The 57,671-nt window shown below is 59.4% G+C and carries 51 protein-coding genes (2 of these 51 cut by a window edge); 26 read left to right on the top strand and 25 right to left on the bottom strand.

All coding sequences use genetic code 11. The features are described 5' to 3' along the window. Positions 1–612: the 5' portion of a bifunctional alpha/beta hydrolase/class I SAM-dependent methyltransferase gene (locus BMY45_RS03785; protein WP_092394715.1), read on the bottom strand. It extends 1,146 nt beyond the left edge of the window; the window shows 612 of its 1,758 coding nt (coding positions 1–612); its start codon is at positions 610–612; its stop codon lies off the left edge, out of view. A gap of 10 nt (positions 613–622) precedes the next feature. Next, positions 623–1,246, bottom strand: coding sequence for a CDP-alcohol phosphatidyltransferase family protein (locus tag BMY45_RS03780; RefSeq protein WP_092394712.1), 624 nt, complete (start codon positions 1,244–1,246; stop codon positions 623–625). Positions 1,247–1,661: 415 nt separating this feature from the next. Between BMY45_RS03780 and BMY45_RS03775 the strand changes: the two genes are divergently transcribed. The 6 genes from BMY45_RS03775 to BMY45_RS03745 all read left to right on the top strand — a co-directional run bounded on the left by BMY45_RS03775 (position 1,662) and on the right by BMY45_RS03745 (position 8,616). Then, positions 1,662–2,069 carry a DUF6088 family protein gene (locus tag BMY45_RS03775; protein WP_092394708.1) on the top strand — a complete coding sequence of 136 codons (408 nt, stop codon included), beginning with the start codon at positions 1,662–1,664 and terminating at the stop codon, positions 2,067–2,069. Continuing rightward, positions 2,050–3,012 (top strand): nucleotidyl transferase AbiEii/AbiGii toxin family protein, encoded by a 963-nt coding sequence (locus BMY45_RS03770; RefSeq protein ID WP_092394705.1) that lies wholly within the window; start codon positions 2,050–2,052, stop codon positions 3,010–3,012. The genes BMY45_RS03775 and BMY45_RS03770 overlap by 20 nt, the downstream gene beginning before the upstream one ends. 101 nt (positions 3,013–3,113) lie before the next feature. Continuing rightward, positions 3,114–3,572, top strand: coding sequence for a GNAT family N-acetyltransferase (locus tag BMY45_RS03765; RefSeq protein WP_092394702.1), 459 nt, complete (start codon positions 3,114–3,116; stop codon positions 3,570–3,572). Between the two features lie 548 nt (positions 3,573–4,120). Continuing rightward, entirely contained in the window at positions 4,121–5,395 is a 1,275-nt protein-coding gene (locus BMY45_RS03760; protein ID WP_092394699.1) for a glycoside hydrolase family 68 protein, read from the top strand. A gap of 551 nt (positions 5,396–5,946) precedes the next feature. Next, positions 5,947–6,306 carry a DUF6124 family protein gene (locus BMY45_RS03755; protein ID WP_092394695.1) on the top strand — a complete coding sequence of 120 codons (360 nt, stop codon included), beginning with the start codon at positions 5,947–5,949 and terminating at the stop codon, positions 6,304–6,306. A 720-nt stretch (positions 6,307–7,026) separates the two neighbouring features. Then, positions 7,027–8,616, top strand: coding sequence for a DNA cytosine methyltransferase (locus BMY45_RS03745; protein ID WP_092394692.1), 1,590 nt, complete (start codon positions 7,027–7,029; stop codon positions 8,614–8,616). On the opposite strand, the gene BMY45_RS03740 is transcribed toward BMY45_RS03745, so the two are convergent. The 15 genes from BMY45_RS03740 to BMY45_RS03665 all read right to left on the bottom strand — a co-directional run bounded on the left by BMY45_RS03740 (position 8,564) and on the right by BMY45_RS03665 (position 29,327). Then, positions 8,564–9,025, bottom strand: coding sequence for a very short patch repair endonuclease (locus BMY45_RS03740; protein ID WP_092394689.1), 462 nt, complete (start codon positions 9,023–9,025; stop codon positions 8,564–8,566). The genes BMY45_RS03745 and BMY45_RS03740 overlap by 53 nt on opposite strands. After that, positions 9,022–10,794, bottom strand: a complete 1,773-nt coding sequence (locus BMY45_RS03735) for an AIPR family protein (protein WP_092394686.1) — start codon at positions 10,792–10,794, stop codon at positions 9,022–9,024. Before BMY45_RS03735 ends, BMY45_RS03740 begins: the two co-directional genes overlap by 4 nt. Next, a complete protein-coding gene (locus BMY45_RS03730; protein WP_092394683.1) occupies positions 10,791–11,804 on the bottom strand; it encodes a PD-(D/E)XK motif protein in 1,014 nt (337 codons plus the stop codon). The genes BMY45_RS03735 and BMY45_RS03730 overlap by 4 nt, the downstream gene beginning before the upstream one ends. Beyond that, complete coding sequence (locus BMY45_RS03725) at positions 11,788–14,697, bottom strand: Z1 domain-containing protein (protein ID WP_092394680.1); 2,910 nt, start codon at positions 14,695–14,697, stop codon at positions 11,788–11,790. The genes BMY45_RS03730 and BMY45_RS03725 overlap by 17 nt, the downstream gene beginning before the upstream one ends. Continuing rightward, a complete protein-coding gene (locus BMY45_RS03720; protein WP_092394677.1) occupies positions 14,694–16,193 on the bottom strand; it encodes an ATP-binding protein in 1,500 nt (499 codons plus the stop codon). Before BMY45_RS03720 ends, BMY45_RS03725 begins: the two co-directional genes overlap by 4 nt. A 40-nt stretch (positions 16,194–16,233) precedes the next feature. After that, positions 16,234–18,387, bottom strand: coding sequence for a sigma-70 family RNA polymerase sigma factor (locus BMY45_RS03715; RefSeq protein WP_092394674.1), 2,154 nt, complete (start codon positions 18,385–18,387; stop codon positions 16,234–16,236). A gap of 752 nt (positions 18,388–19,139) precedes the next feature. Continuing rightward, positions 19,140–19,871 carry a LexA family transcriptional regulator gene (locus BMY45_RS03710; RefSeq protein WP_092394671.1) on the bottom strand — a complete coding sequence of 244 codons (732 nt, stop codon included), beginning with the start codon at positions 19,869–19,871 and terminating at the stop codon, positions 19,140–19,142. 195 nt (positions 19,872–20,066) lie between these two features. Then, on the bottom strand, positions 20,067–20,594 hold the full coding sequence (gene ppa, locus BMY45_RS03705) for an inorganic diphosphatase (RefSeq protein WP_047229468.1): 528 nt from the start codon (positions 20,592–20,594) through the stop codon (positions 20,067–20,069). 111 nt (positions 20,595–20,705) lie between these two features. Next, positions 20,706–21,518, bottom strand: a complete 813-nt coding sequence (locus BMY45_RS03700) for a M90 family metallopeptidase (protein WP_092394668.1) — start codon at positions 21,516–21,518, stop codon at positions 20,706–20,708. 6 nt (positions 21,519–21,524) lie between these two features. After that, positions 21,525–22,181: a DedA family protein gene (locus BMY45_RS03695; protein WP_092394665.1), complete on the bottom strand. Its 657-nt coding sequence runs from the start codon at positions 22,179–22,181 to the stop codon at positions 21,525–21,527. A 1,056-nt stretch (positions 22,182–23,237) separates the two neighbouring features. Beyond that, positions 23,238–23,699: a GNAT family N-acetyltransferase gene (locus tag BMY45_RS03685; protein ID WP_092394658.1), complete on the bottom strand. Its 462-nt coding sequence runs from the start codon at positions 23,697–23,699 to the stop codon at positions 23,238–23,240. A 106-nt stretch (positions 23,700–23,805) separates the two neighbouring features. Beyond that, entirely contained in the window at positions 23,806–24,630 is an 825-nt protein-coding gene (eutC, locus tag BMY45_RS03680; protein ID WP_092394655.1) for an ethanolamine ammonia-lyase subunit EutC, read from the bottom strand. An 11-nt stretch (positions 24,631–24,641) separates the two neighbouring features. Further along, positions 24,642–26,036, bottom strand: coding sequence for an ethanolamine ammonia-lyase subunit EutB (locus BMY45_RS03675; RefSeq protein WP_092394652.1), 1,395 nt, complete (start codon positions 26,034–26,036; stop codon positions 24,642–24,644). A 57-nt stretch (positions 26,037–26,093) separates the two neighbouring features. Further along, positions 26,094–27,542, bottom strand: a complete 1,449-nt coding sequence (gene eat / locus BMY45_RS03670; RefSeq protein WP_092394649.1) for an ethanolamine permease — start codon at positions 27,540–27,542, stop codon at positions 26,094–26,096. A 264-nt stretch (positions 27,543–27,806) separates the two neighbouring features. Beyond that, positions 27,807–29,327 (bottom strand): acetaldehyde dehydrogenase ExaC, encoded by a 1,521-nt coding sequence (locus BMY45_RS03665; protein ID WP_092394646.1) that lies wholly within the window; start codon positions 29,325–29,327, stop codon positions 27,807–27,809. A gap of 422 nt (positions 29,328–29,749) precedes the next feature. Between BMY45_RS03665 and BMY45_RS03660 the strand changes: the two genes are divergently transcribed. The 4 genes from BMY45_RS03660 to BMY45_RS03645 all read left to right on the top strand — a co-directional run bounded on the left by BMY45_RS03660 (position 29,750) and on the right by BMY45_RS03645 (position 34,199). Beyond that, complete coding sequence (locus tag BMY45_RS03660) at positions 29,750–31,654, top strand: sigma-54-dependent Fis family transcriptional regulator (RefSeq protein ID WP_092394643.1); 1,905 nt, start codon at positions 29,750–29,752, stop codon at positions 31,652–31,654. Between the two features lie 274 nt (positions 31,655–31,928). Continuing rightward, entirely contained in the window at positions 31,929–33,278 is a 1,350-nt protein-coding gene (gene mpl, locus BMY45_RS03655; protein WP_092394639.1) for a UDP-N-acetylmuramate:L-alanyl-gamma-D-glutamyl-meso-diaminopimelate ligase, read from the top strand. Further along, entirely contained in the window at positions 33,275–33,922 is a 648-nt protein-coding gene (gene ubiX / locus BMY45_RS03650; RefSeq protein ID WP_092394636.1) for a flavin prenyltransferase UbiX, read from the top strand. Before mpl ends, ubiX begins: the two co-directional genes overlap by 4 nt. After that, positions 33,915–34,199 (top strand): YceK/YidQ family lipoprotein, encoded by a 285-nt coding sequence (locus BMY45_RS03645; RefSeq protein ID WP_092394633.1) that lies wholly within the window; start codon positions 33,915–33,917, stop codon positions 34,197–34,199. Before ubiX ends, BMY45_RS03645 begins: the two co-directional genes overlap by 8 nt. An 84-nt stretch (positions 34,200–34,283) precedes the next feature. Here the strand turns inward: BMY45_RS03645 and BMY45_RS03640 are convergent, their stop codons facing one another. From BMY45_RS03640 to BMY45_RS03630, 3 genes are all read right to left on the bottom strand, one after another. After that, positions 34,284–34,925 (bottom strand): oxidoreductase, encoded by a 642-nt coding sequence (locus BMY45_RS03640; RefSeq protein ID WP_092394630.1) that lies wholly within the window; start codon positions 34,923–34,925, stop codon positions 34,284–34,286. Positions 34,926–34,952: 27 nt separating this feature from the next. Then, positions 34,953–36,671 carry a C13 family peptidase gene (locus BMY45_RS03635; RefSeq protein WP_092394627.1) on the bottom strand — a complete coding sequence of 573 codons (1,719 nt, stop codon included), beginning with the start codon at positions 36,669–36,671 and terminating at the stop codon, positions 34,953–34,955. A gap of 97 nt (positions 36,672–36,768) precedes the next feature. Next, positions 36,769–37,224: a MaoC family dehydratase gene (locus BMY45_RS03630; RefSeq protein ID WP_092394624.1), complete on the bottom strand. Its 456-nt coding sequence runs from the start codon at positions 37,222–37,224 to the stop codon at positions 36,769–36,771. Between the two features lie 319 nt (positions 37,225–37,543). On the opposite strand from BMY45_RS03630, the gene BMY45_RS03625 reads away from it, so the two are divergent. From BMY45_RS03625 to BMY45_RS03615, 3 genes are read left to right on the top strand one after another with little or no spacing between them, the layout of a single operon-like run. Further along, the gene (locus tag BMY45_RS03625) at positions 37,544–37,909 is read left to right on the top strand and encodes a CidA/LrgA family protein (RefSeq protein ID WP_060740472.1); all 366 of its coding nucleotides are present in this window, start codon (positions 37,544–37,546) and stop codon (positions 37,907–37,909) included. Beyond that, the gene (locus BMY45_RS03620; RefSeq protein WP_092394621.1) at positions 37,906–38,622 is read left to right on the top strand and encodes an LrgB family protein; all 717 of its coding nucleotides are present in this window, start codon (positions 37,906–37,908) and stop codon (positions 38,620–38,622) included. Before BMY45_RS03625 ends, BMY45_RS03620 begins: the two co-directional genes overlap by 4 nt. 10 nt (positions 38,623–38,632) lie before the next feature. Beyond that, positions 38,633–39,223 carry an LON peptidase substrate-binding domain-containing protein gene (locus BMY45_RS03615; RefSeq protein ID WP_092394618.1) on the top strand — a complete coding sequence of 197 codons (591 nt, stop codon included), beginning with the start codon at positions 38,633–38,635 and terminating at the stop codon, positions 39,221–39,223. A gap of 209 nt (positions 39,224–39,432) precedes the next feature. Here BMY45_RS03615 and BMY45_RS03605 read toward each other — a convergent pair whose 3' ends face one another. Next, positions 39,433–40,749 carry a bifunctional DedA family/phosphatase PAP2 family protein gene (locus BMY45_RS03605; protein ID WP_092394612.1) on the bottom strand — a complete coding sequence of 439 codons (1,317 nt, stop codon included), beginning with the start codon at positions 40,747–40,749 and terminating at the stop codon, positions 39,433–39,435. 166 nt (positions 40,750–40,915) lie between these two features. Next, positions 40,916–41,596, bottom strand: coding sequence for a DNA-3-methyladenine glycosylase (locus BMY45_RS03600; RefSeq protein ID WP_092394610.1), 681 nt, complete (start codon positions 41,594–41,596; stop codon positions 40,916–40,918). 186 nt (positions 41,597–41,782) lie between these two features. On the opposite strand from BMY45_RS03600, the gene BMY45_RS03595 reads away from it, so the two are divergent. From BMY45_RS03595 to BMY45_RS03535, 13 genes are all read left to right on the top strand, one after another. Further along, positions 41,783–43,054: a glutamate-5-semialdehyde dehydrogenase gene (locus BMY45_RS03595; RefSeq protein WP_092394607.1), complete on the top strand. Its 1,272-nt coding sequence runs from the start codon at positions 41,783–41,785 to the stop codon at positions 43,052–43,054. A 1-nt stretch (position 43,055) separates the two neighbouring features. Further along, complete coding sequence (gene nadD / locus BMY45_RS03590) at positions 43,056–43,742, top strand: nicotinate-nucleotide adenylyltransferase (protein WP_092394604.1); 687 nt, start codon at positions 43,056–43,058, stop codon at positions 43,740–43,742. Positions 43,743–43,814: 72 nt separating this feature from the next. Continuing rightward, complete coding sequence (gene rsfS, locus BMY45_RS03585; protein WP_092394601.1) at positions 43,815–44,309, top strand: ribosome silencing factor; 495 nt, start codon at positions 43,815–43,817, stop codon at positions 44,307–44,309. Positions 44,310–44,318: 9 nt separating this feature from the next. Continuing rightward, entirely contained in the window at positions 44,319–44,786 is a 468-nt protein-coding gene (rlmH, locus tag BMY45_RS03580) for a 23S rRNA (pseudouridine(1915)-N(3))-methyltransferase RlmH (protein ID WP_003185785.1), read from the top strand. A gap of 10 nt (positions 44,787–44,796) precedes the next feature. Then, positions 44,797–46,692, top strand: a complete 1,896-nt coding sequence (gene mrdA, locus BMY45_RS03575; RefSeq protein WP_092394598.1) for a penicillin-binding protein 2 — start codon at positions 44,797–44,799, stop codon at positions 46,690–46,692. A gap of 31 nt (positions 46,693–46,723) precedes the next feature. Beyond that, the gene (gene rodA, locus BMY45_RS03570) at positions 46,724–47,827 is read left to right on the top strand and encodes a rod shape-determining protein RodA (protein WP_177193302.1); all 1,104 of its coding nucleotides are present in this window, start codon (positions 46,724–46,726) and stop codon (positions 47,825–47,827) included. Positions 47,828–47,844: 17 nt separating this feature from the next. Beyond that, on the top strand, positions 47,845–48,855 hold the full coding sequence (gene mltB, locus BMY45_RS03565) for a lytic murein transglycosylase B (RefSeq protein ID WP_092394593.1): 1,011 nt from the start codon (positions 47,845–47,847) through the stop codon (positions 48,853–48,855). Next, positions 48,855–49,880, top strand: coding sequence for a septal ring lytic transglycosylase RlpA family protein (locus BMY45_RS03560; protein WP_092394590.1), 1,026 nt, complete (start codon positions 48,855–48,857; stop codon positions 49,878–49,880). Before mltB ends, BMY45_RS03560 begins: the two co-directional genes overlap by 1 nt. 171 nt (positions 49,881–50,051) lie before the next feature. Continuing rightward, on the top strand, positions 50,052–51,209 hold the full coding sequence (locus tag BMY45_RS03555; RefSeq protein ID WP_092394587.1) for a D-alanyl-D-alanine carboxypeptidase family protein: 1,158 nt from the start codon (positions 50,052–50,054) through the stop codon (positions 51,207–51,209). An 81-nt stretch (positions 51,210–51,290) separates the two neighbouring features. Continuing rightward, positions 51,291–51,566: a DUF493 domain-containing protein gene (locus tag BMY45_RS03550; RefSeq protein WP_047229495.1), complete on the top strand. Its 276-nt coding sequence runs from the start codon at positions 51,291–51,293 to the stop codon at positions 51,564–51,566. After that, the gene (gene lipB / locus BMY45_RS03545; RefSeq protein ID WP_092394584.1) at positions 51,566–52,213 is read left to right on the top strand and encodes a lipoyl(octanoyl) transferase LipB; all 648 of its coding nucleotides are present in this window, start codon (positions 51,566–51,568) and stop codon (positions 52,211–52,213) included. The genes BMY45_RS03550 and lipB overlap by 1 nt, the downstream gene beginning before the upstream one ends. Position 52,214: 1 nt before the next feature. Then, positions 52,215–53,237: a lipoyl synthase gene (gene lipA, locus BMY45_RS03540; protein WP_047229497.1), complete on the top strand. Its 1,023-nt coding sequence runs from the start codon at positions 52,215–52,217 to the stop codon at positions 53,235–53,237. A gap of 1,038 nt (positions 53,238–54,275) precedes the next feature. Then, positions 54,276–55,208 carry a S66 peptidase family protein gene (locus BMY45_RS03535; protein WP_092394581.1) on the top strand — a complete coding sequence of 311 codons (933 nt, stop codon included), beginning with the start codon at positions 54,276–54,278 and terminating at the stop codon, positions 55,206–55,208. A 131-nt stretch (positions 55,209–55,339) separates the two neighbouring features. Here BMY45_RS03535 and BMY45_RS03530 read toward each other — a convergent pair whose 3' ends face one another. From BMY45_RS03530 to holA, 3 genes are all read right to left on the bottom strand, one after another. Continuing rightward, complete coding sequence (locus BMY45_RS03530; RefSeq protein WP_092394578.1) at positions 55,340–56,662, bottom strand: lytic murein transglycosylase; 1,323 nt, start codon at positions 56,660–56,662, stop codon at positions 55,340–55,342. Between the two features lie 73 nt (positions 56,663–56,735). Then, positions 56,736–56,900, bottom strand: a complete 165-nt coding sequence (gene arfA, locus BMY45_RS03525; protein ID WP_047229500.1) for an alternative ribosome rescue factor ArfA — start codon at positions 56,898–56,900, stop codon at positions 56,736–56,738. 176 nt (positions 56,901–57,076) lie between these two features. Next, on the bottom strand, positions 57,077–57,671 hold the 3' portion of the coding sequence (gene holA, locus BMY45_RS03520) for a DNA polymerase III subunit delta (RefSeq protein WP_092394575.1). 443 nt of this gene lie beyond the right edge of the window; only the last 595 of its 1,038 coding nucleotides appear in the window; the start codon falls outside the window, past its right edge; the stop codon is at positions 57,077–57,079.

Raw genomic sequence — 57,671 nt, 5'->3', positions numbered from 1 at the left:
CAGACCCAGCAGCACGTTTACCGAAATGGCCTTGGTGATCAGCGGATCGCTGTCGTAGGACGCCACCCGCTCCGGGTCATGGCTGAGAAATTTCGCTTTGACGTAACTGTTGACGAAAAAGTTGCCGCGAAACCGGCGCATCAGCGCCAGGCCCGGGCGAGCGAAAGGCACATAAAGCTTGACCTTGAACGCCGGCGACGCCAGCACCAGCGAGCGAATGCGCGGCGCGTAATCGTGAACCCAGGTCGACGCGATCACCGCCCCGACACTCTGCGCCACCACGGCGATGTTCTGCTCGTCGATCTGGTGCGTTGCGCCGATGTGATCGCAAAAGGTCTGCACATCCCGCGCACTGGTGGCAAAGCTCGGACTGTCGCCGCGTGCCCCCGGCGACTGGCCATGGCCGCGCGCATCCCAGGCAAAAAAGTCGAAGCCGGGTAAATCCAGCTCATCCACCAGATGGGCAATGCGCCCGGAGTGCTCATGGCCGCGATGAAACAACAACACCGCCTGACGGGGCTCACCCGGCGCCGCGGCGATGGCCGGCCAATGCTGGTAAAACAAGTCCACGCCGTCAAAGGTGGTAAACGTCAGTTCCTGGGCTTCACGCATTGCAACTTCCTTATGCTGAGGGAGCGTTTTCCGTCACTTGATTCAGGCCATGACGCACCCGATTGACCAAGGTATAAACCAGCAGGGCGGCCACCACCGCCATCACACCATCCACCCACCCGGCGCCGAGCCAACCCAGGGCAATCCCGGTCGCCAACACGCCCAACACAAAGGCGCGATCACTCTTGCCCATCGGCCCGTCATAGCGCCGCGAAGCCCCCACCATCGCCCCCAGCACACCGGCGTATTCGCTGAACAACGCCAACAGCGTGACCAACAACACCAGCAACAGACTGGCATCGGCAAACAAGGCAAAAGGCAGGATCAAGGCAGCGTCGGCGATGATATCGCATAGCTCATTGAGGTAGGCGCCCAGATGCGATTGCTGACCGAACTCCCGGGCCAACATGCCATCCACCGCATTCAACGCCATGCGCAGAAGCATCCAGATCGGCACCAGGATGAACACCCAAGGATGACTGGCAAACCACGCAACCACGGCCCCCACCAACACCGAGACAATGCCGGCGAGCAAGGTGACCTGATTGGCCGTGACGCCCTTGTCGTAAAGACGCTGTACCACCGGGCGCAGCAGGTTCTGGAAGGCGGGTTTGAGCTGGTAAATCGAAGGCATGGGAAGGGAATCTCGGCCGGTTACGGGGCTAGGCTTGTTGAGCTGCGAGATTACGATAGTTGGGGTTTGGCCGGAGGAGTAATTCTCCAGAATGCGCGCGGGTAGGTACATCTGGCAACGAATCTACCGGTGGATAAAGAACCCCTGTGGGAGCGGGCTTGCTCGCGAATGCGGTGGGTCAGCCACCATTGATATTGACTGACCCACCGCATTCGCGAGCAAGCCCGCTCCCACAGGTTTTGTGCCTGAAATGAATTTCGCGCAGAGCATCCGGCTCTGTGTTGAGCTGCATTGGCCGAATGTTCCGGCTCTGTTCTATACTGAGCAGGCTACGAGCACTATTTGTATTAAAAATTACTTATTAAACAGTAAGTTATAGACAATTTCCTGTTAGGTGCCATGCGGGAGGCCAATCATGGTTATCGAAGATCGGCTTAAAAGATCAATCGCCTTGCGAAAGGACGATGTGTTTCTGCGCTCCGAATTTTCCGATTTCGGCAGCCCCGCACAGGTATCCCGAGCATTGCGTCATCTGGTGGCCAATGGTGTATTGGTCAAGCTCGGCGTGGGAGTCTTCGCAAAGGCCAAGGCCAGTGTGCTTACGGGCAAGCCGATCCCGATACGTCCGCTTGAAGTTCTGGCGCCTTTGGTTCTGCAAAAGCTCGGCGTGAAGATCACGGCCGGTCGCGCAGTGCGTGAATACAATGCCGGCGACAGCTTGCAGCTACCGGTCGGCATCGTTTTTGACACAGGTTCACGGCGCATTAACCGCAAACTCGGCTTTGGTGGTCGTTACGTTGTCTATGAAAACCATCACGCCTGAGCAGGTCGAATTAATCGATGCGGTATTGGCCGAGGTCAATGTCGGCTTGCTAACGGCCAGCATCCTGGAGAAAGACGTCCATGTGACGGATGCTTTGCAGGCTCTGATGGGCATGCAGTTTCCAGGGGTTCGTCTGGTGTTTTGCGGTGGTACAAGTCTGTCGAAGGCTTATCGACTCATCGAACGTATGTCTGAGGACGTCGACTTAAAGATCGTTTTGGATGAACCAGATGCGTTGAGTGCCTCTGCTCAGAAGCGGCACCTCAGTAGTCTGAAGAGTCAGGTTTGTCATGTACTCGCCGGGCTCGGCTTCGAGGAGACCGTAGAAGAGCGTGTGGCCCGGAATGAAAACCGATACTTCGCCAGTCGTTGGCAATATGCCCCGCAATACCCTCACGACGCCAGTTTGCGTCCTTACCTGAGTCTTGAGCTGACCGCACGAACCCCACAATTTAAAGTCACTCAACAGCCGCTGGAGTACCTGGTCAATCGACTTGCCACAAGGTCTGGCCGATTGGGCGATATTCCCTGCGTAGCGGTTGAAGAAACACTTGCGGAGAAGGTCATTTCGTTTCTTCGTCGCTATGCTCAGCACCAAGCCGGGGCGATGCTTCAGCCGTGGGACGATACGTTGGTGAGGCATATCTATGATGTTTACTGCATAAGCCTTGGCGATCCCTCGGTCGGCGAGCGGGCCGCTGGCGGTTTCAAAAAATTGGTGGAGTTCGATGCTGTCGAGTTTGGTCGGCAGTTTCCTCCGTTCGCTGCCAATCCTGGAAACATCCTGCTGGGAGCTCTTCAGCAGGCTGGTTCGGATAGGGTCATTCGTGGCCAGTATGAAGTTAGGCTCATGCCGTTGATCTTTGGCGCTGTCCGTCCGGGTTTTGATGAGGCTTATGTCGTGTTTCGTCAACACGCCGAAGCGTTGATTCGCACGCTATAGAGGCCTCGCATAACTCGACTAAGGGAATCTGCAGGCAGGTGTCTCCTCTGTCGAGCCCAGTGGGTCAGCAGCCTGCTGACCAAATACAAGGAATGCTCCAAATGCCACAAATGGATTGGCTGGAAAACCACATGGACAAATGCGACCAGATGGCCGAGTGGCTTCATCAAACATTCAGCTATGAATTCGCCCAGCAGTCCCTCGCCAGTTGGCAGCATGAATTTGCAGCGGGCCAACGCAATGGTCACTGGAAATGCCTGATTGCCACCGAGCAAAACCAACTGCTGGGCGGCGCCTCTCTCGCCAGCGACGACCTGCCCGACCGCCCGGAACTGGGCCCATGGCTGGCATGCGTCTTCATCACCCCAACCGCCCGCCGTAGAGGCCTTGCCGCGCAACTGATCGAAGGCATCTGCAAGCATGCCAGAGAAGCGGGACTCACCACCTTGTACTTGCACACCCACAACCAGAGCGACTATTACGTCGGGCTTGGCTGGGAAGTGCTGGAGCGGTTTGAGGCGTGGGGGAAAGAGCAATGGCTGATGTCGCGGCAGTTATAGATCGCATCCCTATCGCTCGCCCCAAAAGGCCTTTCCTGAAGTGACTTGCAGGCCGCTTTCCCAGATCCCAGCGACCTGCCTGAGTGTCATGTCGCTGACAGCGACATATGAGCGCGACATGTCGCCGAAATCGAATTTCAGCGACATGACACCCCGTACCGACCGAACCCTGTGGCAGCGAGCCTGCTCGCGATAGCGATACACCAGTCAACATCAGCCCCACTGATTCACCACCTCGCGAGCAGATCACGGCGATCCGCTCCCTCCATGCATTGCCTCCCATTTGCGCAGTTACGCGCGCCTTCCACCCATCAGCGATTCAAAGCACCGAGCGTGCAGGCAACGTCGCCGATCTCCCCTGGAACTAACTTCTTCAAACGTTCAAGGCTGAAACGTATCAGCTCCAAGAAAAAACCAAAATATGCACAAATGCATTTTTTTGCTTGACCTGCATAGGTGAGCCTCTTTAAGGTGGTTTCACTGTATGCACATACAGTATTTCTAAAGCATTGTTTATATGAATCCATTCATGGACGAGGCAGTAACTTATGAAAGCCAACACTGAAAAATTTGGTGTAACCCCCAATCAACCCAGCCTTTGGACCCGCGCTGATGCGTTGAAAGTCCGGGCGGACGATCCCACCACCACTCAACCGCTGGTCAGCGCGGATTTCCCGGTATTGAACAACGACGTGTTTATCTGGGACACCATGCCCCTGCGCGACTTGGACGGTAACGTGACGTCCGTCGATGGCTGGTCGGTGATCTTCACGCTGACGGCCGATCGTCATCCAAACGACCCGCAGTACCTCGACGAGGACGGTAACTACGACATCCTCCGCGATTGGAACGATCGTCACGGTCGGGCAAAGATGTACTACTGGTTTTCTCGCACCGGCAAGAACTGGGAATTCGGTGGCCGTGTGATGGCCGAAGGCGTTTCGCCGACCGCCCGCGAATGGGCCGGTACGCCGATTCTGTTGAACGACCGAGGTGAAGTGGACCTGTATTACACCGCCGTCACCCCAGGCGCGACCATCGTCAAGGTGCGCGGTCGGGTCGTGACCACTGAACACGGTGTCAGCATGGTCGGCTTCGAGAAGGTCAAGCCGCTGTTCGAGGCCGACGGCAAGATGTACCAGACCGAAGCCCAAAACGCTTTCTGGGGTTTTCGTGACCCATGGCCATTCCGCGACCCGAACGATGGCAAGCTGTACATGCTGTTCGAGGGTAACGTGGCCGGTGAGCGCGGCTCGCACAAAGTGGGAGAGGCAGAAATCGGCGATGTGCCACCGGGTTATGAAGATGTCGGCAACTCCCGCTACCAGACCGCCTGTGTTGGCATCGCCGTAGCCCGCGACGCGGACGGTGACGACTGGGAAATGTTGCCGCCACTGCTGACAGCCGTGGGCGTCAACGACCAGACCGAACGCCCGCACTTCGTGTTCCAGGATGGCAAGTACTACCTGTTCACGATCAGCCATACCTTCACCTACGGCGACGGTGTGACCGGGCCGGACGGCGTGTACGGTTTCGTCGCGGACTCGCTGTTCGGCCCTTACGTGCCGCTCAACGGTTCCGGCCTGGTGCTGGGCAACCCGTCCTCCCAGCCATTCCAGACCTACTCGCACTATGTGATGCCAAACGGCCTGGTGACCTCCTTTATCGACAGCGTACCGACCGACGAAACCGGCACGCAGAATCGTGTGGGCGGCACTGAGGCACCCACGGTGGGCATGAAAATAAAAGGGCAGCAGACGTTCGTGGTGGCTGAGTACGACTACGGTTACATCCCGCCGATGCTCGACGTCACGCTTAAGTAATACCCTCTTCGCGACTGGCTGCAAGGATGCAGCCAGTCGCGCTCCCGCCAACCCTATTTTTGAAACGCCTGACGTGTCGCCATTTTTCGATTTCGGCGACACGTTCTGTCGTCATGTCGCCAGCAGCGACATATGCATACACGTTCCTCTATGGGAGCGAGCCTGCTCGCGATAGCGGCTCATCCGCCAAATAGATCAGCAGCCTACAGACCAATCAGCAGCTCGACACAACCCCAACACCCACCCGACACCGCCTTGCGCCATTGCCTACAACTACGCCAGAATCCGCCGGCTTGTGTGTCTTGGGTCGCGTCGGTAGTTTGGATCCTGTCACTGCTCATCAGTGATCGGGTTTAGTCGCCCGTCGTTGCTAAGTTGCTCAAGCGTCCATCAGTCAGGTATCCCCATTCCTGCACTCGATGGTGGCTGTGCGCAGGGCGCCCTCGGGCGCGCCGATTCCTTAGCTCGTCGGTCGACTAACCTGCGTACAGCTGCCTCCCAATCGTTTAGTCGCGAGTGGGTCGTGGCCTCAACCAAAGAGAGCTAAGGCTATGGTCAAAATTACGCCCAACCCCCCAACTACAGACGAAACCGTGTCTCGTGTTCAGTCTGCTCGAAACAAGAAACTTGATGACGCTGCCACGCGGGCTTTGGATTTCTACTTGAAGCCCACGCCTGAGAAGGAAACGTCCGACAAGCCCAACACCATCTTCCGTATCGCACCTGATGTTGATTCAGAGTGTTTGCTTGCGAATCTCAGTGAAAACCTGGCTTCGGCCAATGCCATGATCAGTGATTTGGCGTTTGATCTGGAAGGATCGCGGCGGCGTGTTGCGATGGGGATTTTGCAGGTGATTGAGGTGAGTGAGCTGTTGGCGAATCGGGCTTTGGATATTGTTGAGGTGAGGTAACAAGGGGCCGCGCTTATATCAGGTATGAAAAAAGGTCTTGCATGGCAGGACCTTTTTTGTGGGCGAGAGATTGGCATCGAGGGCTGTCAGTCTTGGAGACGTTATAGGGGGCTTCGCTCAATTTGTGCAACAAGGTGCTGCACTAATCACGAATCAAAAAAAACACATGGTGTTGTGTCCCTAGGGCCACAGCAATCAGGAAAATATAGATGTTTGATGCTCGAGAGCTACAAATGACCGCCCTGTTTGATGTGGCCGAAATGCTGAAACGGGCTCGAGGTGAGGCCCATTGAGCTAGGATGCCGTGGCCATTCGAGCTGGCGTATCACGTTCAACGACGGCGCGTACGAACACAATGGCTAAAGGAGATATGAGCGTCTCGGCACTCGTTTGGTTACAGGAAACGACCGGATACGACTTGGAACTGGTGAAGGCAGGTAATGAACACGCGGTTGAGGACGTCCTAGCGAGCAGCGTTCCGTAGGGAGCGAGTCGTAGTCGTTTCTCGGAAACTCTTATGTAAAACCGGTGCACTCCTACAGAGCAGGTATAGACCAATATGGCCAAAATATCGGCGACCGCCTCGGCTCCCTCATTTCTTGCCCGCTACTTGGCGAACCGGTACCATCTCCCGCTCATTAAGCGCGTCTCTTGGGGGCTGCGTCCTCTTGAGCGCAATATTGCGCTTTTTTACTTTCGCCTTAGGCGTATCGACTAATAATGAATTTCAAGGAATCAATCCCGGTCATCGACCTCTTCGCGGGGCCAGGCGGACTCGGGGAAGGATTCTCTTCCATCAGCGGTCATGGACAGGGAACACGCAAATTCAATCTCCGTGTTTCTATTGAAAAGGATCCGGTTGCCCACGCAACCCTTTCACTCCGGGCGTTGTTCCGCGCGTTTCCAAAGGGCGAAGTACCTGAGGCTTACTATCAATATATTAGGGGTGAGATTACTCGCGAGGAGCTATTCACGCACCCGGACGTTCCTGCGGAAGCTGTGAAAGCTTCACAAGAAGCAAAGCTCGCCGAGCTTGGTAAGGATTCTCCTGAGGACGTCGACCATTGGATCAGGGAAGCTCTGGCTGGCGCAAATGAGTGGGTTCTCATTGGCGGTCCACCGTGCCAAGCATACTCTGTCGCTGGTCGCGCCCGGCGGACCCGTGAGAGCCAAGAGGAGTTTGAGAGTGACGAAAAGCACTTCCTCTACAAGGAGTACCTCCGGATTATTCGCGAGTTTCGCCCAACGATCTTTGTTATGGAAAACGTAAAAGGGATCTTGTCCTCGAAGCATGGTGGTTCTCACATCTTTCAACAGATTCTCGAAGACCTTTCGACCCCTGCCGGAGATCTGTCGTACCGCATCCGTTCCTTTGTTGTTCCCTATGATGTGGAAAAACTAGCGCCACACGACTTTGTCATCCAAGCCGAGCGTTTTGGCCTTCCGCAGACGAGACACAGAGTCATCCTATTCGGTGTCCGTTCGGATGTCGCTTCAACGTGTCCAGCTCTGTTGGAGCGTTCAAAAAACCTGGTGCTGGAGCCCAGCCAAACGGCTTTTACCGTAGAGCAGGCGCTGTCCGGGCTTCCTCCACTACGTAGTAAAATTTCGAGGGGAGGGGATTCCCTTGAAGACTGGCTTGCGGCCCTAGACGAGGCCAGTTCTATCCTTTTGCGCCCTTATGTAGCAGGCCGAGGCGATCTAATAGATACCATGCACGATGCAGCAAAAGACGCGCGGCGTTTGAGCTCTAACGGTAGTCGGTTCATTCCTTGTAGCTTCTTATCTCCAAAAATGAGTACCAAGCAGCGTGAGTGGTTCTTGGACCCTAGAATAAAGGGAGTCCTGCAGCATGAGGCCAGGAGCCATATGCGTTCTGACCTGCATAGGTATATTTTTGCAGCGAGCTTTGCAAAGCTGTATCGAGTTTCTCCGAAAATACATCAATTCCCTGAGCAACTCCTACCGGCTCACGAGAATGTTTCTTCCGTTTCTGTACCCTTCAGTGACCGTTTCAGGGTTCAAATGGCAGATGGACCATCGACGACTGTTGTCGCTCACATAGCCAAAGATGGTCATTACTACATACACCCCGACCCAAGTCAGTGCCGGAGTTTGACTGTTCGAGAAGCTGCACGACTGCAGACCTTCCCTGATAATTACTTCTTCGAGGGCAACAGAACACAGCAGTACACACAAATCGGAAATGCTGTGCCGCCGCTTCTTGCTCGGAAAATCGCAGCTATCGTTTCATCGGTCATCGATTCTTATCGGGCAGGGAAAATTCGCCAAGCATCGCAGGGCATCTAATCCAGGCGGACAGTCTATCGGGTAAGGCTTCGAGTGCTTGAGTATCTCGGGTTAGACACTCCCAGATAATGACAACTCGCCAGCCAGCCTCAGCTAGAGCTATCTGCGCCCTACGATCCCTCTCGATATTAGCCTCAAGCTTTTTCTGCCAGAATTCAGTGCGAGTGGAAGGGAGTTTTGCATTGGAGCAGCCTTGATGCATGTGCCAGAAACAGCCGTGCACAAAAAGTGCGACTTTCCACTTGGGAAGGACAATGTCGGGAACTCCGGGCAAATCTTTCCTATGCAATCTGAAGCGAAAGCCAGCCTTGAAAAGCACTCGACGAACAAGTATCTCTGGTTTAGTGTTTTTGCCTCGTATTCCCGACATCATTCGGCTACGGACCAGTGCGTCGACTACATCAGTCAAAGCGCCTCCGGAATATCGAGTGAAGGAGCCGAAAACGGCCGGGAGAACATCGCCTCTCTACACTCCGGGCGCTTCGCCCATTCGGAGATCATTCTGCCGTTTGCAGTCTCGTGAAGGCGATCGTTTATCTCCCGGACCCAGGTTTCGATCTGCTCAACAAGTTGTTGAGATATACCTTGTTTATTCCAGATTCGCTCAAGGTTAAAGGACTTACCGTAAGATTGAGAAACCAATGCAACAGTGTATGCAGCAACGTTCGCGAGAAAGGCAGGTACCAATGGGCGTGCAGCCTTGTGGACTGCTTTGAAGAGTAGTGCTTTCGAGACAATCGCTTTGAAATAGGTAACATCAGGAGCGAAACCATTTCCCTGCGCCTCTACTTCAGTCATACCAGACATGAATCGATCAAAGCACTTTTGTGCGCCAAGACTAACAATGTCGGCCTTGCCGTCCCACGCCATCGAGTACTTAGCTAATTCGGTTTTGGTTATCTTCCTAGAGGTTGGTACGGACTCCTTCAGCGCACGGAGCTTGGCAGGGGTCACGCCGTCACGGGCAAGAAGTGTGTTGTAACTGCCTGCAGCTCTCTCGTAGAACCAGCGACCAATACCGTCGGGACAATAGACAGAAAGCGACAGCCGCTCGATATCAACATGGAATGGTTTGTTGGCCGATAAGTCTGACTGACGTACAGCATTCTGACTGTTGGCATAACGCGAGATGTCGGAAACAAGAGCTTCCTCTTTTGCAGGGTCCTCCTCTTTCATAACGATTATTTTGGCCGGGACTCGAACCTTGCTTAAATTCGTATCTGCGTATTTTTTTTTGGCGAAGAATATGGATGCGGTAGTTTGGCCACCATTAACGATTTGCATGCCTCGCAACCAAACGATGCCTGGCGACCCATCTGCGGTACGATCAAGTCGCATCTCATCAGCAACTAATACAATCCCGTTGTTGTAAGCCATGAATCTTTCCGGGGCATTCCGGAGGGTATTCTGAAGTCCCGCATTTACGCCCTTGGACTTTACACTTAAGAATGAGCGGACATTGGCTTCAAGTAGGCGAGGACCAAATTTTTCATAAATAAATCGAAGAGCCTCACCCGGAATAGCGGTGAGGGCATAGTCATAGTCTCCTGTTTCACCAGGAACAAAAACGCATGGGAGTGGGGAGCCAGATACTTCATTAAAATCGATGACAAGCTCATCACGAGGTTTACCCTCGGAGCGGTGACGAAATAGCCGCTCAATGTCCATGACTTCGAGCTTCACGTACTTTCCGCCAACGTCTCGAGCTTTGAAACTCTTCGACTTGGCTATGCCGTCCGTGAGTACGTAGACTCGAACCTGTTCAAGCCCGTCGTAAATTTCCCGAATCGTTAGCGCAAGGGAATGGACGTCACTTGACGGATCGAGCTTATCGGCGATGCGTCCTGCTGCACAGAGCTCCAAGAAGCGAACACACTGGGCAGCCGCAGTCTTGACGTCTTGGTCAGGGATCGGGCTCAGGCTTTCAAAGCCTTCGTAGAGACTGACAAACAAATCAAGCTGGTCAGCGTCTTCAGACATGGCGTAGCCACTCAAGCGCAGATTCGCGTTTCCGACCTTCCCCTGAAAGTGGCAAACAACTGGCTCGAAAGTCATTCCTGCGTCATTTAGGTGCTGCATCACTACTTCGGAGAAAACGAGTTCAGCAAAGGGGGGGCCATCACTCATCTGGGCTGCTATTTCCCCCTTGGTCTCGGCGAAAAAGTCATCAAGCGTCATCCGGTTACTCCTAGTTGTTTCAGAGCCGCGTCGAGGTCCCAGAGGAGGTTTCCTGCGTGGTCCAGATTGATTTCATAGAGAGCTCGCATAACTCCGGCGGGAACGTTTCCCGGAGTCAGTCGTGGGAAACCTTCGGTTACAGAGAAAATTCGTCTCTCCTTTAATTCGAATCTTCGGGTGTAATGACTCGAGTGGCCTTCGAAGTATCCGGATGTCATTAGTCTTTCCCTGAGAGAGTTGACTGCTCCTAGCTCCCCGTCTAGTCGTTGCTCGACTTCCGCAACCATCTCGGGAAGGGTGAACCCGCCACTTCCGTGCGAAAACCGCACGGCCGCGAGAAAGAGAGGGGAGGCCACGGAGTCGTCCAGTTGCTCCAAGGAGCCAATTTTAACCGGGAAGCCAGACGAGGACATCGTCGCCTTGACCTCAATCGCCCCGTCCCCCAGCAGGAAGTCCTGAGGAGCGTCGTAGGGGCCAACCCAGCCCCTAAGCACTTCCTCAGCCGAGACGCCTGAGTTCATGAGAGTGGTCATGAAGGTGAGTTCGCCCGCAAGGCCAAGCTCCGCCTCGGGACTGAGAGCGTTGGCACCACGCGACATGAACTGCTGCCAAGCGACTACTCTTCCAATCAAAACCCGCAACAGTTTGGTTTCGGTAGCGCCGGTGGTGGCGACATCGTCTATAGCGCCGACTACATCGCAAACCATTGTGGTGAAAAGCTCAGCGCTTCCAGCTGCTTGGCGAGTAATCGCTAACCTGAGTAACCCATCATTTGTTGGATCTGCTTTCTCGACCAAGAAGCCCTGCCCCTCGGGTAATTTCTCGGTGCGAGCCAGCTTGGCAGTCGGAAAGCAGAACAATATCGCCTCAGCGTTCGTCGGCGAGCGCCGTCCCACCTGTACTTCGACTGAGCCAGCAGGAGGGAGGGAAATAAGCTGCCACCCCGTCATGGAATCATTACCTGACAATGACGACCAAGCCAGCAGGAACTCTTCACTCGGACGGGCCATATTCTTGCTTCCAGTAGAGGAGGTTGACTTCGTATTCCACGCTGATCGGGTTGTTGCTGCTGGGGAACGCTATGGCGAAGGCCATGATGGGCTTGTTCCATCCGGGGACAATGAGTCGTTCAGGCGTCCTATCCTTATAAAAGTAGGGAGTTAGTGGGTAGAGCAACAGTAATCCGCAGTCGGTGTTCCCTCCGAGATTTTTACGGGTTTCGCGGATACCTTTGCCACTAGGGAAATTCGGTGGCGAGTTCCGATCGCGCGCCGGATCAGGTTTCCATGCTGCGCGAGTCAGGTTCAATGCCTCGCGCCAAGCGTCGTCGCTGAGATCGATACCTTCATCCTTCGGGTCGGTGAGCACCCCGATGGCGAATTTCTTGGAATCGGTCTTCTCGATATCGACAGAATCCTCGGTTTTGCGAATTGCATATTTATTTGATGGATCGCCTCCAGGGAAGACGTGCGTTTCACCCTCGCCGGTACCACTTGCGAGCAATGCGACGCTCCACTTTGTCAATTGTCCGGTATCGGCCATCTTGGTTATAAATTCCGACAGCACGGGGGCCTTGGCGCTGGTGGCGTTCGGATGGGTCACATACGCGTCGAGGAAGGCGAGCACCTTGGACACGCCCACGTCCTTCCAGAGGCGTGCACTTGGCCAAGAGTCTGGATCGCCGTCGCGAGCATGCTTTGGCGACTCTTCCCAAGGACCGCCGAGAGATCTGATCAGCGTGTCGGTTGCATCAAGATTTTGCTGCTGGATCTTGGCGTCACGATGAAAAATAATGGTCTGGGGTCGGGTGCCGCTATAAGTCAGTGATAGTGTCTGCGCGTTACGCATCTTCAAAGGAGATGTGACAGTGAGCACCTCGTGCGACATCACTTTGAGCCCGTATTGCTCCGGCGTCAGCTTGGCTTCGGCCATGAAGTCAAACTCCTCCCGCAGCTCCTCCGATGCATCGGCGATGTGGCCGAACCACTTCACCAGATCGGGAGACGTGTAGAGGCGACACAGGTCGAGGTAGCCAGGGCGATAGCCGAACCAGCGACCCATTTGCATGAGCGTGTCATACATCTTCGTCGTGCGCACGAAGTAGCTTGCACAGAGTCCCTCCAGTGTCAAACCCCGGGCAAGCTTATCCCCGCCGACAGCGATCACCTTGAGTGCCGCACCAGGTGTTGCATAGTCGAGCGCGTCCTTGGCCGTTCCGTTGATCGAACGGACCTCGATGTCATTCAGTGTGTCGGGCAAAACGGCAAGGACATCCTCCCAGCTCGGCATGGTTGGTGGGCATTCCTCGGCCGGTGAGAGTTCCGCGACTCGGTCGCGAATGGGGAGGAAATCTTCTGCCCAAAGCTTGTGCAATTGATCCAATAGCTCCTTGGCACCGATGCCCCGGGAGATCTTCTGGCGCATGCGGCGAACGGTCTCCTCGATCTGCTTGCGTACATGATTCTGCACGTCTACATAACGGGTGACGTGGACTAGCATAGAACTATGCTGATCTTCCTGACCGCGCAGCTCCCGGACCGCGCAGGCCAAGACAAAAGCGCATATTGCCTCGTGCAATGAGGGCGGAATGCTCTCCTGTCCGTTGTAGGTCGGAACGTGTATTTTCTTATGCTTGGGGGGCATCCATCCAGAGCCCTTCTCGGGATCGTAATGATCCGTGATGTTCCGCGAGAGGGGGAGTGCGCCCTTGCGTCCCTCCTTAGTCATCTTGCCAAACATGCGGGCGGGGCCCACATAGTTGGAAGGAGCGGCTAAGTTAATGATGAAGGACTTGGGAAATAGATCTGGTCCTTCTTTGGCCGTCGCTCCCTTGTGATGAATGAAGATGTTGGCGAAGGGTGTAGCGGTGTAACCGACATAAGCCTTACGCGTGAAAGCGTGTAGCACTTGGCGGATGAGGCTGTTGATGGTCTTGGGCTGATGTTCCTCGTCTGGCGTGCCGTCGTCATTGAACATCTGCTCACCAGTGTCGACGGAAGCGTTGTCCGCCTCGTCGTCGATCATTAGCAAGGGCAGCTTCGTCACGAGTTTGCGTCCGTCGCCCGCATCGGTGCTATCGGCCACGCGCTTCTGAATCCAATCCAGAAGGGCAGTTAGGACGGTCTTCTGCTTCTTAACCACGAAGAGCCAAGGCCGCTCTTCGGGAGAGATGCCGTGGAAGTGCTTGGCGATAGCTTTGCTGAAATCACCGTTTTCCGCGCGCGTGGTCGCAGAGTTGGTCTTCAGGTCTTCGCCGAACTCGGCCACGCCGATCGGCATACCAGGATCTCGGTCGATGGTCGTCTCGTAACCCAAGAAGCTTTCCTCTAACCGCATCTGGGTCTGCGAACGTAGGTTGTTGTGCATGCCAGCGAGCACGATGATGATTTTATAGCCAGCATCTGCTGCCTTGCAGATCAAGCCGGAGTAGTTGCTGGTTTTGCCAGACTGCACATGTCCGACAACAAGTCCTCGGCGGTCCCAGTCATCTCCCCGTTGCGGATCCTCCAACAGGCCGAGGATATCGTCGGTGGCCTCATCAAGTCCTTCAACGACCGTATCAGAAAGCTTGGACTCCAAGAAATCCCGGTAGCGTCTCCAGTAGTGCCAATCGCGTTTACGAGTAGCAGTGAGCCAGTCAAAGTGACCCGCGTTGTCTTTGAGAGTGGTCGATTTACCGATCCAGTGGCTGAAACGCTGGATCAGCGTGACGACTGCCTTGCCCTGATCTACGGTATGCGGAGAGTCGCCAGCAAACATTGTGGTCGCAAGTTGCACCCTCTCGGCGATGTAGGTTGGGGTAATCTTGGACTTATCCTTCTCGGCCTTTATCAGCCGCTGTGCAGTCGCTATAACATTTTCTAGCAGCTCCGTTTGTGCTGCTGTCTCTTCCGCTGAGGTCATTGCCTCTCCCCTAATTTTGCAACCAGCGTTGGGTAGTTTTGAAATGGCTCAGTCCGGAGCATTGACTTGCGAGCCTCTTCGGTGCTCAGGCCCTTACGCTCAATTAAGTCATTAAACAGTACGCTTGCAACCTCGATCACAGCCGCATTGGGCTCACCTTCAAAGCCGGTTCGTGGCGTTTCCCTGTTCTCGGCAGTGTCGAGCCATATCCGCTGGACAGGTACTGTTTCCTCGACGACTCGCAGCATCGCCCGCACAAGATTAGCTCTGTCGCCTACTGCTTCGATTACTGCAGCCACCGCCGGATGCCCCTCGTCGATGCGGTAGCGCACACCGCCTTTGAGCCTCTCGACACGCCATGCTTGTTGCTCAATTTTGAGACCTCCCGGGCCTGGCATCGGTGTGCCACGAAAAGCAAAGACTCTCCTGGCCCTCTCTCTCGTGTCCTCAGCCAGTTTTGTGAGCCATGGGCGCACGGTTACCGGGGGCCGGGCGGTCGACTTCTTAACATCGATTTTCCAACTGGAGTCGGCGGTATTTGGAATGTCTAGCCTAATTCTCGCGAGCCGTTGAGGCTCCTCTCTATTCCACGCACGCCCATGTCCGAGTCCGAGCCATCCGCCTGCGAGAAGTAGGCGACGGTTCCTATATACATAAAAGCCCTGCTGAGATGTCCACCCCTCTGGCCCTCCTGTTTTACGGTACTCTTCTTCGGAAAGCCGATCTTTGTGTGGCAGGACATGACATTGGGCTTCAATAAGCCCTGACGGTGTGAGAATTTGCGCCACTGGGGAATGCCAAGGTTTCGCAGGGTGGCCTGTCATAAAGGGGTCCCACGGGCTTACTAATTTGTCGTTGATGAATAAGCGAAAAACAGGGCCCAGACCTTCTAGCAGTCGATGAAAAACCATTGCCAGACGCAACTCAATATCATCTACCAAGTCAGAAAAGTGGTTAAGGTCATATCCGGATGTGACTATTCGATCCAACCGTTCCCAAAGGACAAGAGTTCCAGAACTGATCGTATCGGCCGGTTTAATGAAGTCTTCGGAGCCAGGGGATGGGCCCTCAAACATCCTCCAGCCGTCATCTGGAGATTCGGCAATGGCATCGAGATCCCAGCGCAGACAGGAAACTGGACCACTAGTTCGTTTGGACGCTACAGTGAGGCAGCGGCATTGGGAAAAGGATGCTGTTTTTAAACCCATTCCAAAACGACCGAGGTCACTAGGCGAACGCTCATCGAGAGGGCTCTTGGCGCCAAGAGTCATTGCCGTCTCTAACTCTGCGTCGTCCATGCCTCTACCGTTGTCCAAGATGGAAATCCGGCTTTTCTCACCATCCCAGTCGAATTTCACATGAATCACCGATGCTCCGGCAGAAATCCCGTTATCAATCACGTCCGCCAAAGCCGCTGCAGTCGAGTATCCAAGGCCACGTAGGGCTTCCAGCATTGCGCCAGCTCGAGGCGGTGCATATCGGGTACGTTCGCTCATTTGAATTAGGCAGCCTTGGAAAAGATGGTGGGGCGAACACTTAACATTCAGCCTCCTCAAGCTGTATTACTTGAGAGTTGATCTGTTTAATTTTGAAGTGATCGCCCATGTATAGAATAAGTTTTTCCCTTCTGAACGGGTTGGAAAGCTTGGTAAGCGCTTTCGCCTCTATTTGTCGAATCCGTTCACGGGTGACGTTGAATCGGAGCCCTACCTCTTCTAAAGTCATAGCCTCTTCTTGGCCTAAGCCAAAACGGAGGACTATAACCTCCGCCGAGCGCTTATCGAGTTCGTCAATCATGTCGAGCAAGATTGTGCGTAGGGAGGCGATTTCTGCTGCAATCGCCGGATCCGACGGCTCATCCTCTGGCAGGGTGTCGAGCAGAGAGGCATTAGAGTCGGCAAAGGGCTCATCCAAACTGCTTATTTTCTCGCAGGAGCTAAAAAGGAGCTTGAGCTTTTCGAAAGCAATCCCCGTTCGTTGTGCTGTTTCGCGTATGGTTTCAGGACGTCCTATCTCTTCCTCAAACTCGTCCCGTTCACGCAGGGTTTTCCACGCCAACTGGTGCATGTGCGTTGGAACACGGATTGCTCGGCCCTTGTCTGCAATTCCACGCGAAATCTGCTGCCGAATCCACCACGTTGCATAAGTGGAAAATCTAAAGCCTCTACGCCAGTCGAAGCGTTCGACTGCCTTAATAAGTCCGATATTTCCTTCCTGCACGAGATCTTCAAAAGAAATGTCCGACCATTGAAATTTCTTCGCGATAGATAGTACTAAGCGGAGGTTGGAAAGGATCATCCGTTCGCGTGCAGCTTCTTGGCTTCGAATCGCGGAGGAGAAGGCCGCCCCTGTCACATCACCATCAGCCTTTCTCGAAAGGTCGAGCAGGAAGCCTCTAAAGAGACTGGCCGCTGAAAGAGCGGCACAGATCTTGGTTGAGTCATTGCCCGCAGATCGCGCCTCAGATATGGCCGACACAAAAGCCGCCGCATCAGGATCGAGTTCGTCCTCCTTCTCGGCTCTGTCATCGTACGAAATATCACTGGTATTCGATTCACCTTCCCCAGCTAAGTCGGGGCCGGAACTAAATTTCTCATATTCTTCTTCTCCCCTAGCTACCTTGTCCGCGGCGTCGAATACGACCGCAAGGCCGGCAGGCCAGCGAGAGAGAGCGTCCAGTGCTTGCGCTCTTGCCTCCTCAATCTCTCGTCCCAAGGAAATTTCCTCTTCAGCCCGGAGTAGGCCTGCCTTGAGCCCTTTAACGTAGTGCCTTAGCGGGTCGTTACGAAATGAGGCGAGGTCTTTCGTAAACTCCAAGGCTTCATTCAGTATTAGCTCCTCTTCAACAGTGGGCTCACTGTAGCGTGGCTGATAGGTTTCTAAATCTTCCCACTCGTGGATTACCACGCCTAGATCGCCTAAAACGAAGGTCAGCAGACGCTCAAACTCCTTGTTGCGGGAGGTGTCATCCTTTCGACAAACTTCGACAAGAGCGGCTTCAGATACCTTCCCCTCCCGCAGGGCGCTGAATAAAAAGTCACGAATGCCGTTCCCATCGTCGTCGCGCGGCAGCGGAAGTGCCCTTTCTGGAAGGAACAGCTCTACATCGTCCCATCCCATATCAGTATCGATCGCTTTATGCCGACCGATCACGTCTTGAAGTTCACCGACTCCTTGAACTACGGTCTCGTCCCCACTCGGGGCAATTGCTTCCGACTCCGCTACCCAGTCGCTTTCAAATCCTAAATCAAGAGGTTCGTTGTCGATATCAACGAAGTCTGAATGTTCCTCGACCGCGATGGTTGACACACGCTCAACGGAGAAATCCCCTTCCGTGTTGAGAAAGGGCGGTTCCATTGGACTGGACTGCGGCAACTCATCCGGTAGAGATGATGCTTCCTCAGGTGCTTCGGTTCGATTCTCTTGATTTAACGTGTCTAGTGCTTGGCGTAGCAGTGCAATGCATTCAGAACACCCGCCTTTCTCCGCATAGGCCAGGGCTCCCTTGCCTTCAGAGTCGAGTAATTGTGGGTTTGCTCCAGCGGCGAGAAGCAGACGTATGACACCTTTTTTTCGTCGGGCAGAGGCGAGCATCAGAGGAGTGAAACCTCCGCTGTCCCGCGCGTTTAAGTCGTCGCCCCGTGTAATGTGGAGTTTGACGGCAACCTCGACGCCCGCAATCGTCGCCATTCGGAGCAAAGGATTCAGGGTTACCACCGTGTTACATACTCACGTAAATCCATCACGAAAAAGCCTCCCCAAGCAATGATCACTGAAATGAACTTGCTACATATACCTCGGATAGGGGGCGACTTCTTGTCCATATTCCATTCCTATGTGACACGAGAGTCATGCCTACCCTCATGATAGACGTGAAGACATCCCGGCACAGACGGGAATCCGTCACAGTGTTCCTCTGCTGTGGTCAACGCTTCATGTGCCTATGCTTTCGCTTTTCTGCATTCTGCGGAGACTGTTTGCACAATATCCATTCGTAATAATCTCGTAAAGGTCAAATGGCCATTAGTCGATTTGATTTGTCACCCAACAGGGAGAAAGTGTCAGCACTGCTGATGCAACTATTCAATTTGCTGTAGATGAAAAGGCTTTCCTGCAGACATTAAAAAGCCGGCTTATGGCCGGCTTCTCGTTGACTAACTCAGTTCGTTTTTGACAAACCTCACCAGCCTTCAAAACGTACATCCGGCTCTTGCGGCCGGCTGTGGGACTTGGTCAGAAAGTGATCTGCCTTGTCGGTGCGAGGTGTGGGCTCGCAAATGTGGGGCGGAGGGTACGCGGGTTTTGTTTGGAATCCAAGTGGTAAGTGGTGTGGAATCATTGGGTTAGGGGTGAAAGAACAAAAGATCGCAGGCTTCGCCAGCTCCTACAGAGCCCAGCGGGAGCAAGCTCCCTCGCCACGGGGGAGCTGCGATGGATGTGGGTTAGTCGAAGACTGGCGGTCTCTGTTTGTTGAGGGTTGACCACCAGAAGACCCAGCCGATGACTCTAATGTTCTGCGCTTCAATCTGTTCGACGCTGAAGACTTCGTCCGGGTAGGCGGTGTTGTTGTGGCTGCGCAGGCGCAGTCGGTTGCCGGGGATGCGGTGCAGGTATTTGATGCGGAGCATACCGTCGTGTTCGAGGGCGTAGATTTGGCCGTCGACGACTTGGGTCAGGCCGCGGTCGATGGCGAGGGTGGAGCCGTCTTCGATGCGTTCGGCCATGCTGTCGCCGACCATGGTGGTGCAGATGGCGTCGTTGGGGTTGATGTCGAGGGTTTCGAGGTGGCTGCGGGGCAGGCGGATGGTTTGGTCGGGGATTTCGATGATGTGGGTTTTGGTTTCGCCGGGGGCGATGGGGGCTTCCTTGTAGAAGGGCAGTTCGATGTCCGTGGTTTCTTGCACGCTGTAGACGCCATCGTTTTCGGCGGCTTCATAGGTGATGCCGGGGCCCAGGCCCAGTGGGGTCTGCGGGCCTTCGCCGGTGGCGAGCCATTGCGGGCTGACGGTCAGCAGGCTGGCGATGGAGTAGATGCGTCCTGGCGGGATGCCACGGTTGAACCAGTTGTTGATGTGCTGGGATTTCACGCCGTATAACTTCGCGAAGTCGGCGGATCGGATATTCGCTTCTTTTAGAAGGGCTCGGAAGCGGTCGCCACTGGAAAGTATTTTCATAAACGGAAAGTTTAGGGGCGACTGTGTTTTCGGCAATAAACATGTCGTGCAAATATATAAGACGATCTTTCCGTTTGCAGGATTTGAAAGGGGCGGGCTAAACGGGTTTAAACGGTATTAATACAACTTCGTATTTATCATTATTAAGACATAAAAAAACCCCGGTGCAAACCGGGGTTCTTCTTTACTTCAGTCTCAGCCTTTGTAGGCGGCAACCGACTTGGTGATCGCTTCGCGGGCGGCGTCAGCACCGGCCCAGCCTTCGATCTTGACCCACTTGCCCTTCTCGAGATCCTTGTAGTTCTCGAAGAAGTGTTCGATCTGCTGGATCAGCAGGGCTGGCAGGTCGGTGTATTCCTTCACGTCGACGTACAGCTGCGACAGTTTGTCGTGCGGTACGGCGATGACTTTGGCATCGCCGCCGCCGTCGTCGGTCATGTTCAGGATGCCGACTGGACGGGCGCGGATGACCGAGCCTGGGGCAACTGGGTAAGGGGTCACGACCAGCACGTCGAGGGGGTCGCCGTCGTCGGCCAGGGTGTTGGGGATGAAACCGTAGTTGGCCGGGTAGAACATTGGGGTGGCCATGAAACGGTCAACGAACAGGCAATCGCTGTCTTTGTCGATTTCGTATTTGATCGGGGCGTGGTTGGCCGGGATTTCGATCGCGACGTAGATGTCGTTCGGCAGGTCTTTGCCAGCCGGAATCTTGCTGTAGCTCATTGGGCGGTGCCCCCGTTAGTTGACCAAATGACTGGTCGGATTGACCAAAAAGTGGCGGCGATTATAGGCATATTCGGCCGTCGATGCCACGTTACAAGGGTCTTAGAGACCTTAGTATGACGCCTGATAGACCGGATCTTCGGCTTGAAGTTGCCGCAGCCGGGCCAATGGGTCCTGGCGGTAGAACGCTTTGAGCTGGTCATAGACCCGTGGGTACGCCTGGTGCAGCAGGTCTGGGGCGCTGAAGAAGTATTCGCTGGTGACGGCGAAGAACTCCGCCGGGTTTTCCGCTGCGTAGGGATCGATGACGGTGTCGGCGTCCGGGTTTTGGTCCAGTTGGCGGTTGAGGTCGTCGAAGGCCTGTTGCATGGCCTCGGCCCAGTCGCTGACGCGCATGTCGGCGTGCAGCGGCGGCAGGCCGTTGGCGTCGCCGTTGAGCATGTCGAGTTTGTGCGCCAGTTCGTGAATCACCAGGTTGTAGCCGTCCCAGCCACCGCTGGCCAGTACGCCGTCCCAGGCCAGGATGATCGGGCCCTGGGGCCAGGCTTCGCCGCTGTGCTCGCCGTCCCATTCGTGCTCGATGCCACTGGCGTCGCGGTAGCGCTGGGGGCTGAGGAAGTCGTCGGGGTAGAGGACGATTTCGTGGAAGCCCTGGTACCAGTTGAGTTCGCCCAGGTGCATCAGCGGCAATTGGGCCTGGGCGGCGAGCAGAAGGCGTTGTTCCTGGTGCAGTTCGACGCCGGGCAGGGCGCTCAGGTGTTTGTCATGCAGGAACAAGACGCACGCTTGGCGCAGCCATTGGTCTTCGCTGGCGCTGAGGCCGTCGAGAAAGCTCAACTGGTGGCGCACCCGCTGCCAGGTTTCCTCGGCGACGGGGTGTTTGGCGAGGATGCGTTGCCGGCGCCAGGCGCTCAGGGACCACATGGGCGATCAGCGCGGTTGGGTTTTCGAGTCGCCCCGGGCCAGGCGGCTGCGGATCACGCCGATGATCATCGGCACCAGCGACAACAGGATGATGCCCACCACCAGCAGCGACAGGTTCTGTTTGATGAACGGCACGTTGCCGAAGAAGAAACCGAGGCTGACCAGGCCGCCGACCCACAGGACGGTGCCGAAGACGCTGAAGCCGAAGAACCGCGGATAAGGCATTTTCGCAACGCCCGCGACGAAGGGCGCAAAGGTGCGCAGGATCGGCAGGAAGCGCGCCAGGGTTACGGTTTTGCCGCCGTGCTTGTCGTAGAAGTCGTGGGTTTGTTGCAGGTAGTCGCGGCGGAAGATTTTCGAGTTCGGGTTACTGAACAGTCGTTCCCCCACCGTGCGGCCGACGAGGTAATTGGTGCTGTCGCCGAGGATCGCCGCCAGCATCAGCAGGCCGCCGAGTAGCACCGGGTCCATGCCGCCGCCGGCCGCGACTGCACCGGCGATGAACAGCAGGGAGTCGCCCGGCAGGAAGGGCATCACCACCAGGCCGGTTTCGCAGAAGATCACCAGGAACAGGATGGCGTAGATCCACGGCCCGTAGTTGGTCACCAGCAGGTCGAGGTACACATCGAGATGCAGAATGAGGTCGAGGGGGTTGAAATCCATGCAAAGCACCTGTGGTCGCGGCCTGACTGGGTGGGCCTGTGGGTCGGGCTTCGAGTAAGGCTACAGGGTATGTAGCTTTTTCTTACAAGCCGGGAAGAGCGGCATTATACGAGGTCGGGGGTGGTGTGCGTGGTGAGTTTGTAGCGGGGGATTTCGGTGGTGTTGTGGCTGGGTAAAGGCTTTTGTGGCGAGGGAGCTTGCTCCCGCTGGGGCGCGAAGCGGCCCTGAATCAGCCGGCCCGCTCAATCTGATACACCGCGTGCTCAGGTTCTGGGGCTGCTGCGCAGCCCAGCGGGAGCAAGCTCCCTCGCCACGGGGGTGGTGTTTTGTCAGGTGGATTGGTGTGCTCTGGCTTTTGTGGTGGAGGGTCGGTGTCGTGCCGGGGGGGATGGGTGTGCGCTGGCTTAATGTGGCGAGGGAGCTTGCTCCCGCTGGGGCGCGAAGCGGCCCTGAAGTAGGCGGCTCGGGCGGTCTGATGTATCGCGTGCTCAGGTTTTGGGGCTGCTGCGCAGCCCAGCGGGAGCAAGCTCCCTCGCCACGGGGTGGTGTTTTGTCAGGTGGATGGGTGTGCTCTGGCTTTTGTGGCGGAGGGGCGGTGTCGTGCCGGGGGGTATGGGTGTGCGCTGGCTTAATGTGGCGAGGGAGCTTGCTCCCGCTGGGGCGCGAAGCGGCCCTGAATCAGCCGGCCCGCTCAATCTGATACACCGCGTGCTCAGGTTTTGGGGCTGCTGCGCAGCCCAGCGGGAGCAAGCTCCCTCGCCACGGGGGTGGTGTTTTGTCAGGTGGATGGGTGTGCTCTGGCTTTTGTGGTGGAGGGTCGGTGTCGTGCCGGGGGTATGGGTGTGCGCTGGCTTAATGTGGCGAGGGAGCTTGCTCCCGTTGGGGCGCGAAGCGGCCCTGAAGTAAGCGGCTCGGGCGGTCTGATGTATCGCGTGCTCAGGTTTTGGGGCTGCTTCGCAGCCCAGCGGGAGCAAGCTCCCTCGCCACGGGGGGTGTGGTGTGTCAGGGATATTGGTGTGGTGAGGGTTCCCTCACCACTGAGGTATTGCTGTCGGCTCAGAGCTCTTCGCTGATGGGCAACACGTAGTTCTTGAACTCGGTGTCTTCCTTGAAGCCGATGGACTCGTAGGTTTTCTGCGCCACGTCGTTGTTGCTGCTGGTGGAGACACGCATGCGCACGGCGTTGGTTTCCTTGGCCATTTTTTTCGCGGTGCGGATCAGGTTGTCGGCCACCAGTTGGCGGCGGGCGTCTTCGGCGACGTAGATGTCGTTGAGGATCCACACGCGTTTGAGGGACAGTGACGAGAAGCTGGGGTAGAGCTGGCAGAAGCCCAGCAACCGGTTGTCATCGTCATCGGGCAACGCCAGGTAGATCACCGATTCCTTGCGGCGCAGGCGTTTTTCGAGGAAGGCTCGGGACGAATCCGGGTAGGGCAGTGAGCCATAAAATTCCCGGTATTTGACGAACAATGGGGTCAGCAGGTCCAGGTGTTCCAGGGTCGCTTGGATAATCCGCATAGTAGGTCTCGTCTGCAAAGGTCGACAGATACTCGGACAACAACGGCGTTCTGCCGTGCTTCGATGCTGCCTGAAAGCGGATCAAAAACGCAATCGTGTAAAAGGATCAGCTTCGGGGCGGCATCAGTAGGAAGTTACCTTTCATATCGGCGGCATTTTCCGAGTCTAGAGTTTGAACCTGGGCTTCGTCCTTCAGATTGACCCCCGAGAGCTGTCTGCGGCAGGCCTCGCGCATCAGGTAGATCAGGCGATGGGCGGCCATGCCATAGCTCAAACCTTCGAGGCGAACGTTGGAGATGCAGTTGCGATACGCATCGGTCAGGCCGACCTTGGGGTTGTAGGTGAAATACAAACCCAGGCTGTCGGGGGAGCTGAGGCCGGGGCGTTCACCGATCAGGATCACCGACATTTTGGCCCCGAGCCGCTGCGCCACTTCATCGGCCACCGCGACCCGGCCCTGTTCCACCAGAATCACTGGCGAGGTTGACCAGCCCTCAGTGGCGGTCTGTTCTTCCAGCCGCGCCAGGAATGGCAGCGTATGCCGATGCACCGCCAGCGCCGACAGACCGTCGGCCACCACGATGGCCAGGTCGACGCCGCCGGGATTGGCCGCGACGTGGTCCTGCAGGATCTGTACGGAGGCTTCATCAAGCCGCCGGCCCAGGTCCGGGCGTTGCAGGTAGCTGTTGCGGTCGCTGGCGGCACTGTGCAGCAGCAGGCTGTCGCGGTCGCGTTCAGTCAGTTGCGCGCGAATGCCTTCATGGTCGAACGCCAAGTGCACCGCATCGCGGGCCTGGGCGTGGGCGTACTGGAAGTCCAGTTGCGCCTGGGTCGGCAGGCTGGTGCCGGTACGGCCCAGGGCGATGCGCGCCGGGGTGAGGTTGCGCAGATTCAGCCAAGGGTTTTGTGGATCGACAGGTTTTTTATCCATGGGCAGGTCACTCATCCCAAATGCGCGAGGGCGTGACGAAACGCCGGTGGCAGGTTGTCGCCGAACCGAACCCGGCCATCGGCCTGGGTGAAGATGCCCATGTTCGCCAGCCACGTTTCGAATTCCGGCGCGGGTTTGAGGCCCAGGGTCTGGCGGGCGTAGAGGGCGTCGTGGAACGAGGTGGTTTGGTAGTTGAGCATGATGTCGTCGGAGCCGGGGATACCCATGATGAAGTTGATCCCGGCCACGCCCAGCAGGGTCAGCAGGGTGTCCATGTCGTCCTGGTCGGCTTCGGCGTGGTTGGTGTAGCAGATGTCGCAACCCATCGGTACGCCCAGCAGCTTGCCGCAGAAGTGGTCTTCCAGGCCGGCGCGGATGATCTGTTTGCCGTTGTACAGGTATTCCGGGCCGATAAATCCTACGACGGTATTCACCAGAAACGGCTTGAAATGCCGTGCGACGGCGTAGGCTCGGGTTTCGCAGGTCTGTTGATCGACGCCATGGTGGGCGTTGGCTGACAGCGCGCTGCCCTGGCCGGTTTCGAAATACATCAGGTTGTTGCCCAAGGTGCCGCGATTCAGGCTCAGCCCGGCGTCGTAGCCTTCCTGCAAGACGTTCAGGTTGATGCCGAAACTGGCGTTGGCCGCTTCGGTGCCGGCGATGGACTGGAACACCAGGTCCAGGGGCACGCCACGGTTCGCCGCCTCGATGGAGGTGGTGACGTGGGTCAGCACGCAGCCTTGGGTGGGGATGTCGTAGCGTTGGATGATGGCGTCGAGCATTTCCAGCATGGCGCAGATCGACGCCGTGCTGTCGGTGGCCGGGTTGATGCCGATCATGGCGTCACCGTTACCGAAGAGCAGGCCGTCGAGGATGCTCGCGGCGATCCCGGCGGGTTCGTCGGTGGGGTGATTGGGTTGCAGGCGGGTGGACAGCCGCCCGCGCAGGCCAAGGGTGCCGCGGAACTTGGTCACCACACGGATCTTCTGCGCCACCAGCACCAGGTCTTGCACGCGCATGATCTTCGATACGGCGGCGACCATTTCCGGGGTCAGGCCCGGGGCCAAGGCTCGCAGGCTGTGTTCGTCGGCCGCATCGCTGAGCAGCCAGTCGCGAAAACCGCCAACCGTGAGATGGCTGACCGGGGCAAAGGCCTGTTTATCGTGGGTGTCGACGATCAGCCGGGTGACTTCGTCGACCTCGTAAGGAATCAGCATTTCTTGCAGGAAATGGCTGAGGGGCAAGTCGGCCAGCGCCATTTGCGCGGCTACCCGCTCGCCGTCGTTGAGCGCGGCGATTTCGGCGAGGAAGTCCCCGGAACGTGCCGGGCTGGCCTTGGCCATCAGGTCTTTGAGGCTGTCGAAGCGGTAGGTCTGCGCGCCGACCGTGTGTGCAAAACTGGCCATACAGGTTCTCCGTGACGGCGCCGCTGGGCGGCGCCGTGGTTTTCGGCGTTTTACAACTCAGTGCAAGGCTTCTTCGGCTTTTTGAATCGCCGCGAATTCCTCTTCAGGCGTGCCTGCTACCAAGTGATGCCGACTGTAGAACGCGAAGTAAGCAATTAACACTCCATAGATGATCGCGGCGCCGATGACCACCCGTGGATCCACCAGAAAGCCCGCCACCACGGCGATGCACGCCAGCACCAGGGCCACGCCCGAGGTGAAGATGCCGCCCGGTGTGCGGTATGGCCGGTCCATTTTGGGGCGACGGATGCGCAGGGTGATGTGCGCGGCCATCATCAGCACGTAAGAGATGGTGGCGCCGAACACCGCTACCAGAATCAGCAGATCGCCCTGGCCGGTCAGGGACAAGCCGAAACCGATGATGCCGGGGATGATCAGCGCCAATACCGGTGCTTTGCTTTTGTTGGTTTCGGAGAGTTTGCGTGGCAGGTAACCGGCGCGAGACAAGGCGAAGATCTGCCGCGAGTAGGCGTAGATGATCGAGAAGAAGCTGGCGATCAGGCCCGCCAGGCCGACGAGGTTGACGAAGTTACCCATCCAGGTCGAGCCGCCGTAGGCCTTGGCCAGCGCTTCCACCAGCGGGTTGCCCGAAGCCATCAGCGCATTGGAACCCGCGCCGCCTGGGCCGATCACCAGAATCAGCAAGGCAAACGCCACCAGCACCAGCATGGCGCCGATCAGGCCGCGCGGCAGGTCACGTTTGGGGTTCTTGGTTTCTTCGGCCGCCAGCGGTACGCCTTCCACGGCCAGGAAAAACCAGATGGCATACGGAATGGCTGCCCACACGCCGACATAGCCGAACGGTAGGAATGGGCTGGCGCCCGTAGCCGCTGTGACCGGGATGTCCAGCAGGTTGGCGACGTCGAAGTGCGGCACCATCGCTACCAGAAACACGCCCAGTGCCAGGGCGGCGACGGCGGTGATGATGAACATCAGCTTGAGGGCTTCACCCACGCCGAATATGTGGATGGCGATGAAGATGATGTAGAACGCCAGGTAGATCATCCAGCCGCCAATGCCGAACAGTGACTGGCAATACGCGCCGATGAACACCGCAATCGCCGCCGGGGCGATGGCGTACTCGATCAGGATCGCCGTGCCCGTGAGAAACCCGCCCCAGGGCCCGAATGCGCTACGGGCAAAGCCATAGCCGCCGCCGGCGGTAGGAATCATCGAGGACAGCTCGGCCAGGGAGAAGCACATGCACAGGTACATCGCGGCCATCAGCAGCGTGGCGAGGAACATCCCGCCCCAACCGCCTTGGGCCAGGCCGAAGTTCCAGCCGGCGTAGTCCCCGGAAATGACATACGCCACCCCCAGGCCCACCAGCAGGACCCAGCCCGCCGCACCTTTTTTCAGTTCGCGTTGTTGGAAGTATTCGGAGCCGACTTTTTCGAAGTCGACCGAGGAGGGTGCCGATTGCGGGTTTACGTGTTCGCTTGGCATAGGGGTTACCTGTTTTTATTGTTTTTTTGTCTAGCCTGATCGCCGGATTAGCGCAGTACCCCTGTGGGAGCGGGCTTGCTCGCGAAGGCGGCGGCACCTTGAGCAACTATGTGACTGACACACCGCTTTCGCGAGCAAGCCCGCTCCCGCAGGGGATCTGTTTCAACCCTGAAGGAGAGTTATCCACAGATCCTTGTGGGAGCGAGCCTGCTCGCGATAGCTATCTAAGGGGCAAAGCAGGAGAGCCTGCCTCGCCCCGCTGGCTTAGAAGAACCCCAACGGATTGATGTCGTAGCTCACCAGCAGATTCTTGGTCTGCTGATAGTGGTCGAGCATCATCTTGTGGGTTTCACGACCTACGCCGGACTTCTTGTAACCACCAAACGCGGCATGAGCCGGGTAGAGGTGGTAGCAGTTGGTCCAGACGCGACCGGCCTTGATCGCCCGGCCCATGCGGTAGGCGCGGTTGATGTCGCGGGTCCACAGACCGGCGCCGAGGCCGAACTCGGTGTCGTTGGCGATCGCCAGGGCTTCGGCTTCATCCTTGAAGGTGGTGATGCTCACCACTGGGCCGAAGATTTCTTCCTGGAACACGCGCATCTTGTTGGTGCCCTTGAGCAGGGTTGGCTGGATGTAATAACCCGTGGCCAGGTTGCCCTCGAGTTTTTCCACCTTGCCGCCGGTCAGCAGTTCGGCACCTTCGCCCTTGGCGATTTCCAGGTACGAAAGAATCTTGTCGAATTGCTGCTCGGACGCCTGGGCGCCGACCATGGTGTCGGTGTCCAGTGGGTCGCCGCGTTTGATCTGCAGGACTTTGTTCATCACAACCTTCATGAACTCGTCGTAGATCGACTCCTGCACCAGGGCGCGGGAAGGGCAGGTGCACACTTCGCCCTGGTTGAAGAACGCCAGCACCAGGCCTTCGGCAGCCTTTTCGATGAAGCTTGGCTCGGCCTGCATGATGTCTTCGAAGAAGATGTTCGGCGACTTGCCGCCCAGCTCCACGGTGGACGGGATGATGTTCTCAGCCGCGCATTTCATGATGTGCGAGCCGACCGGGGTCGAGCCGGTGAAGGCGATCTTGGCGATGCGCTTGCTGGTGGCCAGGGCTTCACCGGCTTCTTTGCCGAAGCCTTGCACCACGTTCAGCACGCCGGGTGGCAGCAGGTCGCCGATCAGTTCCATCAGCACGCAGATGCCCAGCGGGGTTTGCTCGGCGGGTTTGAGCACCACGCAGTTGCCGGCGGCCAGGGCCGGCGCGAGTTTCCAGGCGGCCATCAGCAGCGGGAAGTTCCAGGGGATGATCTGCCCGACCACGCCCAGCGGTTCATGGATGTGATAGGCCACGGTGTTGCCGTCGATCTCGGCGGCGCTGCCTTCCTGGGCGCGCAGGCAACCGGCGAAGTAGCGGAAGTGGTCGGCGGCCAGGGGGATGTCGGCGTTGAGGGTTTCACGCACAGCCTTGCCGTTGTCCCAGGACTCGGTGATCGCCAGAACCTCAAGGTTCGCTTCGATGCGGTCGGCGATTTTCAGCAGAACCAGCGAACGGGCCTGGGCGGACGTGGCGCCCCAGGCATCAGCAGCAGCGTGGGCGGCGTCCAGGGCTTTTTCGATGTCTTCGGCCGTGGAGCGCGGGAATTCGGCAATGGGCTGGCCATTGACCGGGGAAGTATTGGTGAAGTACTGACCTTTGACAGGCGCGACGAACTCGCCGCCGATGTAGTTACCGTATTTGCTCTTGAACGAAACGATAGCGCCTTCAGTACCGGGGTGAGCGTAACGCATGATGAGTTCTCCTTGGCTTTTGTGCTTATACGGGAGGCCGCGCAAAATTGAGCGCTGGTAATTAAGCCTAGAGCAAAGGTCGGGCCACTGCCTTGCAGCGCCCGTAAATCAAGACTTTAGGAGGAGTTGGTCGGACCAACGGATGGGCTGTGTGACGATTGCGATACAGCGGGTGTGACAGTTTGTGCCGTATCTGACACAAGCTGTGACTGGTGGGTCGCGCCAGCATTGCAAAGCGGGTTGGGCTGGAGGATGCTGGGCTTTGATGCCAGGCAGGTCGGGTAGGAGCTGTCGAGTGAAACGAGGCTGCGATTTTTTCCCCTGCCAATTGAATCTCAAGCGAAAGATCAAAAGATCAAAAGATCGCAGCCTTCGGCAGCTCCTACAGTAAGGCCGCAACCTTCGGGGAGAAATAATAAGAAATGCACAGCAACCACTTGAGTCGCCATGCCCAACAAGTCCTGACGGTCACCCAGGGCAAGGCCCATCTGCAGGGGCCCGGTAGCGATCCGTCGATTGCCCGCTCCTGGCTGCGCTGCCTTGAGGACTATCACCTCGATCCGGCGCAGAACCTGGCGCCAACGGTGCTCGAGCATGGTCGGGTGCTGGAAAGCCGCGAGCGTCTGCAACAGGTGTTGCAGATCGCCGGCACGGAAATGACCAGCTTGCATCAACAGCTCTCCGGCGCCGGCCACGCGGTGTTGCTGACTGACGCTCGCGGCGTGATCCTCAACTGCGTCACTGCTCCCAGCGAGCGCAAGATTTTCGAGCGCGCCGGCCTCTGGCTCGGCGCCGACTGGAGCGAAGCCTGCGAGGGCACCAACGGCATCGGCACTTGCCTGGTGGAGCGCCAGGCCCTGACCATTCACCAGGAAGAACACTTTCGCGGCCGCCACACGGGCCTGACCTGCTCGGCCAGCCCGGTGTTCGACCCCCAGGGTGAACTGCTCGCGGTGCTGGATGTGTCATCGGCCCGGCCAGACGTGTCGCGCCAGAGCCAGTTCCACACCATGGCCCTGGTCAACCTCTCGGCAAAGATGATCGAGAGCTGCTATTTCCTGCGTTGCTTCGACAATCAATGGTTGCTGCGCTTTCATTTGCAGGCCGAGTCCGTGGGGTTGTTCAGCGAGGGGCTGCTGGCGTTCGACGGCGAAGGGCGGATCAGTGCCGCCAACCAGAGTGCGCTGAACCTGTTGGGGCATATTCGCGGTGGTTTGCTCGGTCAGCGGGTGGAAGACTTTTTCGATTGTTCACTGGATGAGCTGCTCGGCCGGGCCAGCGCCCAGGCCAGCGCCAGTTGGCCGTTGCGCACCCGTGACGGGCGGCATTTGTTTGCGGTACTGCGGGGACAGCCGCGCAGCGTGCCGGTCCCGGTCGTCCCTGCGTTTAAAGCCATCGAGCCCGCCCGGTTGCCGGGCCTCTGCCTGGGGGATGCGGCGTTGCAGGAGCATTTTCGCAAGGCGCTGCGGGTGTTCGAGCGCGATGTGCCGCTGCTGATCCATGGCGAAACCGGCTCCGGCAAGGAAGCCTTCGCCAAGGCCGTGCATCATGCCAGCCAGCGCGCCGGGAAAAACTTCGTGGCGCTCAACTGTGCGGCCATCCCGGAAAGCCTGATCGAAAGCGAGCTGTTCGGTTATCGCGGCGGCAGCTTCACCGGCGCCCGCAAGGAAGGCATGCGCGGCAAGCTGCAACAGGCCGACGGCGGCACGCTGTTTCTCGATGAAATCGGTGACATGCCCCTGGCCTTGCAGACCCGCTTGCTGCGAGTGCTGGAAGATCGCCAGGTGGTGCCCATCGGCGGCGAACCCGAAGCGGTCAACGTGCGCATCATCAGCGCCACCCACCGTCAACTGCTTGATCGGGTGCGCGACGGCAGCTTTCGCGAAGACTTGTACTATCGGCTCAACGGGCTGGAAATCCCGCTGCCGGCATTGCGCGAGCGTAGCGACAAGTCCCAGTTGCTGGATTTTCTGCTGGCCGAAGAGGCGGGCGCCGAAGCGGTGTCCATCGACGAACCGGCGCGTCAGGCATTGCTGAGTTTTGACTGGCCGGGCAACGTGCGGCAGCTGCGCAATGTGCTGCGCACCCTCGCGGCCTTGTGCGACGGGGGGCGGATCGGATTGGAGGACTTGCCGGCGATGATCCGCCAGAGTCCACAGGCGACGGTTGAAACGCTGGCTGAGCGCCCGCTGGACGATGCCGAGCGGTTGGCGTTGCTTGATGTCCTGGAACGCCAGCGCTGGCACATGACCCACACCGCCGAACAACTGGGCATCAGCCGCAACACCCTTTACCGAAAGCTGCGCAAACACGCCATCGCCCGCTGAATCACGGACTGCTGGCCGCTGACTGCTGACTGCTGACTGCTGTTGTGGCGAGGGAGCAAGCTCCCTCGCCACAAAAGCCAGGGTTGTGGAGCAACTGTGGGAGCGGGCTTGCTCGCGAAGGCGACTGCACATTCAACATCACTGCAAGCTGACCCACCACTATCGCGGGCAAGCCTTGCTCCCACAGACGCCCGTCTGTGTACCGGGGCTTAAACACAAGGTGCGATTTCCCCCTCCCTAGGCTAACCTGCGGCCATGTTTTACGAGGTCGACTATGCACATCCATATTCTCGGTATTTGCGGCACTTTCATGGGTTCGATGGCCGTATTGGCCAAGGAGCTGGGCCATCACGTGACCGGTTCCGACGCCAACGTCTACCCGCCGATGAGCACGCAGCTGGAGGCCCAGGGCATTGAATTGACCCAAGGCTACGACCCGGCGCAACTGGACCCGGCGCCAGACCTGGTGGTCATCGGCAACGCCATGTCCCGTGGCAATCCGGCGGTTGAATACGTGCTCAACAAAGGCCTGCCGTACGTCTCTGGCCCGCAATGGCTGGCCGATCATGTGTTGCAGGGCCGTTGGGTCCTGGCCGTGGCCGGCACCCATGGCAAGACCACCACCAGCAGCATGCTTGCCTGGGTGCTGGAGCACGCGGGCATGAGCCCGGGCTTCTTGATCGGCGGCGTGCCGCAGAACTTCTCAGTGTCGGCACGCCTGGGCGGCACACCGTTTTTCGTGATCGAAGCCGACGAATACGACAGCGCGTTCTTCGATAAACGCTCGAAGTTTGTCCACTACCGTCCACGTACCGCGATCCTCAACAACCTTGAATTCGATCACGCCGACATATTCCCCGATCTGCCGGCCATCGAGCGGCAATTCCACCATCTGGTGCGCACCATTCCGAGTGAAGGCCTGGTGATCCATCCGACCACTGAGCCTGCCTTGCAGCGGGTGATCGAGATGGGCTGCTGGACCCCGGTGCAAACCACCGGTGCCGGCGGGCAGTGGCAAGTGAAGTTGCTCAAGGACGACGGTTCGCAGTTCGAAGTCATGTTCGAAGGCGTGGCCCAAGGCGTGGTCGATTGGGACATGACCGGCCAGCACAACGTCGCCAACGCGCTGGCCACTCTCGCGGCGGCCCGTCATGTCGGCGTGGTGCCGTCCATGGGCATCGCCGCGTTGAGTGCGTTCAAAAGCGTGAAGCGGCGGATGGAAAAGGTCGCTGAAGTACGCGGCATCACCATCTACGACGACTTCGCCCACCACCCGACAGCCATCGCCACCACCCTCGACGGTTTGCGCAAGCGCATCGGTGATGCGCCGCTGATCGCGATCATCGAGCCGCGTTCCAACTCGATGAAGCTCGGCGCCCACCGCGACGGTCTGCCGGAAAGCGTGGTGGATGCCGATCAGGTGATCTGGTACGCGCCGGCCAATCTGGGCTGGGACCTGGGCGCCACCGCCGCGCTGTGCACGGTGCCGTCGATTGTCAGCGATTCCCTGGAAGGCATCATTGAGCGCGTGAAGAGCCAGGCCCAGCCCGGTACTCATGTGGTGATCATGAGCAACGGCGGCTTCGGCGGCCTGCATGGCAAACTGGCTGAGGCACTGCAATGAATACGCGCCTGGAGAGCAATGGTCCCGAACGCATCACGCTGGCGATGACCGGCGCTTCCGGCGCCCAGTATGGTTTGCGCCTGCTCGATTGCCTGGTGCGGGAGGACCGCGAGGTGCATTTCCTCATCTCCAAGGCGGCGCAATTGGTGATGGCCACCGAGACCGACGTCACCCTGCCGGCCAAGACCCAGATGATGCAGGCCTTCCTCACCGAATACACCGGTGCGGCGGCGGGGCAGATTCGCGTGTATGGCAAGGAAGACTGGATGTCGCCGGTGGCCTCGGGCTCCGGAGCGCCTGCGGCGATGGTAGTCGTGCCGTGCTCCACCGGCACGCTCTCGGCGATTGCCACCGGGGCCTGCAACAATCTGATCGAACGCGCCGCCGACGTGACGCTCAAGGAGCGCCGCCAGTTGATCCTGGTGCCGCGTGAGACGCCGTATTCGAGCATTCATCTGGAGCACATGCTCAAGCTGTCGAACATGGGCGTGACGATTCTGCCGGCCTCACCGGGTTTCTATCACCAGCCGCAGACCATCGATGACCTGATCGATTTTGTGGTCGCGCGGATTCTCAATCTGCTGAACATCCCCCAGGACATGCTGCCACGCTGGGGCGAGCACCATTTGAGCCTTGATGAATAAGCTGCTGATGGTATTGCTGGCGCTGCAACTGACCGGCTGCGCCACTGCCCGCACCCTGGACGCCGCCAAACCCGGCGCGCCGGTGGTGTATGCCGGGACGCGCCTGGATCTCTACGCCCTCAATGGCGGCTGCTGCGCCATGGACCGCTTCGGCGCCGAGGCCCCGAGCTACCCAGGCCTGGACCTGCCCGGCAGTGCGTTGCTCGACACCCTGTTGCTGCCGTTGTCATTGCTGACAGCGTTGGGCGTGGGGTTTCAGGCTACGGGTGGGTTGTAGTCAAAAGATCGCAGGCTTCGCCAGCTCCTACAGGAGCAAACGTGTCCCTGTAGGAGCTGGCGAAGCCTGCGATCTTTTTGCTTTTTATTTGCCGAGCTTACGCAACTCATCCGACTCCACCACCCGCACCCCTTCCTGTTCTTCCAAGGCCAGGCGCCACATGGCGCGGGCCAGTTGGCAGGCTTCGATGCCGTGGTACTTGCCGGGGATCAGCCTCGACAAGGGGCCGGCCAATTGTTCGGCCAACCGGGGTTCGGTGCGTTCGCCCAGGAGCAGGGAAGGGCGGCAGAGGGTCAGTTGTGGCCAGTCCTGGGCCTTGAGGGCGGCTTCCATTTCGCCTTTGACCCGGTTGTAGAAGATCGAAGAGTTCGGGTCAGCCCCCAGCGCGCTGATCACGATCAGGTGCCTTGCGCCCAGCTCCCGCGCGCGCTTGGCGAAGGCCACCACCAGGTCCAGGTCCACCGCGCGAAACGCCTGTTCTGAGCCGGCCTTCTTGAGGGTCGTGCCAAGGCAGCAAAATGCAATGTCCACCTGGCCACTGAGGCGGGGCAGTAATTCGGCCGTTTCACCGACCGGGTTTTCCAGGTGTGGATGCTCGGCCAGCGGCCGGCGTGAAGGCGCCAATACACGTGTGATGGTCGGCTCGTTGAGCAGCCGGTCCAGTAGATGTTCCCCGGTCAGCCCGGTAGCTCCGGCAAGCAAAACATGCTGAGGCGTCAAGTACATAGTGTTTCCCCCTTGATACGATTCAGCTTAGTTGCTCTTTTGGGCCTCGTCGTTCAATGCCGTACTTTGTAATGCTTTTCGCGCCTGTTGCTTGCGCAATAGCTGCCAATGGGAAAGGACGGTCCTGGGCGCCCAGATCTGCGGCTCGGAAGCTTCGAAATTGTCCGCCTGCTCCCGCTCGGCGACGGTGGCCTTGGCGCGCTTGAAGGCCTGCTCAAGGTCGTCGGTCTGGTTCAGGGCCTGGGCGAACAAGGCGTCGCCGAAGTAGGTGAAGTTGGCCTCCTCGGAGCAGCCGAAAGACACTCGGTCGGCGCGGGAAGCGGTCATGATCAAGGTGCGTTCATTCTTGAGCGCCGGGATGAAGCCGCCGGAATAACACGCCGAAATCACGACGATTTTGTCGCGATCCTTCAGCGGCGCCAGCACCACGGCCAGTTCATCGGCGGGTAGGTCGGCCAGCTCCATGCGCGGCTGGTCGAGCACCAGTTCGTGTTCGCTGGTGCCGTGGCTGGTCAGGTAGATGAAGATCAGGTCTTCCGGACCGCTGCGCTCTGCCAGGGTGCTGGCGGCGCGGCGCAGGCTTTCCCGAGTGGCCATGGGCCGGTCACCGAGGTGATCGCGGTGGTTGACCAGGCGGATCTGGCCGAACGCGCCAAAACGGCTGGTGAGCATGTTGGCGACGTAGTCGGACTCGCGCAGGAACACACTCTGCTTGCCGTCGCCGCCCACCGTCAGGCTGTACAGTTCCACCGCCGGTGTCGAAGCCGGGATATTGGCCAAGGCAGTTTCCAACAGGCGACCCTGGGCCAGGAGGCCGAGTTCGAGCACATCCGGCAGTAGCCGGCCGTCCGCGTCGCGCACTCGCAGGCCGTTGGTCCAGGTGCCGCTTTGCACGGTGCCATCGGTCAGCGCCAGGGTGCCGCGACCGTGGTAGGTGTCGTTCTCGAACTGGCCGATATAAAAACTGCCGTCGGGCAGGTTCAAACGGCCCTGGCCGCTAAAGCGCCAGTCATTGAATTGACCGCGGTAGTGGCTGCCGTCGGCGCCGATCAGTTGGCCATTGCCCGTGAGCGCGCCTTCCTTGAACTGGCCGATCCAGACATCGCCGTCGGCATTTTCATAGCGCCCGCGCCCGCTGAGCTGGTTGTTCTTGAACCCGCCGATGTAGACATCGCCCTCGGCGCTGTTGAAGGTGCCTTTGCCCTGGAGCTGGCCGTCGACGAAATGGCCGGTGAACTGGTTGCCGCTGGCGTCGAAGCGCTGGCCTTCGCCGTTGGGTTTGCCGTTGACGAACGGGCCCTGGTATTGGCTGCCGTCCTCAAGCTCCAGGCGCCCGAAGCCGGAATAGCGGTCGGCCTTGAATTCGCCGCGGTAGATCATGCCGTGTTCTTTGAGCGTGCCTTCACCGTCGCGCCGGCCTTGCTTGAAGCCGCCGGTGTAGCTGCTGGTGGGCGTGGTCAGGCTGCCCTGGCCGTTGAACAGGCCCTGCTCGAACTGGCCGCGATAGATCTCGCCATTGCTGCCATGCCATTCCCCGGTGCCGTGCCACTGGCCTTTGTCGAACTGTCCGGCGTACCAACTGCCGTTGGGGTAATCGACGCGCCCCTGGCCTTGCAGCAATCCGTCCACCAATTCGCCGCGATAGCGTCCGCCGTCGGGCAGGCGCGCGTCGGGAGGCAACAGCGATTCGCCGTCGCCGCAAGCGGTGAGCAGCAGGGTCAGGACCAAGGGGACAAATGAGCGCATAACGGGATCCAGGTAATCAGGTCACGAGTATGCCGCAGCTATGCGCGTCAGGAGAAGCGATGCGAAACTGCCGCAGCGGCTTCGCATCCGCGAGGGGCTACACGAAGCAGAGCGACAGGGGCTCAGCGATGTAGGCAGGTTTGTCCGAACCTTCGATTTCCAGGGTGGCGGTGGCTTTGAGTAGCCACTGGCCGGGTTTTTTCTCGGTCACGTCCACCAGGTCGACCTTGAGGCGGACCTTGGAGTCGACTTTCACGGGCTGGATGAAGCGCACGCTGTCCAGCCCGTAGTTGACGACCATCTTCACGCCTTCGGGCAGGATCAGGATGTCTTCCATCAGTTTGGGCATCAGCGACAGCGACAGGAAACCGTGGGCGATGGTGCTGCCGAACGGCGTCTGCGCGGCCTTGACCGGATCGACGTGGATGAACTGAAAGTCGCCAGTGGCTTCGGCGAACAGGTTGATGCGCTCCTGATCGATGGTAAGCCATTCGGAACGTCCAAGTTCCTTGCCGACATAATCTTTGAGCGCTGCAACGGGAACATAGGGCATTGAGACTCTCCTTGGGTTCATCGGTTTTGTCTTGTTGGAACGGGGATCGGCGTCCCCGGAGAACCACTGTAGATCAACATGGCGGGGGTGGAAGGTCATCGACCATGCTTTTTACGAATGCCGACCCATAGCGCGGGCGTGCTTAAATGTGTCATCTGGTTACTCCCGTAGGAGCTGCCGAAGGCTCGGGCCGCGTTCGGACGATCTTTTGATCTTTCGCTCCGGATTCAGTTGGCAGGGGAAAGATCGCCGCCTCGTTGCACTCGGCAGCTCCTACGGGGACGGGGTTTATGGATGTTTGTGAGGGGAGAGAGAGCGGATGTTGCTACGGGGCCTGACCTGGCTGGTGTTTTTTCAATTGCTGGGCACTGCGATCAATCATTTGTTCTTGCCGGTGCTGCCTGGGCCGATCATTGGCCTGCTGTTGCTGCTGGGCTATCTGGTGATGCGCGGTGAAGTCAGCGAACCGTTGAACCTGGCTGCCAGTAGCCTGCTGCGTTACTTGCCCTTGCTGCTGGTGCCGCCTGCGGTCGGGGTGATGGTATATGCCGGGGCGATTGCCGCCGATTTCTGGGCCATCGTTGGCGCGTTGACCTTGTCCCTGGTGCTGTCCGTGGCGCTGACGGGCGTGCTGATGCAGCGCCTGGCCCGTCGTCACGTTGCCGCCCCGGAGGACAGCCAATGATGCTCGACTGGCAGGGCGCCTGGAGTTCGGTGATCCATCATCCGCTGTTCGGCATCGGCATTACCCTGGGCGCCTATCAATTGGTGCTGGCGGCGTTCGAAAAGACCCGTTGGGTGTTCCTGCAACCGGTGCTGATGTCGATGTTGCTGCTGATCGGTGTGCTGGTCGGCTGCGGCATCAGCTACGCCGAGTACCGTGAAAGCACGGAGATTCTCAGCATTCTGCTGGGGCCGGCCACCGTCGCGCTGGCAGTGCCCTTGTACCTGAACCTGCGACGGATCCGGCAATTGTTCTGGCCGATTTTTACTACGCTGGTGATAGGCGGGGTGTTCGCCACGGCCTCAGCAGTGGTATTGGGCTGGGCATTTGGCGCCGAACACATGATCCTGATGACCATGGCGCCCAAGTCGGTGACTTCACCGATCGCCATGCTGGTGGCCGAGCAGATCGGCGGCGTAGCGGCCATGGCGGCGGTGTTTGTGTTGATCACCGGGGTGCTCGGGGCGATTCTGGGCCCGAGCATTCTGACCAGGCTGGGTGTCCATAGCCCTGAAGCCCGTGGCATGGCCCTGGGCCTGACCGCTCATGCGGTCGGTACGTCCGTGGCGTTGCAGGAAAGTGAAGAGTCCGGCGCCTTTGCGGCGCTGGCGATGAGTCTGATGGGCGTGGCCACGGCGGTGTTGCTGCCGTTGGTGGTGTCGATGACGGTTTAAGGAACTGCTTATGAGCTTGCCGCTTTTCCCGTTGAACACGGTACTGTTCCCCGGTTGCATCCTCGATTTGCAGATTTTCGAGGCGCGCTACCTCGATATGATCGGTCGCTGCATGAAAATGGGCGAGGGGTTTGGGGTGGTGTGCATCCTCGATGGCGAGGAAGTCGGCATTGCCCCTGACGGCTTTGCGCGGGTGGGCTGTGAGGCGCGAATCACCGATTTCTCCCGGCAGGACAACGGTCTGCTGGGCATTCGCGTGCAGGGTGGGCGACGCTTTCTCGTGCATAGCAGCAGGGTCCAGGCCGATCAACTGACCGTCGCTGAAGTCGAGTGGCTGGAGGATGAGCCGGAACAGCCGCTGCAGGATGAGGATGCCGACCTGGTGGCGCTGCTCAAGGCCCTGGCCGAACACCCGATGGTCGAGGCCCTGAACATGGGCACCGAAGCCACCGGCCAGCAGTCGCTGGCCAATCAACTGGCCTACCTGCTGCCCTTCAATGAGCTGGACAAGCTCGACCTGCTGCAACTCGATGATCCTCAGCAGCGGCTGGATGCAATCCAGGCCTTGCTCGATGAGTTGCAGGGTGAGCTCTTCGCCTGACCCCATTCATATTTCACTGAACAACACTGATCCCTTGTGGGAGCGGGCTTGCTCGCGAAGGCGGAGTGTCATCCGACACAGCTGTTAAATGACCCACCACCTTCGCGAGCAAGCCCGCTCCCACAGTTGATCTTCAGTGACCACAAAGGGTCGTTTCACGGCAGATACCTTGTGGGAGCGAGCCTGCTCGCAATAGCTGGCTGCCGGTTTCAATAGGCATACCGCAACATCCCGTTGGGCAGATGCCGCAGTGCGAAGAAACTGAACGCCGCCACCAGCGCCGGCAGAATCAACCACCAGATTTTCGCCGGCATGGCCGGTAGCGGGGTCTGGCGCTGGCTCAGCCACAGCATGGCCGCGCAGACACAGGCGGCGAGCATGGCGCCGGCGACGATGTCGCTTGGCCAATGGGCGCCGAGGTACACCCGCGACAAGGCAATGGCCAACGCCGGCAAACAGCCCAGCAACAGCCAGGTCAGGCGCAGGCGTGGCGGTTGCCCGCGACCGGCCAGCACGGCCAGGACCAGGAACAGGGCAAAGGCGCCGGAGGCATGACCGCTGGGCATGCTGTAGCTGGTCAGCGGTTCGCTCAGGACCTCCGGGCGTACACGGGCGAAAAAGTGCTTGGTGCCGGTATTGGCCAATGCGGTGAACAGCAGCGTGGCCCCGGCAAAGATTGCCTGGCGCCATTGGCGCGCGAGCAATAGCAACCCGGTCAGCAGGGCGCTGAAAATCAGCATGTAGTGGAATTCGCCGATCAGCGTGAAGGTCACGGCGATTTCGTCCAGTGTCGGGCTGCGATGTTCCTGGACCAGCGCCACCAGCCCCTGGTCGAACGCGGTGAGATAGCGAAAGCCGAGAAACAGCCCGATCAGGATCAGCAGGCCCAGGCTTGCGATCAGCGCTGCGGCATGTCGATGGCGCCGCAGGCTGCTGTTGACGCTCAGCCCGATCATCACCGCGATGCTGCCAATCACGACACCGGCCTGTGGCCAGAAACCTTCGGGCAACGGCAGACGGATCGCTGCGCCAGTGGCCCAGCCGGGCAGCAGATACGCCACGCTCCAGCCGGTGGCGGCCAGCAGGCTGACGGCGGCGAAGCGCGGGAAGGGCATGTCGAACATCCCGGCCACCATCGGCAACATCGGCCGCAACGGGCCGATGAAGCGCCCCACCAGCAGGCTGGCGATGCCGTAGCGCTGGAAATAGCTTTCTGCCGCGCTCATCCATTCTGGATGATGCCGCAGTCCCGGCAGGCGCCGGATGTTCTGGTGAAAATGTCTGCCCAGGAAATACGACACCAAGTCCCCCAGCAAACCGCCCAGCAGGCCCAGCAGCAAAGTCTCGCCCAGCGACAACGCTCCGCTGCCGGCCAGTACCGTGACCGCAAACAACAGCACCGTACCCGGCACGATCAACCCGGCGATGGCCAGGCACTCTACACACGCAACGATAAACACCGCCGCCGCCAGCCATTGTGGGTTGGCGGTCAGCCAGCCAGTGATGCTATCGAGCCATGGGCCCATAAAGACAACTCCATTTCCATTGAGCATTAAACGGCATGCATTTTTTACTGTGGGAGCGAGCCTGCTCGCGATAGCGGTGTGTCAGTCAACATCAATTCTACTGATCGGGCGCCATCGCGAGCAGGCTCGCTCCCACATGGGATCCGTTGTGAAAAGAAAACGGTGTTCAGGAAAGCAAAAAATAATCCCGCCCTTCGACCTGTCCGCGCCGCAGCGGGTTCCGCGTGCACCAGGGGGCGTAGGCCGCGTCGACGAAGCGGTAGAGCAGGTGTTCGTCGCGTCCCAGTGGGATGCCCAGGCGCGTGGTCTGGATCACATTGACCGTTGGCACGCCCACGTCTTCCACCAGCAGGCGTTCGGGGTCGAAGCGTTTGGCGTCCCACTGCGGCACTTTCAGCCCCAGGGCCTTGCACAATAAGGTCTGGCCGGCGCAAAGCTTTTGCGCCGGACGCGGGCGGCCCTGGGCGTCAGGGTTGTTGAGCAGCATCTGCGCCAGGCTCGCCGGGCCGGAAACAGGGTCGACCCACGGGTACGCCGATTTGATCAGCACCGCATTGCCGGGGCCTTGGGCGCTGAAATTCAGCGAATCGCCACCCCGGGCGTAATACATATAGATGTGGCCGCCATCCAGAAACAAAGCCTTACGTTTTTCCGTATAGCCCAGCGAAGCGTGGCTGCCCTTTTCAGCGAAGTAATACGCTTCGGTTTCGATGATTCGCGCGCTGAGCCACAGGTCACCGACCTTGTGGCGAATGACTTTACCCAACAGGTCCTGGGCGAGCACCTGCGCATCGCGATCAAAAAAATCATGGGGCAAGGCGTTTGGCTGTGGTGGCGAATCGGTCATGGCGTTAGACGAAGTGAGGCCAAAGGAAGCGCGATGATAGCAATGGGAAGCTTAATCAGCGCTGAACAGCGACAATTTGCGCAGGTTTTGCTCTTCCGCCGGTCACCACTGTGAGTCCACGCTGTTAGTCGAGGGATACGACAGCTATAATCTGCCGCTTTCCCCTTTGCCAAGACCACACAGACCATGACTGAGTCCGTTCTTGACTACATGACCCGCCTGGGTCGCGCCGCTCGCCAAGCGTCGCGCATCATCGGCCGTGCCAGCACCGCGCAGAAAAACCGCGCCCTGCAGGCCGCCGCCAATGCGCTGGACGCTGCGCGCGCCGAGTTGTCCGCCGCCAATGAGCTGGACCTGGCCGCTGGCCGGGCCAACGGCCTTGAGCCGGCCATGCTCGAACGCCTGGCGCTGACCCCGGCACGCATCGACGGCATGATCGTCGGTCTGCGCCAGGTCGCGGCGCTGCCGGACCCGGTCGGGGCGATCCGGGACATGAGCTATCGGCCGTCGGGTATCCAGGTCGGCAAGATGCGCGTGCCCCTGGGCGTGGTCGGGATCATCTACGAGTCGCGGCCGAACGTGACCATCGATGCTGCCAGCCTGTGCCTGAAGTCCGGCAACGCGACCATCCTGCGTGGTGGTTCCGAGGCCATTCATTCCAACCGCGCGATTGCCGCCTGCATCCAGCGCGGCCTGGCCGAAGCCGATCTGCCGGCGGCCGTGGTGCAAGTGGTGGAAACCACCGACCGCGCCGCGGTCGGCGCACTGATCAGCATGCCCGAGTTCGTCGACGTCATCGTGCCCCGTGGTGGCAAGGGTCTGATCGAACGGGTCAGCCGCGATGCCCGCGTGCCGGTGATCAAGCACCTGGACGGCATCTGCCACGTCTACGTCAGCGCCCACGCCGAACTGCCGAAAGCCCAGCGCATCGCCTTCAACGCCAAGACTTACCGTTATGGCATCTGCGGCGCGATGGAAACCCTGTTGGTGGACCAGGCCGTCGCCCAGGACTTCCTGCCAGCGATGGCCGCCCAGTTCCGCGAAAAAGGCGTCGAGCTGCGTGGTTGCCAGCGCACCCGGGCAATCATCGAGGCGGCAGAGGCCAGCGAAGAAGACTGGGACACCGAGTACCTGGCGCCGATTCTGGCGATCCGCGTGGTCGACGGGCTGGATGAAGCCATCGAGCACATCAATCGCCATGGCTCCCACCACACCGACTCCATCGTCAGCGAACACCAGGGCGAAACCCGGCGTTTCGTCGCCGAAGTGGACTCGGCGTCGGTGATGATCAACACCCCGACCTGTTTCGCCGACGGCTTCGAATACGGTTTGGGTGCCGAGATCGGCATTTCTACTGATAAGCTGCACGCCCGTGGCCCGGTGGGTCTCGAAGGCTTGACCTGCGAGAAGTACATCGTGGTCGGTGACGGCCAGTTGCGCGGACAGGAGCCGGTCTGACTTGGGCGATCTCGACCCGCCGGCCCTTGTGACGACGAGCAACCCGCCCCGGCGCATCGGCATCCTGGGCGGCACGTTCGACCCGGTGCACATCGGCCATTTGCGCGGTGCGTTGGAAGTCGCCGATGCCCTGGCCCTCGATGAGCTACGCCTGACGCCCAGCGCCAGGCCGCCTCATCGGGATACGCCGCAGGTTTCGGCCCAGGACCGTCTGGCGATGGTCGAGTGCGCGGTGGCCGGTGTGGCGCCGTTGGTGGTGGACGCCCGCGAATTGCTGCGGGACAAACCGTCCTACACCATTGATACCCTGGAGCTGATGCGCGCCGAACTGGCCGCCGATGCCCAGGTTTTTCTGCTTTTGGGCTGGGACGCATTTTGCGGCCTGCCCACTTGGCATCGCTGGGAAGAGTTGCTCCAGCATTGCCACATCCTGGTGTTGCAACGCCCGGATGCCGACAGCGAGCCGCCGGATGCCTTGCGCAACCTGCTGGCGGCCCGCTCGGTGAGCGACCCGCTGGCCCTGAAAGGGCCGAGCGGACAGATTGCATTCGTCTGGCAGACGCCGCTCGCGGTATCCGCCACCCAGATCCGTCAACTGCTGGCCAGCGGTAAGTCGGTACGTTTCCTGGTGCCCGACGCGGTCCTGGCCTACATCGATGCGCACGGGCTGTACCGTGCGTCGAACTGAAAAAGGGCGCGCTTCAAGGCACGTGAATGCGTGTAGCGAAGCGCCCGAACATACGAGCAAAACGAGTTTTATATGACTGACAAAGACGTAAACAAAGTAAAGCGCAAGGGCACGTTCAAGAGCGCCCCGCTTCCCGTAGAAGCTCATAGTGGCGTGGTACTGGCCGGCGAAGAGCTGGTCAAGGTTGCCGTGGCGGCCCTGGAAGACGTCAAGGCCCAGGACATCCAGGTGATCGACGTTCGCGAAAAGCAGAGCATCACGGACTACATGATCATCGCCACCGGTACCTCCAACCGCCAGATCGGCGCGATGCTGGACAAGGTTCGCGAAGCGGTCAAGGCCCAGGGCGTCAAGCCACTGGGTGAAGAAGGCAAGGGCGACAGCGATTGGGTGTTGCTGGATATGGATGACGTCATCGTGCACATGATGACCGCCTCGGCGCGCCAGTTCTATGACCTGGAGCGCCTGTGGGCCGGTGCCGAGCAGAGCCGTTCGGCCAGTGCCGCGCACCACAGCCCGGAAAACACCCATGAGCATTTCACCAAGCTCAACAAAGACCAGCAATAAGGGATCGCTGTGCGACTGCGCCTGATCGCCGTCGGTTCTCGCATGCCCAAGTGGGTGGAAGAAGGCTGGCATGAATATGCCAAGCGTCTTCCTTCCGAGCTGGCCCTGGAACTGGTGGAAATTCCGCTCAACACCCGCGGCAAGAACGCCGATGTGGCGCGCTTTATCCGTCAGGAAGGCGAAGCCATGCTGGCCAAGGTCGGGCCGAACGAGCGGATCGTCACGCTCGAAGTGCACGGCAAGCCTTGGAGTACCGAGCAGCTGGCGGTCGAACTCGATCGCTGGCGGCTGGACTCGCGCACGGTCAACTTCATGGTCGGTGGCCCGGAAGGGTTGGCGCCAGAAGTCTGTGCCCGGGCCGATCAACGCTGGTCGTTGTCGCCTTTGACGTTGCCGCACCCGCTGGTGCGGATTCTGATCGGCGAACAGTTGTATCGTGCCTGGACAGTCCTGTCCGGGCACCCTTACCACAAGTAATCCTGCCCTCATGCCTCAGCCGATCCGCATCAAGGACCACGAAAAAGACGCCCGCCTGGTGCGGGGTCGCGTCGTGTTTGGTGCAATTGCGGTCGTGGCGCTGATCGGTGTGCTGATCGCGCGCCTGTATTTCCTCCAGGTGATTCAGTACGAGTACCACTCGACCCTGTCGGAAAACAATCGTGTGCATGTGCAGCCGATTCCGCCGACTCGCGGGTTGATTTTCGACCGCAACGGCGTGGTGGTGGCCGATAACCGGCCCAGCTTCAGCCTGAGCATGACCCGTGAGCGGTCCGGGGATTGGCAGAAGGTGCTCGACGTGATCGTCGAAGTGCTGCAACTGACACCCGAGGACCGGGCGATTTTCGAGAAGCGCATGCGTCAGGGGCGGCGCCCGTTCGAGCCGGTGCCGATCCTGTTCGAGCTGACCGAAGAGCAGATAGCCCTGATCGCCGTGAACCAGTTCCGCCTGCCGGGCGTTGAGGTGGTGGCGCAATTGGTGCGTCATTATCCCCAGGGGGCGCACTTCGCCCACTCGGTTGGCTACATGGGGCGGATCAACGAAAAAGAGCTCAAGAGCCTCGATCCGGTCAATTACAGCGGCACCCACCACATCGGCAAAACGGGCATCGAACGCTTCTACGAGGCCGAGCTGCACGGTCAGGTGGGCTACGAGGAAGTCGAGACCAATGCCCGTGGCCGCGTGTTGCGTGTGCTCAAGCGCACCGACCCGATTCCCGGCAAGGACATCGTCCTGAGCCTGGACATCAAATTGCAGGAAGCCGCCGAAGCGGCGTTGGGTGGCCGTCGCGGCGCTGTCGTGGCGCTGGATCCGAACACCGGCGAGGTCCTGGCAATGGTCAGCCAGCCGAGTTTCGACCCGAACCTGTTCGTCACCGGCATCAGTTTCAAGGCCTATGCCGAGTTGCGCGACTCCATCGATCGGCCACTGTTCAATCGCGTGCTACGTGGTCTCTATCCACCGGGTTCGACCATCAAGCCGGCCGTGGCGATTGCCGGGCTGGACGCGGGCGTGATCACCGCTTCCAGCCGGGTCTACGACCCCGGCTATTACCAATTGCCGAACTACGACCACAAGTACCGCAACTGGAACCGCTCCGGCGACGGCTACGTGGATCTGGAAACGGCGATCATGCGGTCCAACGACACCTACTTCTATGACCTGGCCCACAAGCTGGGGATCGATCGGCTGGCGTCCTACATGGGCAAGTTCGGGCTCGGTCAGAAAGTCTCCCTGGATATGTTCGAAGAATCGCCGGGCCTGATGCCGTCCCGCGAGTGGAAGCGGGCGACCCGCCGCCAGCCGTGGTTCCCGGGTGAGACGCTGATCCTGGGAATCGGCCAGGGCTACATGCAGGCGACGCCGCTGCAACTGGCCCAGGCCACAGCCTTGGTGGCGAGCAAAGGCAAGTGGTATCGCCCGCACCTGGCCAAGACCATCGAAGGCCAGAAGCCCGTGGACCCCAACCCGGTGCCGGACATCATCCTGCGTAATCCGTCGGACTGGCAGAAGGTCAATATCGGCATGCAGCAGGTGATGCACGGCGCCCGGGGCACCGCGCGCAAGGCTGCCCTCGGTGCGCAATACCGGATTGCCGGCAAGAGTGGTACGGCCCAGGTGGTCGCGATCAAGCAGGGCGAGAAGTACGACCGCTCCAAGGTTCAGGAGCGTCACCGGGACCACGCTTTGTTCGTCGGTTTCGCGCCGGCCGAAAACCCGAAAATCGTCGTGTCGGTGATGGTCGAGAACGGCGAGTCCGGTTCCGGCGTCGCCGCGCCGGTGGTGCGCCAGATCATGGACGCCTGGCTGCTGGATGAACACGGCCAGCTCAAGCCCGAATTCGCAAGCCCCACCACCGCGGAGGCTACGGCCCGTGAAGAATAATTTCGACCGGATCCTCTCCAGCGAAGATGTGATGCGCCGTCGCGCCACCCTGTTGCAGCGCATGCACATCGATGGCCCCTTGTTGATCCTGTTGCTGACACTGGCCGCCGGCAGCCTGTTCGTGCTGTATTCGGCCAGCGGCAAGAACTGGGACCTGCTGGCCAAGCAGGCCACTTCATTCGGCATCGGCCTGGTATCGATGATTTTCATCGCCCAACTGGAGCCTCGGTTCATGGCGCGCTGGGTGCCACTGGCCTATGTGGGCGGCGTGGTCTTGTTGGTGATCGTGGACATCATGGGCCATAACGCCATGGGTGCGACACGCTGGATCAACATCCCCGGGGTGATCCGCTTCCAGCCTTCTGAGTTCCTGAAAATCATCATGCCGGCGACCATCGCCTGGTATTTGTCCAAGCGCACCTTGCCGCCACAGCTCAAACATGTGGGCATCAGCCTGCTGCTGATTGGGATTCCGTTCATCCTGATCGTGCGCCAGCCGGATCTCGGCACCTCATTGCTGATCCTGGCCGGCGGCGCCTTCGTGCTGTTCATGGGCGGATTGCGCTGGCGCTGGATTCTCAGTGTGATCGCTGCCGCGGTGCCGGTGTCCGTGGCCATGTGGTACTTCGTGATGCACGACTACCAGAAGCAGCGGGTCTTGACGTTCCTCGATCCGGAGAGCGATCCGCTGGGCACCGGCTGGAATATCATCCAGTCCAAGGCCGCCATCGGCTCCGGCGGCGTGTTCGGCAAAGGGTGGTTGCTGGGCACCCAGTCGCACCTGGATTTTCTGCCGGAAAGCCACACCGACTTCATCATCGCCGTGTTGGGCGAAGAGTTCGGTCTGGTGGGCATCTGCGTGCTGCTGCTGATCTACCTGTTGTTGATCGGCCGTGGCCTGGTGATTACGGCCCAGGCCCAGACATTGTTTGGCAAATTGCTCGCGGGCAGTCTGACCATGACGTTTTTTGTTTATGTTTTCGTCAATATCGGTATGGTCAGTGGCCTGTTGCCGGTCGTGGGGGTGCCGTTGCCATTCATTAGCTACGGAGGAACTTCGCTGGTGACGCTACTGTCAGCGTTTGGGGTTTTGATGTCGATCCATACCCATCGCAAGTGGATCGCGCAGGTTTGAATAAGGTGAAGCGTTCAATGCAAGCAATGCGTGGCTGGTCGACGCGATATGCGCCGTGGGTCGGCCTGGTCGGCCTCCTGGGCGGTGCGTCGCACGCCCTGGCCGGCGACTATGAAGGTTCGCCGCAAGTGGCCGAATTCGTCGGTGAAATGACCCGCGACTACGGTTTTGCCGGTGAACAGCTGATGGGGGTGTTCCGCGAGGCGCAGCGCAAGCAGTCGATTCTCGACGCGATCTCCCGACCCGCCGAGCGGGTCAAGCAGTGGAGCGAGTATCGGCCGATGTTCATCTCCGAGGCGCGTATCGCCCGGGGCGTGGACTTCTGGCGCCAGCACGAGGCTGTGCTGGCTCGCGCCGAGCAGGAGTATGGCGTGCCGGCCCAGGTCATCGTGTCTATCATTGGTGTCGAGACGTTTTTTGGTCGTAATACCGGGAATTTCCGGGTGGTCGATGCGCTGTCGACCCTGGGCTTCGATTATCCGCCGCGCGCCGAATTCTTCCGCAAGGAGTTGCGCGAGTTCCTGCTGCTGGCCCGCGAGGAACAGGTCGACCCGTTGACCCTCAAGGGTTCCTACGCCGGCGCCATGGGCTTGCCGCAGTTCATGCCCAGCAGCTTCCGGGCTTATGCGGTGGACTTCGACGGCGATGGCCACATCAATATCTGGACCAACCCGACCGACGCCATCGGCAGTGTTGCCAGCTATTTCAAGCGCCACGGCTGGGAGCCTGGCGAGCCGGTGGTCAGCCGTGCGGACGTGCGTGGCGACCAGGTAGACGAGGGCCTGACCACAGGCATCGAGCCGACGAAAACCGTCGGGGAGTTGCGGGCGCTGGGGTGGTCGAGTCATGATGCGCTGCGTGACGACATGCCAGTCACCGCGATTCGCCTGGAAGGCGAACAAGGCCCTGAGTACTGGATGGGCCTGAAGAATTTCTACGCGATTACGCGTTATAACCGCAGTGTGATGTACGCCATGGCCGTGCATCAGCTGTCTGAAGAGCTGGTCAAAGCACGGGGCGTCAAATAATGCGGGCATTGCCTACCTATCAACCCCTGAAAGCCGGACCCCTGAAACTGGTAGCGCTGGCGGCGCTGTCGTTGCTGGTTGTCAGTTGCTCCACCAGTCGCCCGCCGGCGCAGAAAACCTCCACTGCCGTGCGCGCCACACCGGGCCTGGACATCAACCGGGCCCATAAGGACGGCGCGCCGTGGTGGGATGTGGATGTTTCACGCATTCCCGATGCCACGCCAACCTTGCACACCGGCCCGTACAAGGCCAACCCCTACACGGTGCTGGGCAAGACATATTTCCCGATGGCCGAATCCAAGCGTTACGTCGCTTCGGGCACGGCGTCCTGGTATGGCACCAAGTTCCACGGCCAGAACACCGCCAATGGCGAGGTTTACGACCTGTATGGCATGAGCGCGGCCCACAAGACCTTGCCGCTGCCCAGTTATGTGCGGGTGACCAACCTGGACAACAACAAGGCCGTGATCCTGCGAGTCAATGACCGTGGGCCGTTCTATTCCGACCGCATCATCGACCTGTCGTACGCGGCGGCGAAAAAACTCGGTTACGCTGAATCCGGCACCGCACGGGTCAAGGTCGAAGGCATCGACCCGCAGGAATGGTGGGCCCAGCGAGGCCGTCCGGCGCCTTTGATGCTCAACGAGCCAAAAGTGGCGCAAAATGCCGCGCCGACCGTGACGGCTTCCACCGGTACGGTCGAGCAATGGTCCCCGCCGCCGCAGCAACATGCTGCGCCCGTGGTGCCCGTGCCGCTCGACGCAAAAAAAAACGCTTCTGCAACAGCGTCTGGCCAGTATCTGCAAGTCGGCGCGTTCGCCAACCCGGACGCTGCCGAACTGTTGAGAGCCAAGCTCAGTTCGATGGTCAGCGCGCCGGTGTTCATCAGCTCCATCGTGCGCAACCAGCAGACACTGCATCGGGTACGCCTGGGCCCGATCGGTTCGCCGGATGAAGTCCAGCAGGTGCAGAACAGTGTACGCCTGGCCAATCTCGGTTCGCCGAGCCTGGTCAGCGCGGAATGATTTGATTGAAGGCCCGCTAGTGGTTGGAGCGGGCCAGGTTGTTGGCTCTATGAATAACAAAAGCCCGGCAAGGGATGTGAGTGAGCAACTTAAATACGCGGCGACCCGTTAGAAGGTTGCCTGTTTAGTATTGCCCTTCGGGCAGTTTCCATTAGCGATTTCGAGAGACGGATGAACATCACCACCTTTGCCAAACGCCTTTGCCTGCTAGTCCCACTGCTGCTCTCACCTGCTGCGTTCGCGGTCGAGATGATGCCGGCTCCCCCTCAACTGGCCGCCAAATCCTTTGTGCTCATGGACGCCAGCAGCGGCGAGGTGCTGGTGGAGAACAATGGTGACCAGCGCCTGCCACCGGCCAGCCTGACCAAACTGATGACCGCCTACATCGCCACCCTGGAAATCCGTCGTGGCCAGATCGGTGAAAACGATCCGGTGACCGTCAGCGAAAACGCCTGGCGCACCGGCGGTTCGCGGATGTTCATCAAGGTCGGTTCGCAAGTGACCGTCAGCGACCTGCTGCACGGCATCATCATCCAGTCCGGCAACGACGCCAGTGTCGCCTTGGCCGAGCACATCGCCGGCAGCGAAGATGCGTTCGCCGACATGATGAACAAAACTTCCGCCGACCTGGGCCTGACCAACAGCCACTTCATGAACCCGACCGGCTTGCCGAACCCGGAGCATTACTCCTCGGCTCATGACATGGCGATCCTGGCGCGGGCGATCATTCACGAAGACCCGGCGCACTACGCCATCTACTCCCAGAAGGAATTCTTCTGGAACAACATCAAGCAGCCCAACCGCAACCTGCTGCTGTGGCGCGACAAGACCGTCGATGGCCTGAAGACCGGTCACACCGAAGAGGCTGGCTATTGCATGGTGTCTTCGGCCGTTCGTGACGGCATGCGCCTGATCGCCGTCGTTTTCGGCACCAACAGCGAAGTGGCCCGCGCCGCCGAAACCCAGAAGCTCTTGACCTACGGTTTCCGCTTCTTCGAAACCCAGACCTTCTACCAGAAGGGCACCGAGCTGGCTCAGGCCCAGGTGTGGAAAGGCACCACCAACCAGGTGAAGGCCGGTCTGGCCCAGGACCTGACCATGACCTTGCCTAAAGGTCAGCTCAAGAAACTGGTCGCCACCATGACCATGAATCCGCAAATGGTTGCGCCAATCGCCAAGGGCGACGTGATCGGCAAGGTGGAAGTCAAACTGGACGACAAAGTGGTGCACAGCGCCGACCTGATCGCGCTGGACGCGGTCGAGGAAGGTGGTATCTTCCGCCGCATGTGGGATAGCATCCGTCTATTCTTCTACGGCTTGTTCAACTGATTGAAGTGTTGACCTGCATGGCCCCGTTCCTTTCCGGTACGGGGCCATGTGCGTTATCACGGCTTACGAGGCCGTTACGCCATGACAGACTCAGAAGTAAAGGCGCCAAAGATCGAGTTTCCTTGCGAGGATTATCCGATCAAGGTAATTGGCGACACCGGTGTGGGTTTCAAGGACAAGATCATCGCGATTCTTGAAAAACACGCCACCGTTGATCACAAGACCCTGGCCGAACGCCAGAGTACCAACGGCAAGTACACAACGATTCAGTTGCACATCATTGCCACCGGTCAGGAGCAGCTGTACGACATCAACAGCGAGTTGCGAGCGACCGGGTTCGTGCACATGGTGTTGTGATGCCGGGCACGCTGGGCTTTCGCGAGCTGGGCCAGATGGCTTACGAGCCGGTCTGGCATGCCATGCAACGCTTCACCAACGACCGCGGCACCAGCGCCGGTGACGAAGTCTGGCTGGTGCAACACCCGTCGGTGTTCACCCAGGGCCAGGCCGGCAAGGCCGAACACCTGTTGCTGCCGGGGGATATCCCGGTGGTGAAGACCGACCGCGGTGGCCAGGTGACTTACCATGGCCCCGGACAGTTGGTGGCCTATTTGTTGCTGGACGTACGCAAGCTGGGGTTCGGCGTACGCGAACTGGTCACCCGCATGGAGACGTGCCTGATCGAACTGCTGGCCAGCTACGGCGTGACAGCGGCGGCCAAGCCGGATGCTCCGGGTGTCTACGTCGACGGGGCAAAAATCGCCTCCCTGGGTTTGCGGATCCGCCACGGTTGTTCGTTTCATGGCCTGGCGTTGAACGTGGACATGGACATGGAGCCGTTTCGACGGATTAATCCCTGTGGCTACGCGGGGCTGGCGATGACCCAGCTGTGCGATCACACAGGATCGATTGAATTTGCCGAGGTAAGTGCCCGGCTGCGCGCGCAGCTCGTCAAACACCTCGACTACGCTGAGCAGACGACCCTCACGGGCGGAATCGACTGATATGACTACTGATGCTGTGCAAACCATGATCCCGACGCTGGATGTTACTGAGCGTCCGGCCCCGCGTGCCAAGGTCGAGGCCGGCGTAAAGCTGCGCGGCGCCGAGAAAGTTGCACGCATCCCGGTCAAGATCATCCCGACCACCGAACTGCCGAAGAAACCCGACTGGATCCGCGTGCGCATCCCGGTTTCGCCGGAAGTCGACCGCATCAAGGCGCTGCTGCGCAAACACAAACTGCACAGCGTCTGTGAAGAAGCATCCTGCCCGAACCTGGGTGAATGCTTCTCCGGCGGCACCGCCACGTTCATGATCATGGGCGACATCTGCACCCGTCGCTGCCCGTTCTGTGACGTCGGTCATGGTCGGCCGAAGCCATTGGACGTGAACGAACCCGAAAGCCTGGCCATCGCCATTGCCGACCTCAAGCTCAAGTATGTAGTGATCACCTCGGTGGACCGCGACGACCTGCGCGACGGCGGTGCCCAGCACTTTGCCGACTGCATCCGCGAAATCCGCAAGCTGTCGCCGAATGTGCAGCTCGAGACTTTGGTGCCGGATTATCGCGGTCGCATGGACATCGCACTGCAAATCACCGCCGCCGAGCCGCCGGATGTCTTCAACCACAACCTGGAAACCGTACCGCGCCTGTACAAGGCTGCGCGTCCGGGTTCGGACTATCAGTGGTCGCTGACCCTGCTGCAGCGCTTCAAGCAGATGATGCCGCACATTCCGACCAAGTCTGGCTTGATGCTGGGCTTGGGTGAGACCGATGAGGAAGTTATCGAGGTCATGAAGCGTATGCGTGAGCATGACATTGACATGCTGACCCTGGGGCAGTACTTGCAGCCTTCGCGTAGTCACTTGCCGGTGCAGCGTTTTGTGCACCCGGATACCTTTGCGTGGTTTGCTGAGGAAGGGTACAAGATGGGGTTCAAGAACGTGGCTTCGGGGCCGTTGGTGCGGTCTTCGTATCATGCGGATGAGCAGGCTAAGTTGGTCAAGGCTGAGTTGCTCGGGTCCTGATTTAGCGGTTTTTGGTGGTGGATCGGTGTGAATATCCGTTGCTGCGGTAACGGCTACTTATGGTTCCGCTCTTACAGCGGGTCACTTTTGGAAGAGCCGGATGCCGGGCCAGCCAAAAGTAACCAAAAGCGCTCTGCCCCACCACTCGGTGCCTCGCCTAGGCTCGGCATGCCTTCACTCCGGCATTGGTTCGTGGGCCGCCGCGAAGGGCCATCCATGGCCCAGCGCGGCTAACCCGGCATCCATGCCGGGTTGCCCACGAACCAATGCCTGCGTTCAGCCAGCGTGGTTAACGGGGCGCCCAAGATCAAAATCAAGAGCGAGGCGGCCTGACAGCCGGCCTGGTTTGGGGGTATCGAGTTTCCCCTGTGGGAGCGGGCTTGCTCGCGAAAGCGGAGGGTCAGTTTGTGATGATGTTGGCTGTGCCGACGCCTTCGCGAGCAAGCCCGCTCCCACAAGTTTTTTGTGTCGTGTGCAGATGCTGTGAACACCCGAAACACCCTGTGGGAGCGAGCTTGCCCACGAAAGCGGTGTATCAGTTTGTGATGATGTTGGCTGTGCTGTCGCCTTCGCGAGCAAGCCCGCTCCCACAGGTTTTTGCACCTGCCCAGATATTGTGAACACCGCAAAGCCTTGTGGGAGCGGGCTTGCTCGCGAAGGCGGTGGTTCAGTTACATAGATGCTGGACTTGTCGCGCTTTTGCTTTGCTTTGCTTTGCTTTGCTTTGCTTTGCTTTTGATCTTGATCTTGGCGCCCCGTTAAACCACGCTGGCCGAACGCAGGCATTGCGCAGTGGGTATCCCGGCATGGATGCCGGGATAGCCGCGCTGGGCCATGGATGGCCCTTCGCGGCGGGCCCACGGAGTAATGCCGGAGTGAGGGCATGCCGAGCCTAGGCGAGGCACCGAGTGGTGGGGCAAGAGCGTTTTGGTTACTTTTGCGCTTTTCAAAAGTAACCCGCTGTAAGAGCGGAACCATAAGTAGCCGTTACACAAAAAACGGATATACACGCATAACAAGCCGACAAAGCGGGAAACCATGGACCTAACCCCACATCACCCCGTCCCAGCACTCCCATCCCAGGGCTTGATCGCCGTGATCGCCCCCGCCGGTCCCGCCCCCCTGGACACGGAAAAAGCCATCCAATGGATGCGCACCCGAGGCCATGACCTGCGGATCTTCCCCGGAGTCTACGAAAAGAACGGCTACCTGGCCGGCAGCGACGAGACACGCCTCAACGACCTGCACGCCGCCTTCGCCGACCCAGAAGTAAAAACGATCATCTGCCTGCGCGGTGGCTACGGCACACCGCGCCTGCTGGACCGTATCGACTTCGAACTCCTGAGACGCAACCCCAAGCCCTTCGTCGGCTACAGCGACATCACCGCCCTACACCTGGCCATCAGCCGTTACGCAGGCTTCGTCACCTTCCACGGCCCGCTGCTCAACGCCGATCTTCTGGGCGACAAGGATCCATCAACCGTCACGTCTTTTTTCAGCCTGCTGCGTGGGCAGTTGAAGGCCGGCAGTGTACTGAGCCATCCCGCGGCGTATCCGTTGACCACCGTTGCACCCGGCATCGCCTGCGGGCGTTTGCTGGGGGGGAATCTGTCGATGATTGCCGCGACCATGGCCACGCCCTACGAAATCGAGGCCGAAGGCGTGATCCTGCTGGTTGAAGACATCAACGAGCCGCTTTATCGCATTGACCGCCTGCTGACCCAGTTACGGCTGGCCGGCACCCTGGCAAAGCTGCGGGGTGTATTGGTGGGGGATATCGCTGGGGTGGACGTTGAGGCGTTGAACAAACTGTTCAAGCAGACCTTCGAGCCGTTTGGCATCCCGGTACTGTCCGGCTGGCGCAGTGGGCATTGCGATCCGAACCTGACGTTGCCCATGGGCGCGCTGGTGACGCTGGATGCGGGGGAGAAGAGGTTGGTGCTGGAGCAGGATGTGGTGGTCAGCCGCTAGTTGTGTGTTGTTGGGTAGTCAGTCTTCGCGAGCAAGCCCGCTCCCACAGTGCGACCGTATTCTTCTGAAGGAACGCGGTCACTCTGTGGGAGCGGGCTTGCTCGCGAAAGCGGTAGTCGCCATAAGGCAATCTAGCGGTTACGCAACCCTTCCAGCAGCTTGTGCGTCGGATACCCATCCGCTGGCCAGCCGAACGACTGCTGGGCGCTGCGTATGGCCTTGCGGGTGTTGGCGCCGATGATGCCGTCGGGCGTGCCTGCGTCGAAGTTGTGTTTGCCCAGCAAGGTCTGCAGTTCGAAGCGCTCGCTACGGCTCAAGGGCAGATCGTCCTTTGGCCATTGCCCGTTGATCAGCCCCGCGCCCGCGAAGCGCTCTGACAGCAGGCTGACCGCCAAGGCGTACGACGAGGAATTGTTGTACTTGAGGATGGCGCGGAAGTTGTCGAGCACCAGGAAAGCCGGCCCGCGGTAGCCGGCCGGCAGCAGCAGGGCCGCCGACAAGTGTTCGGCACCGGCTGGGACCTGGCTGCCGTTGGGCAGGCTGACGCCCAGTTGCAGCCATTCGGAGACGGGTTTGCGGATCGCGCCATCGGCCAGCGGGTAGTCGAACCCTTCTTTGAGCTGTACCTCGAAGCCCCACGGCTGCCCGCGCTGCCAGCCAGAGCTTTGCAGGTAGTGCGCGGTCGAGGCCAGGGCATCGGTAGCGCTGCCCCAGATATCGCGGCGGCCGTCACCATCGAAGTCCACCGCATGGGTGTTGTACGTGGTGGGAATAAACTGGGTCTGGCCCATGGCGCCGGCCCAGGAACCCAGCATTTTTTCCGGTGCGATGTCACCCTGCTGCAGGATCTGCAGCGCGGCGATCAGTTGCGCATGGGCAAACCCCGGGCGTCGCCCTTCGTAGGCCAGGGTCGCCAGGGAGTTGATCACCGACTTGGTGCCCTGGAACTGACCGAAGTTGCTTTCCATACCCCATACCGACACCAGGAACTGCCGATCCACGCCATAGCGCTGCTCGATGCTTTGCAGAATGTCGGCATGCTGTTGGACCAGCGTCTGGCCCCGGCGTACTCGCAGTGGCGACAGGGCACCATCGAGGTATTCCCACACCGGACGGCTGAATTCGGGCTGGCTGCGGTCGGCCTTGATGACGCTCATGTCCGGGCTGACGCCGATGAAGGCGCGATCAAACAGGTCGGCACGGATCCCGGCGGCCAAGGCTTGCTTGCGAAAACCGGCTTGCCATTCGGCGAAAGTTTGCGTGGGTGCGATGACCAGATTGTCACCGGTCGGAACCACCGGCGGTACGATGGCCGGAGCAGGCACGGCTGGGACGGTCTTGAGCGGTTGGGCGTCGGCGGCGGTAGGTTTTTCTGCGCAGGCGACAAGCAGAACGACGCTTGTGGCTGCAATCAATTGGCGCAGGGGCCAACGACGGGAAAGACAAAAGGGCATGCACGGGTCCAGATAAACAAATCAGATGCTGACCTTATCATGCGCAAAGGAGAATAGGGCTGGTCCGGATGTTTCAAGCCGCCACAAAGCAAGAAGCCTCCCAGTTGTCAGACTGGAAGGCTTCGCGGCGGTAGCTGCCTTTGCCCTTGGCGGGTCGTTCCTGGCGGCTGCGGAACAGGGGCTGGGCGATGATGGATTTGGCCTTGTTGGGGCCATGCTTGGATGGCTTTTTGCTCATGATGGTTCTCTCGTGGGTGGGTTTTACGGGGCAAATCATGGGGCAGAGTTGGGGGGCTGTCTATAGGGTAAATGGAGGTGATATTTGTAGGATCAAGGGCGAAAAAGCTCGCAGCCTTCGGCAGCTCCTACAATGAAGTGCATACCTCTGTAGGAGCTGCCGAAGGCTGCGAGCTTTTATTCTGCTGGCAGAGTCAGCCGCTGACCGGCCATCAACAGCGACAAACGGCTCAGGCTCATCCACGGCGACCCCGCCGCTTGACCTTTGATCTGCGCATCGATGCGCTGGGCTTCGAGCAGCAGTTGCGCCCAGCGCGGTGCCGAATAGCGTTGCAGGGCTTTGCTCATCAGCGGCTTGCGCTTGTCCCACACAGGCGGTCGGGCCTGGCTGAAAGCCTTGTCCAGCGGCACGCCCTGGCTGTATTGCAGCGACAGGTTAGCCAGCAGGCGCAACTCCCGGGCCAGGGCCCAGAGGATCACCGGAGGCTCGACGCCTTCGCCCCGCAGGCCTTCGAGCATGCGCAGGGCGTGGGCGGCTTCACCGTTGAGGATCGCATCGGTCAGCCCGAACACATCGAAACGCGCACTGTCGGCCACGGCGGCCTGTACCGTTTCCACGGTGATCTGCCCGCCCTCGGCCATCAGCTTGAGCTTTTCGATTTCCTGAGCGGCGGCCAGCAGGTTGCCTTCGACCCGGGCGGCGATCAACTCCACCGCGTCCTGGCTGGCTGAGAGGCCGGCCTGGGACAGGCGCTGGCGGATCCAGCTGGGC

Source organism: Pseudomonas sp. NFACC39-1, from assembly GCF_900110355.1.
Taxonomy (GTDB): Bacteria; Pseudomonadota; Gammaproteobacteria; order Pseudomonadales; family Pseudomonadaceae; genus Aquipseudomonas; species Aquipseudomonas tehranensis.
The sequence above is the reverse complement of the archived record's forward strand: the minus strand, read 5'-3'. Positions and strand labels throughout refer to the sequence as shown.

Coding starts and splice junctions, on each gene's coding strand:
- eutC (WP_092394655.1), bottom strand. CDS start 24,630: ATGGATAAAAAACCTGTCGATCCACAAAACCCTTGGCTGAATCTGCGC.
- BMY45_RS03735 (WP_092394686.1), bottom strand. CDS start 10,794: ATGACGCTTGATGACTTTTTCGCCGAGACCAAGGGGGAAATAGCAGCC.
- lipA (WP_047229497.1), top strand. CDS start 52,215: ATGACTACTGATGCTGTGCAAACCATGATCCCGACGCTGGATGTTACT.
- BMY45_RS03620 (WP_092394621.1), top strand. CDS start 37,906: ATGATGCTCGACTGGCAGGGCGCCTGGAGTTCGGTGATCCATCATCCG.
- BMY45_RS03715 (WP_092394674.1), bottom strand. CDS start 18,387: ATGGCGACGATTGCGGGCGTCGAGGTTGCCGTCAAACTCCACATTACA.
- BMY45_RS03640 (WP_092394630.1), bottom strand. CDS start 34,925: ATGTACTTGACGCCTCAGCATGTTTTGCTTGCCGGAGCTACCGGGCTG.
- BMY45_RS03645 (WP_092394633.1), top strand. CDS start 33,915: ATGAATAAGCTGCTGATGGTATTGCTGGCGCTGCAACTGACCGGCTGC.
- BMY45_RS03745 (WP_092394692.1), top strand. CDS start 7,027: ATGAATTTCAAGGAATCAATCCCGGTCATCGACCTCTTCGCGGGGCCA.
- BMY45_RS03710 (WP_092394671.1), bottom strand. CDS start 19,871: ATGAAAATACTTTCCAGTGGCGACCGCTTCCGAGCCCTTCTAAAAGAA.
- BMY45_RS03725 (WP_092394680.1), bottom strand. CDS start 14,697: ATGACCTCAGCGGAAGAGACAGCAGCACAAACGGAGCTGCTAGAAAAT.
- BMY45_RS03755 (WP_092394695.1), top strand. CDS start 5,947: ATGGTCAAAATTACGCCCAACCCCCCAACTACAGACGAAACCGTGTCT.
- BMY45_RS03720 (WP_092394677.1), bottom strand. CDS start 16,193: ATGAGCGAACGTACCCGATATGCACCGCCTCGAGCTGGCGCAATGCTG.
- ppa (WP_047229468.1), bottom strand. CDS start 20,594: ATGAGCTACAGCAAGATTCCGGCTGGCAAAGACCTGCCGAACGACATC.
- BMY45_RS03530 (WP_092394578.1), bottom strand. CDS start 56,662: ATGCCCTTTTGTCTTTCCCGTCGTTGGCCCCTGCGCCAATTGATTGCA.
- ubiX (WP_092394636.1), top strand. CDS start 33,275: ATGAATACGCGCCTGGAGAGCAATGGTCCCGAACGCATCACGCTGGCG.
- BMY45_RS03560 (WP_092394590.1), top strand. CDS start 48,855: ATGCGGGCATTGCCTACCTATCAACCCCTGAAAGCCGGACCCCTGAAA.
- BMY45_RS03730 (WP_092394683.1), bottom strand. CDS start 11,804: ATGGCCCGTCCGAGTGAAGAGTTCCTGCTGGCTTGGTCGTCATTGTCA.
- eat (WP_092394649.1), bottom strand. CDS start 27,542: ATGCCAAGCGAACACGTAAACCCGCAATCGGCACCCTCCTCGGTCGAC.
- BMY45_RS03660 (WP_092394643.1), top strand. CDS start 29,750: ATGCACAGCAACCACTTGAGTCGCCATGCCCAACAAGTCCTGACGGTC.
- mpl (WP_092394639.1), top strand. CDS start 31,929: ATGCACATCCATATTCTCGGTATTTGCGGCACTTTCATGGGTTCGATG.
- BMY45_RS03700 (WP_092394668.1), bottom strand. CDS start 21,518: ATGTGGTCCCTGAGCGCCTGGCGCCGGCAACGCATCCTCGCCAAACAC.
- BMY45_RS03760 (WP_092394699.1), top strand. CDS start 4,121: ATGAAAGCCAACACTGAAAAATTTGGTGTAACCCCCAATCAACCCAGC.
- rodA (WP_177193302.1), top strand. CDS start 46,724: ATGCGCCGTCGCGCCACCCTGTTGCAGCGCATGCACATCGATGGCCCC.
- arfA (WP_047229500.1), bottom strand. CDS start 56,900: ATGAGCAAAAAGCCATCCAAGCATGGCCCCAACAAGGCCAAATCCATC.
- BMY45_RS03675 (WP_092394652.1), bottom strand. CDS start 26,036: ATGGCCAGTTTTGCACACACGGTCGGCGCGCAGACCTACCGCTTCGAC.
- BMY45_RS03685 (WP_092394658.1), bottom strand. CDS start 23,699: ATGCGGATTATCCAAGCGACCCTGGAACACCTGGACCTGCTGACCCCA.
- BMY45_RS03600 (WP_092394610.1), bottom strand. CDS start 41,596: ATGACCGATTCGCCACCACAGCCAAACGCCTTGCCCCATGATTTTTTT.
- mrdA (WP_092394598.1), top strand. CDS start 44,797: ATGCCTCAGCCGATCCGCATCAAGGACCACGAAAAAGACGCCCGCCTG.
- BMY45_RS03780 (WP_092394712.1), bottom strand. CDS start 1,246: ATGCCTTCGATTTACCAGCTCAAACCCGCCTTCCAGAACCTGCTGCGC.
- BMY45_RS03625 (WP_060740472.1), top strand. CDS start 37,544: ATGTTGCTACGGGGCCTGACCTGGCTGGTGTTTTTTCAATTGCTGGGC.
- BMY45_RS03555 (WP_092394587.1), top strand. CDS start 50,052: ATGAACATCACCACCTTTGCCAAACGCCTTTGCCTGCTAGTCCCACTG.
- BMY45_RS03765 (WP_092394702.1), top strand. CDS start 3,114: ATGCCACAAATGGATTGGCTGGAAAACCACATGGACAAATGCGACCAG.
- BMY45_RS03535 (WP_092394581.1), top strand. CDS start 54,276: ATGGACCTAACCCCACATCACCCCGTCCCAGCACTCCCATCCCAGGGC.
- BMY45_RS03615 (WP_092394618.1), top strand. CDS start 38,633: ATGAGCTTGCCGCTTTTCCCGTTGAACACGGTACTGTTCCCCGGTTGC.
- BMY45_RS03775 (WP_092394708.1), top strand. CDS start 1,662: ATGGTTATCGAAGATCGGCTTAAAAGATCAATCGCCTTGCGAAAGGAC.
- BMY45_RS03605 (WP_092394612.1), bottom strand. CDS start 40,749: ATGGGCCCATGGCTCGATAGCATCACTGGCTGGCTGACCGCCAACCCA.
- lipB (WP_092394584.1), top strand. CDS start 51,566: ATGCCGGGCACGCTGGGCTTTCGCGAGCTGGGCCAGATGGCTTACGAG.
- mltB (WP_092394593.1), top strand. CDS start 47,845: ATGCAAGCAATGCGTGGCTGGTCGACGCGATATGCGCCGTGGGTCGGC.
- BMY45_RS03550 (WP_047229495.1), top strand. CDS start 51,291: ATGACAGACTCAGAAGTAAAGGCGCCAAAGATCGAGTTTCCTTGCGAG.
- BMY45_RS03695 (WP_092394665.1), bottom strand. CDS start 22,181: ATGGATTTCAACCCCCTCGACCTCATTCTGCATCTCGATGTGTACCTC.
- BMY45_RS03770 (WP_092394705.1), top strand. CDS start 2,050: ATGAAAACCATCACGCCTGAGCAGGTCGAATTAATCGATGCGGTATTG.
- BMY45_RS03665 (WP_092394646.1), bottom strand. CDS start 29,327: ATGCGTTACGCTCACCCCGGTACTGAAGGCGCTATCGTTTCGTTCAAG.
- rsfS (WP_092394601.1), top strand. CDS start 43,815: ATGACTGACAAAGACGTAAACAAAGTAAAGCGCAAGGGCACGTTCAAG.
- BMY45_RS03630 (WP_092394624.1), bottom strand. CDS start 37,224: ATGCCCTATGTTCCCGTTGCAGCGCTCAAAGATTATGTCGGCAAGGAA.
- BMY45_RS03595 (WP_092394607.1), top strand. CDS start 41,783: ATGACTGAGTCCGTTCTTGACTACATGACCCGCCTGGGTCGCGCCGCT.
- BMY45_RS03635 (WP_092394627.1), bottom strand. CDS start 36,671: ATGCGCTCATTTGTCCCCTTGGTCCTGACCCTGCTGCTCACCGCTTGC.